A 57,671-nucleotide genomic window follows, 5' to 3' on the forward strand; every position below is an offset into this window, starting at 1 on the left:
GCGGCTCTTCCTATCGTAGGCGAATCAGGCCTTGAAGTGGATCGCGGCAAAGCAACCGTCAATGAGTATTTGCAATCCAAATCCCATAATGACGTATTCGTTGTCGGCGACAGTGCCGTTGCGTTCCCTCCAGAAGGCGGCCGTCCATACGCTCCTACTGCACAAAATGCTTGGCAAATGGGTGAGCTTGTTGGATACAACCTATATGCAGCCTTTGAAGGCAAGAAACTTGAAGTATTCTCACCTGTAAACTCAGGTACACTTGCGAGCCTAGGCCGTAAGGATGCGGTGGCAACCGTTGGGGCCAATAACACGTCCCTTAAAGGCCTGCCGGCTACATTGATGAAAGAAGCAAGTAATGTTCGCTACCTATCACACATCAAAGCCCTATTCAGCCTGGCTTATTAATTCTAAGATAAAGCACAATAAAAGAGGACCATTCATCTTTTGATGAATGGTCCTCTTTTGAAATCAAATCTTTACTTGGTTGATGCTGAATCTAAGTGAAAATCCCTCAGGTAATTTAGCCTTTGTCAAAATCCTGGTTTCTTTCAAGCGTATATCATTATAAGAGGAGACTTCCATCAATTCTTCATCCATATAAGCAGGATGGGTCATTATCTCCACACTCTCCCCATCCATTATCCTCCCTTTCAAGTTTTGAAAGTAATCTTCAACCACCATTTCTCCATAAAAATCATCCAGGAATACATCTGTAACGGTTTGAATCCCTGCAAGGTGCCTTCCGGCATTACGCACTGGCAATCCATATTTATCTGACAGCTTTTTAATAACCGGTAGAAATGCTTTGATCCCGTGTACATGATGATGGCTGTCGAAATGAGTCGGGAATAGGCCAAATTCCAAGAATCTTTCGATTTGTGCTGACCACTCCCTCTCCAATTCGCTCAAGGAAATGCCGGCAGGATCCCCATATACCGTACCTTGCTTCTTAAAGAAACCAGATTCGTCAACCAAACTCGGAACATCACTCAACAAAGGTTTCCCCCATGTCAGGACTAAGTGAATACCTACCTTCAACGATGGTGTTTTCTTGGCGATTTCAATCGCATGCTCCGTTGCTTTCGCATTCATCATGATCGTTGCCGAATTGACAATTCCATATTTGTGGCTATCCAAAATCCCATAATTCACCGCTTTAGTTAACCCGAAATCATCTGCATTTACAAGGACTTCTATCATGATAAATTATCCTGCAACTCCTTTTTTTCAAAAAACTGCGGCAAATAATCTTTATGTGCCTCCAGCATTTCATCCAAGATAAGTTTTGCAACCCGGTCGCTTGGAACGAGTGGATTGATCGTCATGGCAAGTAACGCAGTATCATAGTCCCCCGAAATTGCAGCTTCGATGGCTACCCTTTCAAAGGATTTGATTTGCTGAATTAATCCGCGGACAGCGACAGGAAGCTCTCCTACATTGATTGGTTTAGGACCATCCTTAGTTATCACGCAACTGGTTTCAATCGCCGATCCGTACGGGATGCCTTCAATCGCACCATGGTTGACCGTATTCACCGCTTGAATATCTCGCTTATCCGTATGCATCGAGCAAATCAACCGCACAGCCGCATCACTGTAGTAGGCACCTCCGCGCTCTTCAAGCTGCGGCGGCTTGATAGCCAGATCCTGGTCTTTGTATAGCTCGAATAAGCCTGCTTCAAGTCTTTGAACGACCTCTGCACGTGTTTCCCCTTTTTCCGCATCCTTCAATTCTTGGGCCAGCACATCACCCGTTTTATAATAGTAGTTGTGGTATGGACACGGAAACAGGTTCAACGCTCTAAGGAATTCCGGCTCCCAGCCCATTGCATGGATATTCTTCATCGTGACAGCTTTAGCTGGATCCGTAATCAACTGGATGATTTGATCTTTGACACTCTCGCCATCAACGAATACATCCAAGCCGTAAACCATATGGTTCAACCCAGCAAAGTCGATACGGACCCTTGATGGCTCTACATCCATCAAATCCGCAACACCTCGTTCCATCCCAATCGGCACATTGCAGAGTCCGATGATTTTGGAAATATTACTGTGACGCAGAACTGCTTCCGTTACCATTCCTGCAGGATTCGTGAAGTTAATCAGCCATGCTTCCGGACATAATTCCTCCATCTCATGRGCAATATCCAGAATGACGGGAATCGTTCTAAAGGCCTTGAAAAGCCCGCCTGGTCCATTCGTCTCCTGTCCGATCACTCCGTGTTTCAATGGAATCTTTTCATCAAGAGCCCTGGCTGCGAGCTGGCCAACCCGCAGCTGGGTTGTTACATAATCAGCGCCTTTAAGCGCTTTCTTTCTATCCAGCGTGAGATGGACTTCAATATTCACACCAGCCTTTTCAATCATCCTTCTTGCCAAATTCCCGACAATTTCAAGCTTTTCCTTTCCCGCTTCGATGTCCACGAGCCAAATTTCACTCACAGGAAGTTCTTCATGATATTTGATGAAACCTTCGATCAGTTCAGGCGTATAGCTCGAACCTCCGCCAATCGTGACGATCTTCAACCCCTTGCTCATTCGGCAGTCCTCTCCTTCACAGCATCTGCATGTAAGAATTCTTCGCGTAGATCGATCATTTCAATTGCAAGATCCTTCATAGTCATCGCTGTCATTAAATGATCTTGTGCATGCACCAGGATAATGGGAAGATCAAAAGAGTCCCCGCCTGCCTCAGCATGGATTAATTGGGTTTGGTATTTATGGGCTTGCAGTAATTCCGTTTCCGCCTCGGCGATTTTCAAACGGGCAGAATCAAAATCCTTCTTCTTTGCCTCCTGCAACGCTTCCATTGCAAAGCTTCTCGCATTCCCGCTATATAAAATCAATTGAAAGGATAGCTGGTATAATTCTTCTTTTTCCATTTTTCATCACTACTTTCTTAAAGGCTTAGCGTTTCTGAATCTTTTGTAAGCTTTGTTTCATTTTTGGTGTCTATCTTCACTTGAGCATAAACGAATGGTAAATAAATAGCTGTTGAAATGACTAGATTGATTGCAGCCAGGACCGCTCCAGATACATGTCCGCCTGTGGCCAGGAATCCACCCACAATCGGCGGGGTAACCCATGGAATCTTAGCGACGATCGGGAAAACCATTCCGCTGCTTACCGCGATATAAGAGATCACCGTTGTAATTACTGGGCCGAGAACAAATGGGATGAACCACATTGGATTCAGAACGATAGGCAATCCGAAAAGAATGGGTTCGTTAATCTGGAACACTCCTGGTGCCCCTCCGAGTGCAATCATCTGTTTATACCGTTTCCGGCCGGCAATGATCATTGCAATGATGAGGCCCAGTGTTGCACCAGATCCGCCTAAATATACAAATGCATCCAGGAAAGAACCCGCCAATACGCCGTATTGGTCCATGTCTTTGACACCTTTTGCATATAAATCGATATTTTTCACTCCCGAACTTTCAAAGAGCGGTGTCGTTATCCCGCCAAGGATATTGGGTCCATGCAAACCGATCATCCATAATAAATGAACAAGAAATACTAGTAAAATAGCGAATGGCAATGAATCTACTGCACTTTGTAATGGAGATACGATCACTTTACTCAACCAGTCATTCAATACCTGCCCATCCGTAGCTTTACGGAACAGCAGTCCGAATATACCAGCGATAAAGATCGTTGCCATTCCCGGCACTAACTTTGCAAATGAACGGGCAACCGCAGGAGGAACTCCATCAGGAAGCTTGATGACTAAGTATTTTACCCGGGAAAGTCTCACAAATATTTCAGTGGCTATCAAGGCAACGACAATTCCTGTAAAGAGGGCTGTAGCATTAAAATAGTTTACGCTTACAAAACCCCATGCCCCGCCAGTAACATCCTTATCATCGATGGTTAAAGTGACATTTCCGATTTGAGGCAATAGTAAGAAGAAACAGGCTGCGGATACCAGCATCGCTTCAAAACCATCGTCACCGTATGATCGTGCCAATTTATAAGAAATGCCGAATACAGCGAATACCGTCATGAATGCAAATGTTCCAAACCAAATATCACCGCCGAGCGTATTCCATGCAGGACCGAAGATGGCCTCCATCATTCTTCCGTAAGGCTTGATGACTTGCCCTAGATTATTAAACAGGACGGCGAATGACCCGATCATTGTAATCGCTATCATTCCAATCAATGCGTCACGAATTGCAAGTAAATGCCGGTTATTTCCTACCTTTACCGCCCCAGGCATAATATACTTATCAATAAAAGTCATCATATCCTTATTCTCCTTTTATTAAAGTAGTGGCTTGTTTTAGCACTTCTTCACCATTACATAGTCCATAGAACATCGGATTGATGGTTGCGACAGGAATTCCCTTTTCTTTCCCCGCTTCCTGTAACTTGGAAAGAAGGTATCTAACCTGCGGACCTAATAAAATCACATCAGCTTTATCTATTTCATTATTCACTTCTGTAGAACCGACAGCCCATATATGACATTCTACCCCTTGTTTTTTAGCGCTTTCCTCCATCTTGGTAACTAATAAACTAGTAGACATCCCTGCAGAACAACATAATAATATATTCATTGAAATTACCCCCCTTTTTAATGATTGATTATTCAGTATTTTCAAGTGAGTTGAAACCGCTTTCTTATAAATAACCGATGTTACTTTTTTATCACTTCCCCTTGAGTGAAATGGGTATTATTGCCTCCATACCTACATTGTAGTTACAAATTGAGAAAATATCAACACAATTTTTAATTTGTTACTACAAATTTGTGAATTAAAGTTGATTATTGAACTTATCCGAGATAATCTATATGTATATATTGGGAATGAACATAGGAGGAATCACTGTGGAGACCATGAATAAAGAAGCGGCATTACATTCCATAGTCAAGGAATCGATTATCGATCTCATAAAAAATGGCGAATATCAAACAAATACAAAATTACCGACTGAGGCAGAATTTTGTAAAATATACGGAGTAAGCAGGACAACAGTTCGCACGGCCTTACAGCAATTGAACGTCGAAGGCTACATCTACCGTGTTCAGGGCAAAGGGACTTTCGTTTCGGAAAATAAAGTGAAGCAATTTCTTTCAAGCACGGTTGAAAAGTTCTCTGAGCAAGTCACGATGCAAGGAAAAAACCCTTCGACAAAGGTCATTAGCTTAAAGGTGATTGAAGCAAACGCTACCCTTGCCAAGCTTTTCAAACAAAATATTGGAGACCCCGTAAATAAACTGGAACGGATACGTTACGTAAACGATATCCCCCTTCAATATGAAATTGCCTTTCTCCCTTGGTATAAAACACCCGGACTTAATATCGAAGCCTGCGAAAAATCACTCTTTAAAGTACTTGAGACACAATTCAATTTAAAAGTAAAAAAAACGGTCGAACACTTGGAGTTTTCACTTGCCGACGATTCCATTTCTGACAAATTGGACGTACCGAACGGCTCACCTTGTTTTTCATTGGAAACTTACACATATGAGAATGACGGATCGGTCATTGAATACTCTAAAACTCTCTTTAGAGGCGATCGTGCTCACTTTGTCATCGAGCGGAACTATTGAAATAAGACGGATGCCTAATTAATTAAGGCATCATAGTCTGTAGACAAACTCGATTTTTTTTAGTGTTTGTAAGATTGGAACGTTGAATTCCCTCCAATCAACTGGAACGTTTTTTTAATAAAAACTGCATGCAAACTTATTTTTCTTTTAGAGGCAATCATAACGATTGCCTCTCAGTTTGTAGACAAAAGGGGTTCGGAATTAAAAAATTCCGAACCCCTTTTTGAAATTCCTTTGAAATTTTGACCAAAGGTTAAGAGATTTGGGCTCTTCGAGCCACTATGTTAAGCCATTTTAGGACCTTGCCATGTCCAAGTGGCCATCTTCTTTAAATTAATGGCAGCGAAAGTAAGCATCGCTTGCATCGACAATTTTTTAAGTCCCCTTAAAGTAGTCCAACGCATACCATGCTTTTCTTTTGCATTTGCGAATACACGCTCAATCGTTTCTTTGCGTTTCGCATATATAGGTTTTACCTCTTGATGATGACGCAGATGATCTGCTTCTTCCACATATGCTTGCCAGATATGCCGTGTCACTACTTTTTGATGTTCTTTGCTTTCAGTACACCGTGATAAAAATGAGCATGTTGCACAAATTTGTTTGGCGATTTGTACTCGCGATAGCCCTCTTTATTTGTTGTTGAGTACTTTAAAGTTTCTCCCGAAGGGCAAAGGTAACAATCAAAGTGTTCATCGTAAACATAGTCATGTATACGAAAGAATCCTTCTTTTGTACGAGGACATGTATAGGGTAAAGCAGGTGTGATTTCTTTGTTAATAAGGTATCTTGTAATCGCTGGTGTTTTATAAGCTGCATCTGCGGCAACTGCTTCTGGTTTTCCAACTTTCTCAATCACTTGCTCAACAAGTGGCTCCAAAATATGACTGTCATGTGTATTACCAGGTGTTACAATCGTTCCCCATACAAAACCGTTGCGGTCTGCGGCCGCATGGAATGAATAGGCAAATTGTTTTGTTCGTTCATCTTTCACATAGTAGCCACTCTCAGGCTCCGTAGTACTTTCTTTAATTGCTTTGGTTTCTTCCTTATCAAATTTATCTGGTGTAAAAGGCTTCTTTCCATGGTTTTCACGATCTTGTTTTATTTCATCTTGAAGACGTCCTTGATATGCTCGTGTTTCTTTGTGTACGATTTTCTTTTCAAATTTGCGCTTATTCGCATTGGCTTTCACATGTGTGGAATCGACGAATACGTGTTCAGCACTAATTAACTTTCTATCAGTAGCTGTCATTAAGATGCAATAGAAAATCTGTTCAAACAGATCTGTATCTTTAAAGCGTCGTTCATAATTTTTCCCGAACGTGGAGTAGAAGGTACTTTATCATGGAAACCATAGCCTAAGAACCAACGGTAAGCCATATTTGTTTCAACTTCTTCAATCGTTTTACGCATGGAACGAATACCGAAGGTATGTTGAATGAATGTCAGTTTAACTAAAATAACTGGATCAATACTTGGGCGTCCTACCTCTGAATACATATCTATCACCAAATCATAAATGAAAGTGAAGTCAATGGAAGCCTCCATTTTACGAACCAAATGATTCGCCGGCACTAGTTGATCTAAAGTAATCATTTCAAGTTGATCTCGCTGAATAGAATGATGTTTCGAAAGCATCCTCATCACCTCAAGTTTTAATAGTTCTATTTTAAAACAAAAAAGACTGTAGGCAATAGGAGTTCCCATCTAAAATTTTAAACATAGTTGATTGGAGCGGGTGTGCGAGACTCCTGCGGGAATAGCGAGTCTAAGGGAGACCCCACAGGCGCAATTGCGCCGAGGAGGCTCCCGGACCGCCCGCGGAAAGCGAGTGCCTGAAGTGGAAATCAACGTCCAAATTTGTACAAGCCAAAAAAATGTAGACAAACTCGATTTTCATCGAGTTTGTCTACAGTCTGAGAGGCAATCATAACGATTGCCTCTTTTTGTTGTGTAGCTGATACAGATTTACATAATTACAAAAACATTCATTTTATGAGTAAAATTGACAAATATATCATAATAACCTAACCTTGTAGACTAGGGATATACTATTTCTTTGATTGATACTCAACTTTATACCTATTTCATCTCTCAATAAAAGTTACTAGGAAATCTCTTACTATTAATTAATTAGGCAGGTGGATTTTATGTGCGGTTTTGTTGGATGTATTCACGAATATCCGAAAGCCATAAATTCAAATATGAAAGAAACGATTCAAAAGATGAACACGATCATTACCCATAGGGGACCGGATGATGAAGGATATTTCTTTGATGAGTTTGTGAATTTTGGATTTAGGAGATTAAGCATAATCGATATAGATAATGGTAACCAACCCCTTTCATATGAAAATGAAAGATATTGGATCATTTTCAATGGCGAAATCTATAATTATATTGAACTAAGAAAAGAACTCATTGATGAAGGATATGAGTTTACGACAGATTCTGATACGGAAGTAATATTGGCCCTCTTTAGTAGCCAAAAAGAGCAAACTGTCCAGAAATTGCGAGGCATGTTCTCTTTTGTCATTTGGGATAAAATCGGGCTAAAGCTTTTTGGTGCAAGGGACCACTTTGGAATCAAGCCTTTTTTCTATTGTGAGCAAGATGATGTTACTTATTTTGCATCAGAAAAAAAGAGTATTTTGACAGCCATGAATGAAGAGCTGGATATGAATTCATTACAGCATTTTCTTAGTTTTCAATATGTTCCAGAACCATCGACCCTATCCAAGAATATTGAAAAATTATTACCTGGGCATTACTTCACTAAAGAACCTGGAAAGAAAATGGATATAAAAAGGTTCTGGAAACCTATTTTTCACCCTTCCAATATAGACGATTCAAAGGTCATAAATGAAATACAAGACACTCTGATAGATTCCGTAAACGTCCATATGAGAAGTGATGTTCCAGTTGGATCATTTTTATCGGGCGGGATTGATTCATCATTTATCTGCTCCATCGCAAAAGAGATTAACCCTAAGATCAAAACTTTTTCTGTTGGGTTCGAAAGAGATGGATATAGTGAAATAAACGTTGCACAGGAAACAGCAGCCGCACTGAATGTAGAAAATATAAGTTATATTATAAGTCCTGAAGAATTTTTGGCGGAACTTCCAAAGATCATCTGGCATATGGATGACCCTTTAGCGGACCCTGCTGCCGTTCCACTATATTTTGTCGCCCGGGAAGCTAAAAAACACGTCAAGGTCGCCTTGTCCGGTGAGGGGGCAGATGAATTATTCGGCGGATATAATATATACCGGGAGCCCCATTCCCTGCGCATGTTTTCCTATTTTCCAACACCATTGAACAAAGTGTTGAAGGCGATTTCCTCTGTTTTGCCAGAAGGTGTTAGAGGAAAGAGTTTTATAGAGCGTGGAGTGACACCTTTAGAAAACCGATATATCGGGAACGCAAACATATTCGGCGAGAAAGAGAAAAAACTAATACTTGTGAATTATCTCAACGGACTAGAAAATGAGAAAGTGACAAATCCCATCTATTCAAGTTCTTTGGGGTATGATCCTATAACCCAAATGCAAAACATTGATATTCAAACTTGGCTAAAAGGTGATATTTTATTGAAGGCTGATAAAATGTCCATGGCGAATTCTTTAGAGGTGAGAGTTCCCTTTTTGGATAAATGCGTTTTCAATACGGCATCAAAACTTAATATGGATCAAAAGGTTAGAAATGGAACGACCAAATACATGCTCCGAAAAGCTGCCCGCGGGATAGTGCCGGAACATGTATGGAGCAGAAAAAAGCTAGGCTTTCCTGTTCCGATACGACATTGGTTGAAGGATGAATTATACGATTGGGCAATAAGGTTAATCCAGGAAAGCCCGACTGACTATCTTTTTAACAAAGCGCAAATTATGAAATTACTTGAAAACCATGTAAATAATAAAACGGACAACAGCCGGAAGCTCTGGACCATTTTGACGTTTATGACTTGGCATCAAATTTATATAGAAAAACAATATGAGCCCCAAAAGAATTCACAATATGTTGTAAATTAAACATCCATTAAAAAAGGGAATATTGCTTAAGTGCTTATTACTCATAAAATAAACTTAATCCCGAAGGACTTTTGCGATAAACTGAACCCCGTCATACAAGAACGGGGGGGGCAGACTGTAGACAAACTCGATGAAAATCGAGTTTGTCTATTTTTATGGATTGTACAATTTGGACGTTGATTGGAACGTAGGGCACCCGCTTTCCGCGGGCGGTCGGGGAGCCTCCTCGGCTTTCGCCTGAGGGGTCTCCCCTAGACGAGCTTTTCCCGCAGGAGTCTCGTACCTTCCGTTCCAATCAACTTCGGCTTACCTAGATAGAACACTTTTGCCTAGAGTCTTTTTGCTTTAAAATAGAAGCATTAAAACTTGAGGTGATGAGAATGCTTTCTAAACAGGATTCCATTCAACGAGATCAACTTGAAGTGATTACTTTAGATCAACTGGTTCCACCGAACCATTTGGTTCGTAAAATGAAGGCTTCCATTAATTTAAAGAAGATAGCCAATTGGACATGGTGAGATGCAAAAATGGCCTAACATAGTGGGCGCGTAGAGCCCAATCCCTTAACTTTAGGCGAAAATTCAAAGGGGATTTCATACGAATTTCATACAAGTACGGGGTTTCTTCCGTTTTTTTTGGTTATATCATATTTATAGCATCCTTAATCTCAATAACACTCTTAATAAAAAAGGGCAAATGATTAATCGGAGATCTTGCAAAGCAGGTTGCTGCATTTAGATTTTTGGCAGATCCACAAGAAATCTAAGCCTCAGGTCTTACTATTCGTTAAATCCCAGGTCCGTTTTCTAAAGATGGCTTAGCCAGTACACTTAATCACACAAAGGAAATTCACCTAAAGGAGAAAGAATTCTGTGATTCTTGAAAAGAAACTGCCTGAATTGTGGACGCATTTATTGATGGTCGCTTTTGCAGCTGTGTGCGTGTATGTGTTATTGCCATCGTTGCTGATAATTTATAAAATTATAGTTACAGTCATTTTAATAGTCATTCTGTCTATTGATCTTGTCTTGATAATTAGGAAAAAAGTAAACTATTTAAAACTTACGAGGCTCGCCTTAGTGAACTTGAGCATATTACTGATTATAGTCTGTTTGATCTTTTATACAACGAAGTTTTTGCTGCTGACAGATGCAAACAGCTTGAAGAGCGTCTTAGGAGGAAGTACCCTAATGGGCAAGCTCCTTTTCCTCCTTATTTGTTTCCTTCAGCCAATCGTGCTGCCCTTGCCTGAAGCTGTGACGATTCCTGCTGGCAGTGCAGTATTAGGCTCATTTAACGCAGCATACCTAGGCTATTCCGGAACTATTTCCGGAATAGCAACCATGTTCCTTTTAGCTAGAATTGGAGGGCAAAAGCTTGCTTTAAAATTAGTTAAAGAAAAGCACTTGCAAAGCTATCAGGAGTATGTGAAAAAAAATGAAACCGCCATCCTATTCCTTCTGTTCATTATCCCGATTCTACCAGATGAAATCATTTGCCTCGGTGCGGGGATAGGCGGCGTTTCTTTCAGAAGATTTATCCTGATAGCTTCCCTATCAAAATTACTGACAGTCTCATCACTTTCATATTCAGTAGATTTGGCGAAAGCCCTCTCCCTTACAGGGCAGGAAGTAATATCGGCCGTGTCACTTACTGCTGGTGGATTGTTTACTTTATCAATATTAGTAAAATGGTTTTTAAAGAAAAGAAAAATGGAATAGGAGCATTTTATGGAAACACGCTGGTTATATCAGTAGGCATCTCTGGAACTCTCTCGAAAACTTTATTTCCCCTTGAAGTTATTTGGTTTGGAATGAATGGTAATGGCCTATGCCAACCGTCTACCATAGTACTCAATCGCCATCTTCTAATTGCTATATTAATGTATCCTTACCTCTGAAGGCTAACTGACAAAAAATGTTTAAACGATATTCGGATATGAAAAGAAAGCATGCTTTGAGTTAGACTACTAAAAGGGGATAAATAAATGTAGATTCAGGTGATGTTTATCTTTCCTGAAATTAAAAAAGAAGGATGCCCAATTGGACATGGCAAGATTCAAAAATGGCACATGACTGGCCAAAGAACCCATATCTTAACGAAGAGAAGCTTCTGCCACCTCAGCTGATTGCGGCAGCCACAATCCTTATAATCACTCAAAAAAACTATAGACAAAAATTTCATTTTTTTTGAGTTTGTTTACAGTTTGGTATGATTGCTTCGCTCTTTGTATCCCCAGAATCCATCCGTTTCTTTTGTCTTTCTTTCCAAGTCAAAATATATTTCGGTATTAAAATGCCCTCAATTTTAATTCATTGAGGGCATTTAATAAGGCTTACTCCCCATTCTGATCAAGCCATTTTTTTGTGACAGCTATCATCTCTTCTTGTTGTTTCTTAGCTGAGATAGTCGCTTCATTATCTCCCTTTTGCTTTCCGTATACACCAAATTGACCGTGGTTTCCCCCGGCTATCTTATGCATGTTTGCCTCTTTAGATAGTAAGTGCTTTGTCTTCATAATCTTCTCTACTGTAGATAGCCCATCATATTCTGCATATAACGATAGCATAGGAACTTTCATTTTTGAAAAGTCATTCGAGTCACTGGGATATGAACCGAGGAGGATAATCCCTTCCACCTCTTTTGGATTTTCATAAGCATATGCAGTGGCAGCCACTCCTCCTAACGAGTGTCCAGCAACGTACCATTTCTCCACTGCTGGATATGCATCTTTAGCTTCCGTCGCTTTATTTTTATCAAACAAAGCGAAATTGAACCTTACATCCGGGATAACGACTGTATATCCCTCTTTCGCTAATTCTTTTGCATAATAACCGTATGCTTCGGGCTCAACCTTAGCACCTGGATACAGGACAATGCCCACTTTCTTGTTTTTTGTTGGTTCGAATGTGACAAACCCATTTTCCTTTTTTATATCCCCCTTTCCAACTAACGCATACAATTCATCTGATGGTTTGTATGTTTGTTCTGACCATATATAAAAGCCGCCGAAAGCGATAATTATTAATAGAATTATACTAATGAGAATATATTTCATAACTTTTTTCATTTTATACCTCACTATCCCTAAAATTTATTTCTAAGTACTTTTACTAACGCACATAGATACTAGTATTGCTCTTCATTTCCTTATGGGCTATATAGAACGAACATTACGTCTGACTTCCTTCTCTTTTGAATATCTTATGTCTTTTTCCTCATGTAGACGGATAAGTCATCTCTACTTAATCTAAAAAAGAATCAAGGCGCGAAAGAAGCTGGTTAACACGTATTTCAATGACTGCTTAACAGTAATATCGCTATTTATGGGTATTTTTGATGCAATGCTTCCATCCTTGTTTAAATATAAAGTTTCTTATGTAGCCCCTTGATACTTATAAAAAGCACATATAAAGCCTACCCATTATATTCTCTGATATAGGTATTTACAATCTTTCCTGAATATGAATTTCACAATAAACTAAAATTATATTTAAAAGGGCACTTTTATGTTTTGTTCTATTATAGTACGGAAAAAACCATATAGGGGGTGATGTAGTTGGATACTATTTTATATTTTTGTTATTCAATCGTTTATATGATTCTTTTTATCATGGGAATGGTGTTACTTCGACAGGACAGCAAACTCTTTTCGTATTCAGGCTTTCTTCTTCTAGTTACTTTCGGGCTTATCGTGGATAACTTAATTATTGCCTCGGGAAAGTTCATTGGTGATGGCCCTTTGTTAAAGTCATTAAATGCTTTACGTTTCTGGAGTCATGGATTTATCACTCCCACATTGATCTTGTTTGGATGGGGAATGGCAAAAAGGATACATATTCCTTTTACAAAAAAAACGATAGCACCCTACTTTTTCCTTTTCCTTACAGCTGGGCTTATCATCTATGAATTTATTGAAAATATGCATAAGACATTTGTACCAATCTACGAGTATGGAGTTTTAAGATATGTTAGTGAGGAATCTTCTGGCCCACCTTTAATGGTGCTTATTGTCACCTTTATATTATTGGTGATTAGCATCTACATATTTATAAGAACACGTTGGATTTGGATGCTTTTAGGGGTTATAGTCATGATAGTTGGAAGTGCCATTCCTATTCCCATAGAAAGTTCGGCTGTTACCAATGCATTTGAATTAATTTTTTTATGTTCACTATGGCTTACAAACTATAAACTAGAACCTCGCTCTTCATAGACAAAGTGATTCATCCTTGGAAATGGAAGGGCATAAAATTAAAGTGATAAAAAATGAAATAGGAGCATGCAAAAAGAAAAAAAGTAATAAGGATTTTACAATCCGCTTTAAATTAAGCGCCTTTATTGGCTTCACTCTTTGCACCCAAGCATCCATGAGAGATTGCTTGGGTGTTTTTAACATCGAAAAACCAATATCCATTCAATATAACAATTGGTATATGACGAATTTCTCAAAAGGATTAGATTCAGTCAAGCCAGGTAACATCACTTCGTTTTTCAGCTCGAAAGCGGTTTGATTTTCGAGGAAAAAAATATAATCCTGTGAAGCATAATATAATATCAGTTCGATTTTTCGCGGTTCTTCTTCAAAGGAAAGTAAAATGTTATGGATGATTTTCATGAAAATCTGTACCGAGAACGGATTAAAGAAATAAAAATGATTGTCTTGCGTATCAATATCATATTCTTCTGCCAAGCAACAGTGGAATTCTATATTGTTATTGTCGTTTTTCCTTTTTTTCATGTAGCCATTCAGATTCTCGATCGCTTCTTTATAGAAATTTTCATTCATTTCCACGCCAACCACAGATGATTGATAGAAGTGATGGATCAAAAAATTCAAGCGTCCTTTACCGCATCCAAAATCCACAATGCGATCATTTCTTTTCAGTGGATATTCTTTGAATAAATGTTCTAATGCGCTGTATGGCGTAGGTTCATATCGATGATAATGCAAAGAATCATTGAAATTTTTTTGTTCACCTTCCGTCCTGATGTTCAGCATTTCATCATAATTTTTTACTTCCATTATTATATGCACCTGCTTCATGTTTTTTAATAAAGGGCTTCCTAACTAAAAACCCCGGAAAGTGTTGATCTTATCCAGGGTAAGGTTTTGTTATATGAATGTCCAGACAATTAATTGGATTTTGCTTTCGTTACATAATCATTAAAATCAGAGATGCTTGGGTTGGCTATATAATGACCGCCTTCCACTTGGATCGTCTGACCTGTAATGAATTTGGACTCGTCAGATGCAAGGAATAGTACGGTATAACCGATATCATCCGCTTCACCATGATATGGCAATGCATTGAATTTGCCAAAAATATCGAGTACGGCCTGAGGCATATTATTTTTCGCTGCAGGAGTTAAAATGAGACCTGGTGCCAATCCATTACAACGAATATGATCTTTACCATACTGTGCAGCGATATAACGAGTCAAATTCACTACCCCCGTTTTGGACGCACCATATGCGGATCGTACGGAGTCACCTGTAAATCCAGCCATGGAGGCCGTATTGATAATCGAACCAGCTCCCGCTTTAATCATGTGAGGAATCGCAAACCTGCTTCCCAATAGCACACTTTTTAAATTCACGTCCATAAGTCGATCCCATTCTTCCAAATCTAAGTTCACGACATCCAGATCTTTATGCAGGTTAGTTAAACCCACATTATTAACGAGTACCGTAACCGTTCCATATTGTTCAATGGTAAAGTCGACTGCTGCCTGGATGGAGTCTGCTTGTCCAGCATCCAAAAATACTCCAGCTGCTTCCCCACCTTGTTTTTTAATGTTTTCGGCCGCTTCTTTTGCTCCTGCTTCATTAAAATCAGCAATCACGACTTTTGCGCCTTCTTTAGCCATTAGTGTCGATATGGATAACCCAATACCTGAAGCTCCACCTGTCACTAATGCTACTTTACCTTGTACTCTTCCCATGATAACCCACCTGCTCTTCAAAATGTGAATAGTTTTGCTTTATTAGTCATGACTAACAGTACAAGAATACAACGCATATAAAGTTATTACAAATAATTATACCTTTAGTCTATTTTCTTAAATTGCATGTGTGGTAAATTTTGTACCAAAACAGTAAAAAGCTGAAGCACCCAGAAGTGCTTCAGCTTTTTTTTCATTTTTCTTCTTCATCATCCCATATGATCCAATCATGAACCTCTAGAATTTCCAGGAATTTCATCAACCTCGGTAAGGCTGGTTCTGCTTCCTCGCCAAAATGTTCACTCATCGCTTCAGAGATCTGATTTACATTCCTTTGAAACTCCATCTGTTTAATGGCATATGCTCCAAACTTATCAAGCTTGATTTTACGGACTGATGGCTGTTTTAAGAAACGAATGGTCATTCGTTCCACAAAATTGGTCCTTTGAATGATCAAAAAAGTTGCTTCCGAAGATTCTTGCACCATAGTGACGCGTCTTTCCAAAAGGGGAACCATGGTTAACAGGTTCCTCTTTTTTGATTGGCGTTTACGAAGCATCTTCTTTTTTCCCTTTGCTGGATACGAACCAAAGCAATCCAGCTAGAGCAAGGAATAATAAGAATGGTAGCAAATTGCTGGCTAATTTAGCCGCAGCCGGAACTTGGATACCTGCTGCGATCAATATGGCAATAAGAACACCAATCAATGATTCACCCGCTATTAAACCAGAGGCAAATAATACACCTCTGTCAACCCGTGCTTTAAGCGCTTCTTTTGTTTTCGAGAAGAACTCAACGAAGAATCGAATAAATCCACCGATCATGATTGGGGCACTGGTATGAACCGGCAAGTAAATGCCCACTGCAACAACAAGTGAATTCAAACCGAAAAACTCTAATGTAATGGAAATAGCCGCACCGATAAAGATCAGAGTCCAAGGTAAATCTCCCCCTAGAACACCTTCGGCAAGTATTTTCATAAGTGCCGCTTTAGGTGCAGGCAGTTCTGCAGACCCCATCGTATATGCGTTATCCATAAGAACCAGGATAAAACCAATGACAGAAGCCGACGCAACAACACCGATCATCATGGCAACTTGTTGTTTCCATGGTGTTCCGCCGACGATATATCCTGTTTTTAGATCTTGAGAAACATCACCTGAAACCGCAAGCGCTGTACAAATGATCGCAGCGACGGTTAAAGCGGCTACCATTCCAGTCGTACCAGTAAAACCAGTTGCCTTATAGACAATCGCTACAATCAATAGAGTAGCGATCGTCATTCCAGAAACAGGGGAAGAAGAACTTCCGACGATTCCAACAACCCTTGAAGCCACTGTCACGAATAAAAATCCAAAAATCGCGATTGCAATCGCACCGATGATTCCTACATCTGTTATAGGTGTGAAAGCAATGATTAAAATTACGATGATCGTACCCAACCAAACGTATTTAGCCGGTATGTCTTGTTCTGTACGGATAGAACCCGATTTTAGTTGTCCTTTATTGGCTTTTACGCCTTTAAGAGTATCAATAACTGAACTGAAAAGTATTGGTAATGTTTTGATCAAAGTGATCAATCCGCCCGTTGCAACGGCACCAGCACCAATATAGCGAATATAATTATCCCAAATTCCCCATGCATCCAATTCACCGATCGGTACATCAGAAGGGAAAATGGCTGTCCCATTGTTTCCGCCAAAAAAGCTGATGGCCGGTATTAAAACGACCCAGGCTAATAAACCCCCACCTAGCATTTGCCCTGCAACTCGCGGTCCAATAATGTACCCTACACCCAAAAGGGAAGGAAAGGCATCAAGACCAACCACTGCATTTTTAAAATTCGTGATCCCTGTTTCAACCTCTGTCTTGAAAAGCTTAAATCCATCTCCAAGCCCTTTAACAMCACCGCCAATTACCAAACCGGCTCCGATTAGCTTGGCGCTTGTACCACCCTTTTCTCCTGACTTCAGGACCTCGGCACATGCCGTACCTTCTGGATAAGGTAATGTTTCATGCTCCCTTACAATCAAAAGCTGGCGAAGGGGAACCATCATGAAGACCCCTAAAAATCCCCCAGTTAATACCACGAAAATGATGAATGCTTGACTCACGTCCATGTCCCACATGAATAATGCCGGAATGGTAAATACAGCACCGGCACCAATAGCCTCACCTGCCGTGGTCATCGTTTGCACAATATTGTTTTCTAATATTGAATCCCTGCGAAAAACCCCTCTTAATATGGCCATTGAAATTACCGCCGCGGGTATTGAAGCAGAGACAGTTAAACCAATAAGTAGGCCTAAGTATGCATTTGCCGCCCCGAATACGATTGCAAGAATGATCCCTAGAATGATTGCAGTTGCAGTCAATTCCGGTAGAGATTTAGATGCAGAGACGTACGGGACGAATTTACTCTCTTTTGAATTGTTCGACAATTTAGCCACTTCCTATGTTAAACTTTAAAATCACAGAGAACATTATATCACTGTAATTTAAAGTCACGCAATGGGAAAATTATGTTCATCAAAAGTTTGATTATATTAAAAATTCAGTTTAGTAGTTTCAGTTTTAAAAAATATAAATAATATTGATATAATAACTACAACTAATTCGTTACACGAAGTCACGGCCTATCATTCATTTAATCACAGCATCATCAGCACCCCTGTAGATATCTAATAATGAAACATTTTCGAGGGTGTTCAATTGATGCAGCCGAGCTAGTGTATTGCATTTCTGGAGCGGCAACCGTTTCATTACTGAATCCATTCACAAAGCAAATTCAAAATTATCCCATTAAACCCGGTCAAGTAGCCAACGTCCCACAAGGTTGGTGGCATTATGAAGTGGCTAATGCGGATAATACACATCTGCTCGCCATTTTTAATGCACCAACACCTGAGGTGATCCTCGGTTCAGATATCTTGAAATTGACGCCTGCAAATATTATGGCCCATACTTATTGCATGGATGAAAACCAATGGAAAAAAGCAATTGCACCAGTTCAGCCATCAACATTCATCGGTCCGCCAGCCAACTGCCATCGAGCGGCCGAAGAAGACATGCAGCAATATCCTCAATTTATTAATCACTATGATAACCAAATGTATACTGCTCCGGCTTACAACTATCAATATCAGCTCAATCCCCCGTATTATTATTATTGAAGATAGATATTGGGAGCATGATTACCCCTGTTCGAGGGCCTTTACAACTAATAAATCGGAATCGAAAAAAGCAATGGAGAACTCCATACATAAGGGTTCTCCATTGCTTATAATTACATGATCTGTTTTTTTCACTTCGCCACATCTTATATTATGGTAGTCACCTAATGTGATTTATGGCCATTCATGATACGCTTGGTTACAATTATCAGTTATACTTCTCTATTTATTCTACCGAGTTTCTTCTTATAATATAAGAAATCCTCAAATTGCTCCTCCCAATACAGCACAGATTATTCACTTCAATTTTGCGGTCAGAACTCCTCCTATCTTTAAAGGAACCTACCCTTATCAAAGTGCTCAACTAGTTCTATTAAATTTAATCATCCGTAGTTTAATAGTGCATCAAAGGTCTCATCTAAAAGGCTTATTGGAATTTTATCAATACTAATTAATAAAAACATTTTCTTGGATAAATATGGGGAATTACCCTACAATTGAAAAGCCTATAAACAGTTGAGATTTTACTTTTGGATGATTTATTTGAAAAGAAAAAAACTAAGAGTGATGAAATCTTTAAATTACTGAAAGCAATAATATTAATTACTAAGTAATATGGAGAGTGAGATACTTGGAATCTATTTTTGAAGAATTCGAAGATATGGATTTTGATGAATACAAACTAAATGAATGAACAGCAGGAGATATCCTTGATGCTGAAGCAAATTTAAACATTAATCTCCCAAAAGAATATATTGAACTATTAAAAATCCAAAATGGGGGATATTTAAAATACAATGCTTTACCAGTTAGTTTTAAAAATTCCTACGCTGATGATCATATTGTTGTAGACTTTCTGTTTGGAATTAAAGAGAATGAAGGAATTTATAAATCAAAATACCTTCTTAATGACTGGGGAATTAAAGAAAAAGATTTTGTAACAATCTCCGGAGAAGGACACACTTGGCTTGTATTAGATTATAGAAAAAATAAAGATGAACCAGAAATCACTTTTATAGACACTGAAGAGAACAAAACTTCCGTTATCTTTAAGACTTTTAATGAAATGATTGAAAATTTATATGAACCGCCAACAGAAGATTTGTCCATATACATCGGTGGATATGAGTTATCCGTTGAACGTGCAAAAGAGTTGTGTAAAAGTAAAGATACTGAGGAGACTTTAGATGGTATAAGCATATGGGGATGTAGTTATAAAGATTTGACAGAACTCGCATCTACACTAATTATGATTCTTGAAACTAACTCAGATAAATATATTCAAGAAAGCGCTTCTCAAAATTTAGTTCAGTTAATTACCGGTGAGTTTGTTACTGATGAAATCATAATAAAAAAAGCGTTGCTTATTTTAGGCTCTGTAGAAGATAGTGAAATAAATAGTGATATAAAGTATTCACACAAGTTATTACTTGACTTTATAAACAGGAACTAACTCAGTTACTCGATATACAGGACTCCACTGCAGAAAACTTTTCAAGAGCTCTAGGAAAAAAGAGCATGGCCCAATAAATGTGGTCATTTAACTAAAAAAGCAATGAAGAACCCTATTTAATAAGGGTTCTCCGTTGCTTTTAATTACATGATCCGCTTAAAAAGCCGAATTCTTTTAACCTCGTAACATCTCATAATAGATTTATGTTTTTTGCTTCTGTAATAATATTTTTCATTAATGATACAACAGATTGATTTTTAGCTAATCTTGGGCTCTGGCCAGACCAGAGTGACATGAAGTCTTGATTATTCTGTCTACTGCACGTTTTTCTAATTTCTTGAGTTAATAGGTTTTGAACAGGAAAATCGGGTACAAGCAATTCATGCTCCGACATATCTGCAATAAATTTGTTTTTAATACCTCTTGCCCATTTACCAGAAAAGGCACGGGTAAAGGTTGTCTGGTCTTCATCAGCATTTAATATGGCTTCTTTATGTACCTTGTGTGCCCCACTTTCTATACAAGTCAAGAAAGCTGTGCCCATTTGTACACCTTGTGCTCCTAAGAAGAGTGAAGCCATTAATCCTCTTCCATCCATAATTCCTCCTGCAGCGATAACAGGTATGCTTACATTGTCAACAACTTGCGGAATAAGTGACATTAAACCTACTAGGCTCTCTTGATGACCATCAATAAAGTTCCCGCGATGCCCGCCAGCTTCACTGCCTTGCATAACAACCATATCCATTCCCGCTTTTTCATTTGCAACGGCTTCCCTAACCGTTGTAGCTGTTCCTATAAGAGTGATGTTATGCTGTTTTAATTCAGCCATCAATTCCTTAGGAGGAATACCAAATGTAAAGGAACAAATAGATACATTCTCTTCAATGACTACCTTAACTTGTTCAGTGAAACTTTCATAGATTTTTTCATACTCAGGAATGTCAAAGCTGTCTGTTTGTTCTAAATGTAATTGCTTACGAATCGTGTGTAAACGCTGGTTAGCTGATTGGACTGCGTAAGGCGTAATGTTAAATTCGTTTGGCACGAATAGATTGATGCCAAAAGGGTTTGACGTTAACTGCTTGATTTCTCTAATCTGCTCTCTTGATTGTATGGGTGTCTGATAGCCTGCTCCGATCATTCCAAGTCCCCCGGCATTGGATACCTCGGCTACTAAATCCGAAGTGGTGATCCCGCCAGCCATAGGAGCTTGTATAATAGGATTCTTAATCTTCAAACGCTTCATCATTTCATTATTTAACATCAATGACTCCCCCAATTTTGTATGTTTAAATCCTTATTAATTCTCTTCTGTTTTTTTAATATTGGATGGCTGAACGTTAGGGGTGATCTCGAAATGAATCCCGCTTGAAAGCAAAATTGCCCCAAAGAAGACAACACTTGCTGCTCCAATAAAAGCAACATTAAAATCATGTGTGAGTGATGATAAGACTCCAGCAAGGGTTGGTCCTATCAACTGTCCAATAGCATAAATAGCGGTAAGCATGCCAATAGTCCGATTGCTATCAGAAGGATTCATTTCCCTTCCCAATGTTGTAGCCAGGGTGGTGATACCCATAAACGTGGCTCCAAATAATAAAGCACTTATGACAAAACTTGTTTTTGACATCCAAAAGGCTGGCATCGCAATACCCAAGGATTGCAGAGCCATTGCAAGCACTAAAGATTTAATGAATCCCCATTTTTTAGCTAGTAAAGACCAGATGAGACAGGATGGAGTCGCAGCCAAACCCACCAGCATCCAAACTAAGGTGGCACCATTATGAAAGTATGAGGTCTTTTCAGCGATAGCTACGATAAACGTTCCTGTAACAATGTAACCCAATCCTTCTAAACCATACGCAATAATCAGCCATATAAGCCATTTAGCGGGGGGCACTTTTCCAATAATATCTCTTTTATTTTTCTTCTCGACAACGTTAGGGGTTTCATCGAGCCAGATCCATACAAAGATAGCAAGGATTCCACTCACAACAGCTAGTCCTAACCATGTTCCTTCCCACCGAAATAAATGGTTTAAACTCGGAATCATTAGACTTGATAAAAAGATTCCCAAACCTACTCCCCCATAAAACATCCCCGACCAACTTGTTTTTCTTATAGTTGAAAGTTTATCTAACACGATACCAGAGGCTAAGACCAATACAAAAGCACTGGCAAATCCTGATAGGAAGCGAAGTCCATTCCAAAGTGAATTAGAGTATGAGAGACCCATTACGGCAGTGGTTAAGATACTGATGATTAGAATTATTCTTAACAAAATGGTTCTATACTTCTTAAAAGGAATGGCACCTGCTAAAATTGCTCCAAGCAAATATCCTGCGTAATTACTGGTTGCTATATAACCAGCAGCTGTATTTGATAAAGAAAGTTCTTTTTGCATAAGAGGAAGAATGGGAGTATATGCAAATCTTCCAATCCCCATAGCAATGATTAATGAAAATATTCCCCCTATTAAAAAATGATAAGTTTGATTCTTCAAATATTCTCCTCCAATTAACTATAATGAACCTGTTAGAAACTGTGCTTCCCCTCGTCCAAAACTCCAGTCAGCATCGCTGTTTTCTGTTATAGAAACCATCAAGTCCTGTGGAGAAATCCCACAGTCCGATTCAAGTTTATGAGCAAGAAGTGAGTATAAGGTTTCTTTCTGTTTTACAGTTCTTTTTTTACTTACAATACTAATAATTACTAGGTCTCTGCTTCTTTTAAACCCCAGTCCGGTATCCTCGATTATTAGCTCATGCGGCGGGTGCTGATGAACTATTTGATAACGATCACTTTCAGGCACTTGGAAAGCTTCCACCATCGCATGGTGAGCCGAATCCAATAATTTTTTTAAAGTTTCTTCGTTTCTTCCTTCTACTAAATCAAAACGTAATAATGGCATCTTGTATCTCCCCTCAAAATAAATAATGGTTTTAGAGTGTCCAACTGAAATGTAGGATATTATAAGCATATCTTCTTTTTGCTATATGGTATAATACTTAAAATCGATATTTGGCATCACTCATAATGATGGCTAAAAGATATATCAACCAAGGAGAGATTATTTTGGATTTGCACTCATTAAAAATTTTCCACAGTGTTGCTAAAATGGGAAGCATTTCTCAAGCAGCAAGAGAACTTCAATATGCACAGTCAAATATCACGATGAAAATAAAGCAGTTGGAATCGGATCTTCAAACAACTCTTTTTTATAGACATAATCGTGGCACTGCATTAACTGACAAAGGAAGCATGTTGCTAACATATACAGAAAAAATATTCGATCTTATAGAAGAGACCAAAAATATGATGAATGATGATCAAACACCCAGAGGTCCGTTAATTATTGGTTCAATGGAAACAACCGCAGCAGTTCGCTTACCAGTCTTGTTTTCAAAGTATCACAAAGATTTTCCAGAGGTTGATTTAACTTTAAAAACAGGCTCCACTGAACAAAATATTCAAGCAGTCCTTCAGAATGAACTTGATGGAGCATTTGTGGCTGGACCCATTAATCATCCAGATCTCATTCAGAAAGAAGTATTCGAAGAAGAACTAATGCTCATTACAGATACAGTTCATCCTCCTATATCTTCTATCAAAGATATTCAAACAAGGAAGCTGCTTGTATTTCATGCAGGATGTGCTTATCGGGAAAAGTTTGAACTATGGCTACAACAAGAGAAGATGATACCCAATAAGATAATGGAATTTGGCACTATAGATGGGATCATCGGTTGTGTCGCAGCTGGTCTAGGTATAAGTATGCTTCCGCAAAGTGTTGTTTCAAAACAGGTACAAGAGGGAATCATTCGACAACACTCAATTCCGAATGGAAAAGTTAAGACAGTTTTCATTTATCGAAAAGATAAGTATGTACCTGCATCCTTAATAAAATTTATAAATATGTTGAGTGAAGAGGAGGAACTAATTAATAAAATAGAGGGGTAACCTAGATTATATTTTCGATAAGGAAGAATAAAATAATTTCGTTTAATGTGTCATTGAGGTGTTGGAAGTTGAACATTATTATCAAAGCTTACTTCCATTCGAAGGAAACAAAGTTCTTACAAAGTGGCAGCTTCCCTGTTCCTAGTTCAGATTTAAAAAAAGGATCTAGATTGTCAGCTGCCATTGCGGCATACGAGTGGATTCAGAAGATTAAAAAACGCTACAACGAGATATAATGTGCCAATAATTACTCCATTTAAAAAAGGGAAATATTCATCTTTTGGAAGATTTATTAAACTATCAATTGAAACACCCAGAAATGATGACAATGGAGCTGCAAGAAGTATAGAAATAGGGATCAGATATAATTTTTATTAAATATTACCATTTCATAAAGAGTGGTAGCAAATTGTATTGTATTGCAATTAATTCACATTACGAATAAATTACGCTTCTTCCACTAAACTGCCCCGATAGTTCCATAAGCAAAAAGCTGCCTTAAAGACAGCTCCGATATTCAGATAACGCACCCGTTAGTTCATCAAGAAAATCAGCAACATCCTTAACATAGCCTTCTAATAAAAAAGAGCAGGCATAGCCCACTCTTAAATTTCTTTAATGACTGGTTTACCCAGCTTGTTCTCAGACGATTTCACGATTTACGCCATACACATGCAACTATAATGTTGGAGATCGGAGAAAATGCTAAAGTGGTATCAGAAAGATTAGCACATTCAAAATCAGGACTCTTCAGCAGAAAACTTTACAAAAGCTCTAGGAAAAAAGAGCATGGACCAATAAATGTGGTCAATTTGTGGTCATTTAACTAAAAAAGCAATGGAGAACCCTATTACATAAGGGTTCTCCATCGCTTTTAATTACATGATCCGTTTGAACATTTTTTCCATTTCATATATGGAATATGAGATGATGATAGGTCTTCCATGAGGGCATGTGAAGGGGTCTGTTGTCCGCCTCAGTTCATCCAATAGTGCTTGGATTTCATCATTGCGCAGATGACGGTTTGCCTTTATGGAGGCTTTACAGCTCATCATGATGGCTGCTTCTTCGCGCAATTTTTTGATATCTACCTTTTTCATCGATAGCAATTGTTCTATCATTTCCTCAAGGATTTCCTGTTCAATTCCTTTAGGGAACCATTGTGGATGCGATCGGACAATATAGGCGTTATAGCCAAACTCCTCTAAAAAGACGCCGACTTTTTCCAACTCATTCCGATATTCATTTATCCGGATACATTGATCTGTCGAAAATTCAAGGGTGATGGGGACCAGCATATCCTGTAGCTCGTTTTCAACTCGACCGACTTTTTCTTTAAAGTATTCGTATTTGATCCGTTCCTGAGCAGCATGCTGGTCTATGATATACAAGCCCTTTTCGTTTTGGGCGAAAATATATGTTCCATGCATTTGCCCAATCGGGTACATCGGAGGGATGCGGCTTTCCGGTTCATTCGCCTCGATTTCCTCCTCTTGTTCGACAGTGTAGGTTGTAAACTTTTCAGCTGACTCGAAATATGGTTTGCCTTCATCATCTTGTAAGACCGGTACATAGACATCTTCCATTTGCTGCTGTTCAGTGCTATAGATTATTTCCTTTATTGGTTCAAGATTGAAATCTTCATTATGATCGACGTAATTCTTTTGTTCCTGCTTTTCTCGTATCAAGGTATCCTTCAAGAGGGAAGCTTCTTTCTTGGCTTCTTCCAGGACTCGCTTGCCGCTTTCCACAACATGGTCCAATTCCAGAGTGGTTTGCTCACTTTTCACCTGTTCCGGCTTTGCTGCTGGTGTATATCCACTTGGTATTAGAGACATCTTTTTAAACGAAGATTTAATCGTTTCCGATACAAGACTGTACAATTCCTGTTCCTTGCTGAGCCTTACCTCCATTTTGGATGGATGTACATTGACATCGACAAGAATCGGATCCATTTCGATATTCAGCAAAGCGATTGGAAAACGTCCAATTGGAAGAAGTGTATGATACCCATCCAGGATTGCTTTCACGAGCGCATAGTTTTTAATGAAGCGCCCGTTTATCATGGTTGAAATGTAATTCCTTGAAGCCCGGGTGATCTCGGGCATGACGATATATCCGGATAATTTGAAATCCAAGGAGCTTGCCTGAACCGGAATCATCTTTTTGGCAATATTCGTACCATAGATTGCCGCCAGCACCTGCCTGACATCACCGTTACCATTCGTATGGAGGATACGCTTCTCATTGTGTGTTAACCGTATGGAAACATCGGGATGTGAAAGTGCGAGCCTGTTAGCGACATCCGTAATATTTCCTAGCTCGGTATGAATGGTTTTCATATATTTCAACCTTGCAGGGGTATTAAAAAACAAGTCGGAAACCAGGATATCCGTTCCTTTACGGCTGGATGAAGCCTCAAGTTCCTTAACCATGCCTCCTTCAAGAAGTATGCGCGTTCCTACCCCTTCGCCAGTGCTGCTTTTCATTTCAAAACGGGAAACTGAAGCAATACTGGGCATTGCTTCACCGCGAAAGCCAAGTGTTCGGATTCGGAAGAGATCATTTTCATCTTTTATTTTACTAGTGGCGTGACGTTTAAATGCCGCTTCTATGTCATCAGGTAAAATCCCATCGCCATTATCCACGATCCGAATGGAACCAAGTCCAGCCTCCACCAATTCAATCTCTATAATGGTACTGTTTGCATCTATTGCGTTTTCCACAAGTTCCTTAACGACTGAGGCTGGGCGTTCAACAACTTCGCCAGCTGCGATTTTATTAGATAAAGCCTCGTCAAGCTGTATGATTTTTCCCATTTTTATCGCCTCGCTTTAATTCTCATTTAAGTTTCTTTTGTAATTTATAAAGGGTATTCATTGCCTCAAGCGGCGTCATTTCAAGGATATCCAGTGATTTTATGTCATCCAGCACCTTTTTTTCCTTTGGTGAAGAATTCACCCTTCCTTTAGGAGCTTCTTCCCCAAAGAAGGAAAGCTGTGCCTCATTGACGGATGACACAGGGGCAGCTTCGGCAATAGGTGCTTTTTCAGCAGCAGGCTGTTCAGGACTCGCCTTTGCCTGTCCATTTTCATTCTCTAGCTGGGCTAAAATAGCAGCTGCCCGATCTATTAACTGCTCCGGTAAATCAGCAAGCTTAGCCACATGAATTCCATAGCTTTTATCTGCTGGCCCTTCTTTAATTTTATGAAGGAAAACGACATTTCCATTTTGCTCAATGGCACTTACATGGATATTTTTCAATTTTGGGAGTTCCGTTGCCAATACAGTCAATTCGTGATAATGAGTCGAAAAGAGTGTCTTTGCCCCAATTTCCTCATGAATATATTCAATGATGGCCTGAGCAAGCGCCATCCCATCATAAGTTGATGTTCCCCGGCCTATTTCATCAAATAATATCAAACTGTTTTCTGTCGCATTCATGATGGCATTTCTTGCTTCAAGCATCTCGACCATGAATGTACTTTGACCGRAAATCAAATCATCTGCCGCGCCAATCCTGGTAAATACCTTATCAAAAATAGGTAATTCAGCTATACTTGCGGATACGAAGCATCCAATTTGCGCTAAAATCGATGTTAGCGCTATTTGACGCATATACGTACTTTTACCCGACATATTGGGCCCTGTGATCAAGAGTAACTCCCGATCTCCATCCATAAAGCAGTCATTGGGGACATATTCCTGTGATTGAAGGACTTTCTCGACCACTGGATGCCTGCCTTCCTTCAGTACGATTCTTCGGTCATCGGAAAAGACAGGCTTCACATAATGGCGTTCTTCACTAATCGTCGCAAAGCACTGCAGGACATCCAGTTCACTGACGCCTTTCGCCAAATCCTGTAAGCGAGGGATATAGCTTTTGACCTCTTCACGAAGATTGAGGAATAAGTCATACTCCAAACTGATGCTTTTTTCTTCTGCTTGTAAAATCAAAGCTTCCTTTTCTTTCAATTCAGGTGTGATATAACGTTCGGCATTCGTTAAAGTCTGCTTCCGTTCATAACGGCCTTCTTCAAGCAGATGCAAATTTGCTCGTGTGACTTCAATGTAATAGCCAAATACACGATTATATCCGATTTTCAAGGATTTGATCCCGGTGCGTTCCCGCTCTTCGCGTTCAAGCTGTGCAATCCAAGTTTTCCCGTTTCTGCTGGCATCCCTGTATGTATCCAGCTCCTTATGGAAACCATCCTGAATGATATTCCCTTCCTTCACGGACAATGGAGGGTTTTCTACAAGCGCCGTTTCAAGTAAATCCGTCACTTCTTCACAAGGATCCAATTTATCGGCCAGGATTGAAATATCCTGATTGGAAGCCATTGACTTCACGATTTCACGAATGACCGGCACCTGTTGCAAGGAACGTTTCAGTTGAATCAAGTCCCGAGCGTTTACATTCCCGAAGGCCACCCTTCCGGCAAGCCGCTCCAAGTCGTACACTTCCTTCAGGCGTTCACGTAAGTCCTGCCGTTCGAAGTATTGATTTTTCAGGGTTTCAACAAGGCTTTGTCTCCGCTCGATCTGTTTTTTATTAATGAGCGGTCTATCAATCCATTGCTTCAACATCCTTCCGCCCATGGCTGTTTTTGTTTCATCAAGCAGCCATAGTAATGAGCCTTTTTTACCTTTGGAACGAATGGTTTCAGTTAATTCCAAATTACGTTTGCTATAATAATCAATTTTCATATATTGTGATGTTTCATATGCAAGCACTGGCTGTAAATGATCCAGGCTGCGTTTTTGGGTACGGTATAGATAATTCAATAAACGTGAGGTCGTTGTCGCCAGTTTCTGGTCTTTTAACAAATGAAGCAATGGAGCGAATGACTCGCTTTGAACCAAATTACTCTCTAGGGATAGAGCGGCTGCGCCCCGTTCTTGAAGCATTTTTTTCCATTCTTCATTGAAATCCTCGGCAATGACCACTTCACTCGCACCAAGGATGGCAAATTCATTCAGAACTTCCTCGAAACTCTCAATCAATGTAACCTTATTTTCCCCTGTCGATAAATCATTGTATCCAAAGCCAAACTGACCATCCGTAAAATAAGTGATGGTGGCAATATAATTATTTTCCTTTTCACGAAGACCCTTACTATCCATTTTCGTTCCCGGGGTAATCAGCTGGACAACTTCCCTGCGTACCACACCTTTGGCTTGCTTCGGATCTTCGGTTTGTTCACAAATAGCTACTTTAAAACCTTTTTCTATCAATATATCAATATAATTAGCAGCCGAGTGATACGGAATGCCGCACATCGGAATTCGCTCTTCACTACCACCTTCTCGGCTCGTTAATGTGATTTCGAGCTCTTGTGATGCATTCAGTGCATCGTCAAAAAACATTTCATAAAAATCGCCTAAACGAAAAAATAAAAAGGCATCCTGATACTCTGCCTTAATTTTTAAATATTGCTGTATCATCGGAGTATATCCAGCCATTCCTTCAAAACCTTTCCAAACTAAAATCTATTACACATTTATGTCCTTCATTATAACATACGAAAATGCAACATGGCCTGTATTCGAAATTGCATGGTAAATCAATTTGTAAGCTAGCTGTATCTGCAAAGCCATAGGGACTTGTCCCGCTTCAAATTAAATAAAACCGGATGAAGGGAATGTCATCCGGTATTAATTTCTATATTCTATTCGTCTTCGAATTCATCAAGGAAATCCGGATCTAAATCTTCGAAATCCTCATCATCGAAATCAGAGCCCCAGTCATCCTCACAGCGGCCATCTGGACTTACAGCGACACAAATTTTCGTTTCGCCGACGACTTCCACAAAGAATTCCCTTTCCACATGGACAATGATTTTTTGTCCACATGGGGAGATGCATGCTTCTAAACAATTCGGCTGTTGGACAGCTTTTGCAGCGATTTCATGGTCATCAAGATAATCGGGATCACGGTATTTCAGCGAAATAACGTCGGTATATTGCACTTTTTCAGTTACAACTTCCGTCTTCGAATTATGGTTATAAGAATACCAGACGTTGATTTCGTAGCTGCCGTGAATTTCTACCTTTTTGCCGACTTTCTTTGCATCGTATTTATGGTTGATGATCCAACAACCTAGAATGCTAGAAGGATGATGAGCCGGGCAAATGGTGTGAGAGGACTTTGTGAATTTACGTCCTTTTGCCACCACCGCTTTAGTAATTATCTCTCTATATTGTGACATGCTAGCGAACCCTCCTCATACAGTTTCCATTCATCCTATGCGTGGTAAAAGTCTATTGTGCGTAGAATTTTAATTGTTTGAAAACTGCTGTAATGTTTTAAACCTAGGTTATTTTATGCGCATGTTTTGGGATATGTGTCACGAATGGGCACTGTATAAGGATTTCCGCATATTAAAAAAGTCCTTCTGAAACCAGAAGGGCTTTTTTACTATTCATGAACAGCTTCCGCCGCCTGCTTGTACCTGTGAACCTGTCTCACCGCGAAGGACATCGCCTTCGGTCGATTCAATAATCAGGTCCGTCACCTTATTCGATACCTGTGAAGAGACCATTTGTAAAAGATCATTTACATCCACTTGGGATTGTTTGAATTCTTGCACGATCGGAAGTTCATCCAATTGTTTTTCCAGTGCATCAATTTTGGCCTGCACTTGACTGTATGCTTTCTCTTTGCCGTAATGTTGGAAGTTTACAGCCTGTTTTTGCAAACTCTTGATGCTGGCGATCATTTCACGGATTTTTTGATTTTCATTGATGTGAGCTTCTGCCCGTTTAAAGAAATCGACTTCTTCCGTGCTGGCGATCATTTCAGCAAGCTCGGCCGCTTTGTTCAGAATGTCATCTTTAGTATATTTAGTCATATTACTCCACCTCAATCGCCGTTGCTTCTTCAACCATATCCCCATTTAATGACCATGTTTTCGTTCCGGTGATTTTCACTTTTACGATTTTGCCAATAGCGGATTTTGGTCCTTTGAAGTTCACGAGCTTATTTTTCGTTGTATAACCTGCTAATACTTCCGCATTCTTCTTGCTTTCGCCTTCAACGAGCACTTCAACAATCTGTCCATCATACTCTTTCATTTTCAATGCGCACGTTTCATTTACAAGGGCATTCAAGCGTTGCAGACGTTCCTTTTTCACTTCCATCGGTACATTATCCTGCATTTTCGCAGCCGGTGTTCCCTCACGTGGTGAGTAGATGTAAGTATATGCTGCATCGAAACCAACTTCACGGTATAATGACATCGTTTCTTCAAAGTGCTCTTCCGTTTCATTCGGATAGCCTACAATGATGTCCGTGGTTAGCGATGCACTTGGGATAGCTTCCTTGATTTTTTTAACTAGCTCTAAATATTGTTCGCGTGTATACTTACGGGCCATGATTTTAAGTGTTTCCGTACTTCCCGATTGAACTGGAAGATGGATATGGTCAACGAGATTTCCGCCTTTAGCCAGTACTTCAATCAAATGATCATCAAAATCACGGGGATGGCTTGTCGTAAAACGAATGCGCGGAATGTCGATTTTGCGGATTTCATCCATCAAATCGCCGAAACGATAATCGATATCCGTAAAATCTTTTCCGTAAGCATTCACATTCTGTCCAAGCAGGGTTATTTCCTTGTAACCCTGTGCCGCTAAATGACGGACTTCCTGGATGATATCTCCAGGCCTGCGGCTTCTTTCTTTCCCTCTCGTATACGGTACGATGCAGTATGTACAAAACTTATCGCAGCCATACATGATATTGACCCATGCCTTGGTTTTTCCTTTACGCACTTTCGGAAGGTTCTCGATTACATCACCTTCTTTAGACCAAACCTCAATGACCATTTCCTTGGAAAGATACGCTTCATTAAGGATTTGCGGCAGGCGGTGGATGTTATGCGTTCCGAAAATCATATCTACAAAATGGTGCTTCTCTAGAATCCGCTTTACAACTGTCTCCTCTTGTGACATACAGCCGCAAACCCCAAGCAGTAGATCCGGCTTTTCCAATTTCAATGATTTCAAATGCCCCAATTCACCGAACACTTTATTCTCTGCGCCTTCCCGAATCGCACAAGTGTTAAGTAAAATGACGTTAGCATCATCCACCGAGTCTGTCGCCTGATAACCAAGTGCCATAAAGATGCCCGCCATGACTTCTGTATCATGTTCGTTCATTTGACAGCCAAAAGTACGAATGTAAAACTTTTTACCTTCTCCCATTCCGCGGAAACCTTCAGGAATGGCAAAGTCATCATGATATTCTACTTCTTCTTTTCCCCGCTTTTTCGCATCCTTTAAGGAAGGCGGAATATAAACGGCTTGAAAGTACTTACTGAAGTCCTTTTCGGATTTTTTGTCCGCTGGATTCTCAGCCTGTACTTGTTGTGATTCTAATCGTTGTTTCTCGTTCATAGTTAATCTCCTTTCAAAATAGTTAGTTTATTTCTTTCACCAACTATTCCAAGACCTATCTTCAAATGGATTTATACGGATTCCTTTTTAAGAATTTCCAGTAAATATTAGCTATTAAGTGTGATATATCCACATTATCATAGTATAAAGCTTTTAACAGCAAGAAACAATCATTCTGTCGTGGCTTCTTCAATTGTAAGAAATTTTTCACAAATATTGAAAATAAGAACATGAAAGAAGAGGCTATGACGAATTTAGCCTCTTCTTATCATTCTTGGATGACGCTTTCCCCTTTCAAGATTTTTCAAATGCAGACCATGCAATTTCCACCTTTTCAGGTATTCAAGGCATAAGGAGAACCTTACCACACTGGCTTTTGATCATCAGTTCAAATCCCTTTTCAAAATCACTGAGTGAGAACCGATGGGTAATCATTGGTTTTACATCAACCTTGCCACTTTCAAGCAGACTTGAAACCTGTTGCCAGGTTGAAAACATCTTCCTTCCAGTTATCCCTTGGACAGTAAGACCCTTGAATACGATATCCTCTGTTATATTAATCGTGACGGGCTTAGAAGGCAGACTTAGAATGGATATTCTTCCACCATTGGTCGCCATCTTGAACCCTTGTTGGATAGCTGCTGGATTCCCGCTCATTTCACAAACAACATCCACCCCGTCCCCACTTGTAATGCTTTTCGTGATTTCCACTGGATCCTGATTCATTGAATGAATGAGGTGTGTGGCACCCATCTTTTTGGCTAGCTGAAGTCGATAATCATTAATATCAAGAGCGATTACTTTATCAGCACCTGCGGCCTTTGCTACAGCAATCGCCATAAGCCCAATTGGACCACAACCGATTATTGCCACCGTTTTACCCAGCACCTCGCCAGCTAGCACTGAATGGACGGCATTCCCCATCGGTTCTTGGATGGTAGCTATATCGAGTGGCATATCACTTGGATTTTTCCATAAGTTCTTGGCTGGCAGAGCTATGTACTCTGCAAAGCACCCTTGTTTATCCACACCGATAATGTTTGTTTTTTTACAGATATGGAATTGTCCGGTTAAGCATTGCCTGCATGTACCGCAAACTATATGTGTTTCGGCAGATACACAATCACCAACTGAAACATTACTGACACTTGCTCCTATCTCGATTACTTCCCCTGCAAATTCGTGCCCAAATACGTATGGCGGGCTCACCCTTCCTTGTGACCATTCATCCCAGGTGAAAATATGAATATCCGTTCCGCAGATCGAGGCCATCTTCACTCGAATCAAGACCTCGTCATCACGAATGTCCGGTATATCGACAACTTGTAATTGTGCCCCATAACCTCGGTGATGTTTGACGATCGCTTTCATTTTACCTCTCAACATGTACATTCCCCCTGAAATAGGGCTGTGCTTTTTCATCTACCTTAATATGTAAAGATATGAAAAATCAATCACAAAAATACCATAATCACTTTTGTACCGGCCTTTTCACATTAATAATGATGATTTTTAGGCATTCGTACATTTTTGTTAAATGGGTCATGTTTCTATAGCATCTTGTCCGCTCTCGAATAAGATATCTTGTACAACAAAAACAATGAAGGAGTGACTTATATGTCATGTGGATGCAATAATCATGATCGGGACCGCGATCGGGATAGAGATAACGATAGAATCGCAGACGATTTTTGTCGTGCTGTAAGGGGCTGTAATAGGCGCGATCGGGACCATGATCGGGACCGCGATCGGGACCGCGATCGGGATCGGGACCGCGATCGGGACAGAGATAACGATAGAATCGCAGACAATTTTTGTCGTGCTGTGAGGGGCTGTAATAGGCGCGATCGGGACCGGGACCGTGACCGTGACCGTGACCGCGACCACCATTGTCGTAGAAGGAATCGTTGCAATTTCTTCGGATTCTAATTTAGAGAGTATAGTGACTCTCTCTACTTGAGCTTTCCAATTAGTCATAAAAAAAGGTTCACCCCGTCTTAAGGGGTGAACCTTTTAACTTTTACATAAATTCAGCAACAAGCTTATCAAAGTGCGCTTGATCCAGTGTCAAATCTGATTTGTTTAGCGCTTTTTCAGCATACCCTGGCACTAATTCCTGGTACGAAGGGCGTGAAGAGTCTTGATAAATGATCCCTGTCACAAGGCTGTCATGCTGCATCAAAGTCTGCATGGCCTGTTCTTTATTTGATGAATCATAGCCTTCAATTGTGTTCAATTTAGTTAAGTTTTGTTTAAACCAATCATACGTATTGATCTTATTGTATGTTACGCAAGGAGAGAAAACATTGATAAAGGAGAATCCTTTATGGTTTATCCCTGCTTCAATGATCGCAGTAAGATCTTTCAAGTCAGTGGAAAAGCTTTGGGCGACAAACGTAGCGCCAGCTGACAATGCTAATTCCATAGGTGAAACAGCCTGTTCTATTGATCCTTCAGGAGTGGATTTCGTTTTAAATCCAGCAGCGGATCTAGGAGAAGTCTGGCCTTTTGTCAATCCATAAATTTGGTTATCCATGACAATATACGTAATGTCGATATTACGGCGGATCGCATGGATGGTGTGTCCCATCCCGATTGCAAAACCATCTCCGTCACCGCCTGAAGCTATAACGGTCAATTCACGGTTGGCCATTTTTACTCCTTGGGCAATTGGCAGTGAGCGGCCATGGATGCCGTGGAAACCATATGACTTGATGTAACCGGATATACGCCCTGAACAGCCGATACCGGAAACAACGGCCAAATTCTCCGGCTCCAATCCCACATTGGCAGCCGCACGCTGCATGGCAGCCTGAACGGAGAAATCTCCGCAGCCAGGACACCAGTTTGGTTTTACATCATTCCGAAAATCTTTAAACGTTGCCATATTCGAACATCTCCTTGCATTGTGTGTGAATTTCATGCGGGAGGAATGGGTTGCCATCATATTTTAGGATGCTTTTTATTTTATTAACATGTCCGACATTCATCTTGATAATATTAGCCAATTGTCCAGTCGCATTATTTTCAATAACTACTACTTTCTTAGCACTTTGCACCAATGAAAGGACTTCATCAGCTGGGAAAGGATGAATCAAACGGATTTGCGCATGATTCACTTTCATTCCATCCGTTTCTAAACGGCCGATCGCTTCATCAATCGTCCCGCGTGTTGAGTTAAAACCAAGAATTAATAAATCCGCTTCTTCATGCGGTGTGTTTTTGTATACTGGTGTTTGGAATGTGTTAGTTAAATTATTCAGCTTACGCATCCGTTTATCCATTTGCAATTTGCGATTCAAGGCCGTCTCGGAAGGTCTGCCCGTTTCATCATGTTCAACACCCGTAACATGGTGAATTCCATTTTTCATACCAGGCACTACCCGTGGTGAGACTCCATCTTCCGTTACTTCATAACGCTTGAAGTAAGATTTGTTTTCAGGCTCTTCAATTTCAAAGTCAACCAATTTTCCGCGTCTTATCTCCACTTTGCCGTAATCAAGCGGCTGAACCGTCTGTTTACCTAATGATAGCTGTAAGTCGGATAAAACGATAACCGGACATTGATATTCCTCTGCAAGGTTGAATGCTTCTGCCGTATCATAAAAAGCTTCCTCAACAGTACTCGGAGCCATGACGATTTTAGGTATTTCACCATGTGTACCATAAATCATGGCCATTAAATCGGATTGCTCCTGTTTTGTAGGAAGTCCCGTAGATGGACCTCCACGTTGAGTATCGACGATGACAATTGGCGTTTCGGTAATGCCCGCTAAACCAATCGCCTCCATTTTCAAGGAAAGCCCAGGTCCAGCTGAAGCTGTGATGGCACGTACACCGCCATAGTTCGCACCGATTGCCATTGTGGCTGCCGCGATTTCATCTTCAGTCTGTATGACCGTCCCGCCAAATTGAGGAAGTTTCTTAATTAAGTATTCCATGATTTCCGAAGCCGGAGTAATCGGGTAAGCTGCCATGAAGCGGCAACCGCCTGCAACTGCGCCTAAAGCGATAGCATCGTTTCCGATCATGAACATTCGTTTTTGGCCGTCTGCCTTTTCCAGCTCCATCGCGCCCAGTTTTTCTCCAAGCAACACTTCCATTGCCTTATATCCGGCAGTAATGGCATCCATATTCTTCTTAACGATTTCTTCACCTTTACGGCCGAATATTTCATCAACCACATCGTTGAATACGGAAATTTCCATTCCGAGAACAGCACATGTCGCACCGATGGCGACCATATTTTTCATTAATGATGTTCCTAATTCGGCTGCTATTTCCGTAAAAGGAACAATATATAATTCTGCCTTTGTATCTTCTGGGCAGACAGGTTTGAATTTTGCATCTGCAATTATGATGCCACCCTCATGTAATTCTTTATAATTGACGTCAATTGTTTCTTGGTCAAAAGCAACTAAGATGTCTAAATCATCAGAGATAGCACGAGTTTCCGTAGTACTTACACGAATTTTGTTATTCGTGTGTCCACCCTTGATTCGGGATGAGAAATGACGGTAGCCATACAAGTAATAACCTAAGCGATTGAGGGCAATACAGAATATTTCTCCTGTACTTTCAATACCTTCACCTTGTTGTCCGCCAACTTTCCATGAAAGTTGATTGATCATGTCTTACACTCCTTTAGGACGTTCGTATATAAATGCATTTAACCGCACCTCTCTTAGAACATTCAACTATGTATAATTATCGTTCTAATTTAGGAAAGGTGTACTAAACGCTTTCAATTCTATCGGTTAAATCATCAAATTGCAACCTTTTTGCTTTTATTTTTTATATTTTCAGAATATTTATTCATATCTATATAGTAAGAATTGAAAATCACTTAAGATATTTCCTTTTCAAGCGGAAAATTACGAGTGAAATTATCAAAAAGGAGACCTTTTACAAACTCACTGGAATAATGCCTGTTCAATTCATTTATTAAGTTATGATAATCCTTATATGACGTTAAATTCTCTACCATATGATCGATTCCATCGAAGTCGGACCCTAATCCAATTTGTCTTTCCCCGCCCAAACTGCATATATGCTCTATATGTTTCAAGATATCCTTTATCGTAACCGGGCCATTTGCTAGAAATTGCGGGACAAAGGTTACGCCGATCACCCCATTTTTCTGTAAAAGGGCTTTTATCTGCCCATCCTTTAAATTTCGCGGATGCGGACAAAGATGATAAGCATTCGAATGGGAGGCGATCGGGAATTTCGCCAACTTTAGGGTGTCCCAAAATCCAGCTTCAGATAAATGGGATAAATCACACCAAATTGACTTCTCGTTCAGTAGCGCGACCACCTCCGTTCCAAATCCTGTCAAGCCGCCCCCTCTTGTTTCCAATGCCCCATCCGCTACCAAGTTAGCGTAATTCCAAGTCAGACCTACAGAGGATACTCCAAGATGAATAAGGGTTTTCAGTTTCAACAAATCATTCCCAATGCAATCGCACCCCTCCAAAGTTAGCATTGCACCGATTTCCTTTTCTTTTAAAGATTCGATGTCTGCCTTGGTCTTTATAAATTTCAATTCCGGCTCCGACAAAATCTTTTCATGAAAAATATCCACCATCGCCAAAGCCGCTTGAAATCTCATATCAGGGTGGACTTTTTCAGGAATATATATGGCAAAACATTGGACTTTTCCCCCTTCGTCCAATAAACCCCGCTTTGTTATATGTAATTTATCACTATTTGTAAAAGAAATATCCGGATCGATGAACATCTTCATCAGCACATCACAATGTGCATCAAAAATCTCCAATGTAATCCCCCTTCCTGTACTTTTTTATGATTATATATACCATTATAAAGCGACACGGACCTTTCGTCATTTGGAAGTCACGACAAAAAAGTGCCTGCTCGCCATCCGACAAACAGGACACCCAAACATGCAATTATCTTGGTTCAATGATTAGTTTTATTGCCGTTCTCTCTTCGCCATCAATAAGTATATCTGTAAAGGCAGGAATACAAATCAAGTCAACTCCACTAGGTGCGACAAACCCTCTTGCGATTGCTACTGCCTTGACGGCTTGATTTAACGCACCTGCACCGATTGCTTGAATTTCGGCTGCTCCTCTTTCCCTGAGCACTCCCGCTAGTGCGCCTGCTACAGAATTAGGATTAGATTTTGCTGAAACTTTTAATATTTCCATTCCTAGTCCTCCTTGTTTTCCCTGCCGATTCTAACTTGGCTCAATAGTTATAACACTTTCCACTGCTACTATATTCATCAAGTAAAACTTGTATGACAAAGAAAACCGGGATTGTACACCATTTATTAAAGAATGGAAAAACGGATGGCAGTTTGACTGTCCATCCGTTCGAATCAATGGTAAAAGGGATGATCTTCGTTAATCAGGAGCCTTTCTATCTTCTTTGCCTTGCCAGTTTTCTCATCAATTTCAAGGAGAACCCCACTTAATAGGGTCCGTCCCTCTTTTGGGACTTCGAAACGAACTGGCAGGCTGGTCAGGAACCGATGGATGACTGCCTCTCTTTCCATACCAAGGATGGCATCATATGGTCCTGTCATACCTACATCTGATATGTAAGCGGTGCCTGCAGGTAATATACGGTTATCGGCTGTCTGGACGTGTGTGTGTGTACCAACGACGGCTGTAACCTTACCATCCAGGAACCACCCCATGGCTTGCTTTTCACTTGTCGCTTCACCATGAAAATCGACAAAGATGATCGGTGTCTTTTTTCGAGCCTCCGCCACTAGTTCTTCCGCCTTTTTGAACGGACAGTCCAAATCCGGCATGAACGTTCTCGCTTGCAAATTGATGACCGCTATTTCATGCTGGTTCAATTTTAAAAATTTCATACCTTCTCCGGGTACCCCGTCTGGAAAGTTTGCTGGACGGACAAGATATTTCGCTTCATCAATAAAATTGAAAATATCACGATTATCCCATGTATGGTTTCCCATGGTCACTGCCTGCGCTCCCCACTCTAAAAAACTGCGGTAAATCTTTTCTGTAATCCCCCGGCCACTTGCTGCATTCTCGCCATTGATGACCGTGATATGCGGACGATACTTTTCTTTTAACTTAGGAAGGTATTCTTGGATCATGTCACGACCTGGAGATCCCACTACATCCCCTATAAATAGCAATTTCATTGTAAAACCCTTTCTGGATTCACCTAATTATATGAATTATTCAAGTATGTATTGTAACATAATTTGGGGTAATTATAAGAATTACGCTTAACGATTCATATCGGAAAAAGAAAAGACGAAGTGGTTTGCACCACTTCGTCTTTCACTAACAATTATTTGGCATATTCAACTGCTCTTGTTTCACGGATAACCGTGACTTTTATATGACCTGGGTAATCGAGCTCTTCTTCAATCCTTTTCCGGATATCACGTGCGAGTCGATGTGCCGAAAGATCATCGATTTGTTCTGGTTTCACTAGAATCCGCACTTCTCGTCCGGCTTGAATCGCAAAAGATTTTTCCACTCCATCATAGGACTCGGAAATTTCCTCAAGCTTTTCAAGTCTTCTAATGTAATTTTCAAGCGTTTCACTTCTTGCTCCCGGTCTTGCAGCTGATAATGCATCAGCGGCAGCCACAAGCACTGAAATGATGGAAGTTGGTTCCGTATCGCCATGATGTGAAGCGATGCTGTTAATGACAGTTGGATGCTCTTTATATTTGGTTGCTAATTCAACGCCAATTTCAACGTGACTGCCTTCCACTTCATGATCGATCGCTTTCCCAATATCATGCAATAAACCTGCACGGCGGGCAAGAACTTCATCCTCACCAAGCTCAGCGGCCAGTAAACCTGAAAGCTGGGCCACTTCAATTGAATGTTTAAGTACGTTTTGCCCATAACTGGTACGGAATTTCAAACGTCCTAGTATTTTGATGAGATCTGGATGGAGACCGTGAACTCCAACTTCAAAAGTAGTCTGTTCACCAATTTCACGAATATGTTCATCTACCTCACGTCTTGCTTTGTCAACCATTTCTTCAATGCGAGCCGGATGGATCCGTCCGTCCTGAACAAGTTTCTCAAGAGCCAAGCGTGCCGTTTCCCGTCTAATTGGATCGAATCCAGATAAAATGACAGCTTCAGGAGTATCATCAATAATAAGGTCAATACCTGTTAGCGTTTCTAACGTCCGGATATTTCGTCCTTCACGTCCGATTATCCGTCCTTTCATTTCATCGTTTGGAAGATTTACTACAGAAACGGTGGTCTCTGCAACATGATCAGCCGCACAACGCTGAATGGCAAGAGAAAGGACTTCTTTTGCTTTTTTATCAGCTTCTTCTTTGGCACGGGTATCACTTTCTTTAATCATAAGCGCTACATCGTGAGCAAGCTCGTTTTCCATTCGGTCTATAATGATTGCTTTAGCCTCTTCACGAGTTAAACCGGAAACACGTTCAAGCTCTGTTTGCTGCTTACGAACCATCTCTTCCACTTTGCTTTCCATCTCTTCAATATGCTGTTGTCTTTGGTTTAGAGAATCATCTTTTTTCTCCAAAAGGCTCTCACGTTTGTCTAACGTTTCATCCTTACGGTCCAGATTCTCTTCTCTTTGCAATAACCGATTTTCTTGTTTTTGTAATTCGTTCCTTCTTTCACGGGCTTCCCGATCCGAATCGGCACGAACTTTATGAATTTCATCTTTTGCTTCCAACAAGGCTTCTTTCTTAAGTGCTTCCGCTTCACGTTTTGCATCCTCAAGGATGTGTTCTGCAGAGCCCTTTGCCCCTGCTATTCTACTCTCAAATTTTGATTTGTGAATAAAATAACCAACAACTGCACCGACGATTAGGCCAAGCAAAGTGAAGATGATTGTCATGGGTTCCATCGTTTCACCTCCCCTTGCTATGAACTTTTTACATAAAATGTTGAACTGTCGGCAAGTACATTGCACATAAATTCAATATACAGCACTTAATTTTCAAAATTTTAGTTTGAAAAATTGTAAAATATACATATTAATTGTATAGTTGAGAATTTTTATTGTCAAGCGTTTGTCCCTTATGTATCAATGATTATTCAAGTTTTCTTAATATTAACCATCATAATGTACAGCATTCATTATGGAAGAAGTCTGTAAATCTGATTACAATGCCATTTAATCCGCTGGAAATTTCGCATTTTTCTTAAAATATACAGAAAAGGCCTAAGCGAATAAGCTTAGGCCTTTTCCAAATATCATTAATCAAGCAATTCAAAATGCTCTTCTGTTTCATTTTCTTCTGGTGGTAATTCATGCTCTCCATCAAGATTATAGTGATCTCTGATTTTCTGAGAAATTTCCTGAGCGATATCCTGATTTTCTTTCAGGAACAGCTTCGCATTTTCACGGCCTTGTCCGACACGCTCTTCATTGTATGAATACCATGAGCCGCTTTTAAGGACGATATCAAGGTCTGCACCCATATCGATGATTTCACCTTCCTGTGAAATCCCTTGACCATACATGATGTCAACTTCTGCTTGGCGGAATGGTGGAGCAACCTTGTTTTTTACAACTTTGATTTTCGTTTTATTACCCACGATTTCATTACCTTGTTTTAATTGCTCCGCACGGCGCACTTCCAGACGAACAGTTGAATAGAACTTCAATGCCCGGCCTCCCGGAGTCGTTTCTGGATTCCCAAACATAACACCGATTTTTTCACGGACTTGGTTAATGAAAATGGCAATGGTATTTGATTTATTAATGGAACCAGACAGTTTTCTAAGTGCCTGAGACATCATCCGGGCTTGGAGACCCATATGGGAATCTCCCATTTCGCCTTCGATTTCAGCTTTAGGAACAAGTGCTGCCACCGAGTCAATGACAATGATATCTACCGCTCCGCTTCGAACTAACGCTTCAGCAATCTCTAAGGCTTGTTCACCCGTATCAGGCTGTGAAAGCAGTAACTCATCGATATTCACACCAAGTTTTTCTGAATATGCTGGATCTAAAGCATGCTCGGCATCAATAAATGCAGCCGTCCCGCCAGTCTTTTGTACCTCTGCAATGGCATGTAATGCTACAGTCGTTTTACCGGAGCTTTCAGGTCCATATATCTCAATGACCCGGCCTCTTGGATATCCGCCCACTCCCAACGCTACGTCCAATGCTAAAGAACCGCTTGAGATCGTTGAAATCCTACGATCAGTCTGTTCCCCAAGTTTCATAATCGAACCTTTACCAAATTGTTTCTCAATTTGTTTTAACGCCATATCTAAAGCCGCTTGACGATCACTCACTCAATTTCCTCCTCTATATTCAACTAATCGGCTGTCCGATTAAAGGTGTACTTACGTTAGCAATTATTCGAGATCAAGGTTTGTAACCTGTCTCAAAACCTATCTTTACTATATACTCTTTTTACTATTTTGCCAAGCAAAAAGTCGAACATTCATTCGTTTTTTTCTTTCGGGATATTCTTTGTAAAAAAGCGTTTTAGCTTAAGGAAATCTCCATTTCGCTTCACTTACTCCCTAAAAAAAACATTTTCATTGAATTAACTTTTTTCTTTTTTCCCTATTTTTCAAGAAACAAACTTCTAAAACCAAATAAAAAGCAGAGCTGTAAAAAAGCTCTGCTTATGGCGTTTATAAATCCCTTAATAGGTAATGACAACCGTACTTCACACTCCGAATACGGTTTTGCGCCCTGCTTCCGGAAAGATTCAACTCCTTGAAGTGAGTGTTTCCATCCCGATAGGAAATGCCAATAAATACTGTACCTACAGGCTTGCCTTCTTGTTCGTCCGGCCCCGCAACACCCGTAAAGCTTATGCCTACATCCGCATCGAGCTTACTCCGGACATTAGAGGCCATTTCCATTGCACACTCACCGCTGACCACCCCATACTCAGATATGGTATCATCACTGACGCCGAGGACATTGGACTTCGCATCATTCGTATAGCAGACCATTCCGCCCTTAAAGACTTTACCGGCGCCCGGGATGGTTGTCAGCTGTTCTTGGAACATCCCCCCGGTCAAGCTTTCAGCTGCCGCGATTGAAAGCTTGCGGACCGTTAATTCTTTTACAAGTTCCTTTATTAGCGAAGTATTATCACTTCCATAATGGAACTTGCCGACCCGGCTAAGAATTTCTTTTTCCGTTTCTAAAATAAGTTCTTCGCATTTTTCTTTAGAAGGGCCTTTGGCGGTGATCCTTAACGTCACTTCCCCTTCGGCTGCAAGCGGAGCGATTGTCGGATTCGTTTGATTGACAAGGAGATCTTCAATCACCGTTTCCAGTTCGGCTTCACCTATACCGTAGAACCGAAGAACCTTGGAATCGATCCGTTCATGCTTTTCCAATTTATTCATGATTTTTTCATAACCATAACTTAAAAACATCGGCTCCATTTCACTTGGTGGACCAGGCAGGAGCATATATGTAATCCCAGATTTGGACAAAACCATTCCCGGGGCCATGCCATGATCGTTTGCCAACACTTCACTGCCTTCCAAGACAAGGGCCTGCTTTTTGTTGTTTTCCGTCATCGGCCGTTCCCGTTTTTGGAAGTAAGCTTCAATGGATTGCAAAGCTTCATCATTAAAAACGAGCTTTTTCCCGATATGGCGAGCAATCGTTTCTTTCGTTAAGTCATCTTTGGTAGGACCAAGCCCACCGGTAAAAACAATCAAGTTCGCCCTCGATTCAGCGATTTCTATAGCTTGTTGTAATCGGCGGTCGTTATCTCCGACCACAGTATGGTAAAAAACGTTGATTCCCATTTCCGCAAACTGCTGCGATAAGAATCTTCCATTAGTGTTATTGATTTGACCTAAAAGAAGCTCTGAGCCCACTGCAATGATTTCTGCATCCATCTTTTCAAAACCACCATTCGTTTTACTTTGAATTAACAAATACTTCTTTGTTTTTTATAAAATAATCCAAACCTGACCAGATTGTAAAGATTAATGCAATCCATAATGCGATATTGGCAAATGGAAGTGAAATGAGGGCAAATGGAAGGTTATGCAGCAATAAAGCCGAAATAGAAACAATTTGTGCCCATGTTTTAATTTTACCTAGCTGGTTCGCTGCAACCACTTCCCCTGTACCCGCTAACACCAAACGCAATCCAGTGACTGCAAACTCGCGACTTATGATCACGATGGCAATCCAAGATTGACCGTACATTAAATCTAGATCAACCAAAACGATTAAGGCAGCCGAAACCAGAAGTTTATCTGCCAATGGATCTAAAAATTTCCCTAAATCAGTAATCATATTATATTTTCTGGCAAAATGGCCATCGATCCAATCCGTAGTGGAAGCGATTATAAAGAGGATGGCTCCAGCCAGGTGTGCCACTGGCAAACTGTATTCTCCCCAAGTCAGTGTCCCCCATGAAAAAGGAACGAGCATGATGATTAAAAATACTGGTATTAAACAGATTCTTGCTACTGTAATCTTATTAGGCAGATTCAAAACTTTTACCTCCAAAATTTACGCCTGCCATTTGGGCAATGCGTCTTAGATCTAAAATAATGCTTATATGTATAATTTAACTCAAAATCCAATCTTATATGCCGGGTGAACCATTTCCCGCCGCCTTACTATTATATAGAGCAAAAATAGTCATCTATAAGATGACTATTCGGCTTTCGTAAATTGTATCGTAACCAATTGCGTATTCACTTCAGTCGGTGAAATGGAATACTCCAGCTTCTCATCATTCACATAAATCTCAGTTTCATATGCCCTGCCTATATTGATGACAGCTTCTTTTTCATTGGTGAAATCAATTTCCTGGCTTTTGTCCTTTTCGATAGTGCCCTGGAAAAGTAATTTACCTTCACCATTTTTTATGCCGACCCATGGTGAGCCTTTAGAGGTCACCTTTAATTTAAAAGTATCGGTATTTTTTAATTCATACGTACTATTTTTACCGCTGGAACTTGTGACGGCAAGATTTTGCTCTTTCTTTTCATCTTTGACAACAGCATCATCTTCATTCTTCTCGTCAGATGACTCAGATTTTTCTTCATCCTGTTTTTTGTCTGCATTCTCTTTTTCTTCGTTAAACCCATCACTTTTATTGTAGCCCACAGCTTCATTCTCTTTAGCGTTCTTTTTATCATCATTATCTGGGTTACTCATATAATTCGATACCAGTACCCATATCAAAACGGCCGCACCAATGACTAAAACGACAGCCAGGATCCTCGGTAACATTTCCACAACCTTTGAATCTCCTGCCGGAATGGTTTTCCGGGATTGGACCCGTGAAAGCTGCTCTGGCAATTCCTCACTATAGATCGATGGTATTTCATTCTTATATTGTTCGAAAATCTCTTCTGAATCCAGTCCGACCGCTTCACAATATTGCTTTATGAATGCCCGTACATAGAACTTTCCAGGCATCATACTGTAATTTCCTTCTTCAATGCCAATGAGGTAACGCTTTTGGATCTTTGTTAATTCCTGCAAATCTTCTAGGCTAAGACCTTTGGCTTCCCTAGCTTCCTTTAATCGATTACCCAATTCAGTCAAATAAAACACCTGCCATTTTAAAAGTCAAAGGAACCAAAATCGGACCCTGAAAACTGGTCTTTTTGGTCGACAACTTCATATGTTATTTCTTCTTCAGGATTGTTTCTCAATTCAATAATATAATCAAAGTCTTCGAGGGTATACTCCGTATTTTGGACAAAAACATCCGGATGTTCGATTACTTTGACAGCATCAAGCCTCATTATTTCACGAATCAACTGCCAATGACGCTCATTTGCACGGCGAGTGGAAACAATTCCATCTAAAATGAACAAATTATCATTATTATATTCATCCTCAATAAGCTGGCTGCGGATAGTCTGCTTTAAAAGGGTCGATGACACAAACAACCATCTCTTATTAGCACAAACACTCGATGCTACGATAGATTCAGTTTTTCCGACACGGGGCATCCCTCGGATCCCGATCAATTTATGACCTTCCTGTTTAAATAGCTCGGCCAGGAAATCGACAAGCAAGCCTAGTTCATCACGAACAAACCTAAAGGTGTTTTTCTCATCGGCATCGCGCTGAATATAGCGTCCATGCCTGACTGCGAGGCGATCACGTAATTTAGGTTCCCTAAGCTTAATGACCTTTATCGTATCCATCGTACGGAGAATTGACTCGAATCTTTCTATATTACGGCTGTCTTTGGCCAACAAAAGTAACCCACGCCTGCCTTCATCTACCCCGTTAATGGTGATGATATTAATGGAAAGCATACCCAGAAGGGATGAAATATCCCCTAATAAACCAGGACGGTTGACTTGAATTTCATATTCAAAATACCATTCTTTATTATCCACGATAACACTCCTTAAGCCTAAAAGCTTTTGCCCTAATCATGGGCAAAAAACTTATCCATCGTAAATTTCAAGGTCTGAACACTTTAATATTAATTGTCTAGCTTCTATAATATAGCATTTCGTGATAAGTTAAAAGGAAAAACCCTATAAAAGTATTCATTTTTATATAAGAGGACAAATAGTCATCCCCCTAGAATCCAAAAGGCCCTGTTAATTAATAACAGGGCCTTTGGATTGATATTTTACTTCGTTCCATTGTTCTCGACTAACTTGACCATGACACTTGCCATGGCATGTTTTTCTTGATCGCTTGCGACTGACCAAAGATCAGCAAGCACTTTCTCTTGATCATTCTGGGGCTCAACCTGATTAGCTAGGTAATCACCGATTTCGTAAGCCAAGTTGTTAACAGCGCCTTCTGACAAGCCTTGTTGTTCACCTTGATGTAATCTGTCGCCTAAGAAGTTTTTCCATTGATCCCAATTGTCCAGTACAGACATGAATGGTCACCCTTTCCTTCAAAATAGTACAAAGATATTTTGTGAAGGAACCGAGGAAATTATACATGTCTTTTAAAAAAATCATGTGTACCATCCGCCATTTACGCCTAAAATCTGCCCGGTTATATAGGACGACTTGTCGGAAAGCAAATAGTATACGGCCTCCGCGACTTCTTTGGAATGCCCCATCCTTCCCATCGGGATATCGCCTTTGATGATTTCCAGATCTTCTGCACTGAAAGATTCGAGCATGGAAGTGGAAATCGCACCGGGGGCAACGGCATTCACCCGGATTCCATTAAGCGATACTTCTTTGCTAAGCGCCTTGATAAAAGCATTTTGGCTGCCTTTGACCATTGAATATAATACTTCACAAGATGCACCTGTCTGCCCCCAAATCGATGTGACGGCAACGATGGCAGCCTGTTCTTGGTACATTAGCTTTGGAAGCAGTTCCTTTGTTAATTGGAAAGGGCTCGTTACGTGCAGCTGAACCATTTCAGTAACGATAGTCTCATCCATGTCAGATATAAGCCCGTAATAGCTATTGCCACTATTAAGGACGATTGCATGGAGGGCAAAAATATTTTCCGCCAATTTCTTGTAGCCGTCCGGTGCAGCCAAATCCGCTTGTATCGGAATAAGTTCGACTTGATGAGGCTTCAGTTCTTCAATCAGGGCAAGTATCGCTTCTTCATTGCTGTTATAATGTAAATAAAGTGAGTAATTCTCCTCGGCGAGCTTTATAGCGATTTCCCTGCCGATTCCTCCACTGGCTCCTGTAATAAGGGCAAAACGTTTCCCCACTTTCACGCCCCCTTTATATTATTTCGGAAGTACCTGACAGACTGTCATCCGTTCATCGGATATTAAATCCTTGGCGACCTCCCTGATATCCTCGATGGTTAGTTTTTCCAATACCGATACAACATCGAACAAATTCATATCATTGAATGCATATCTGGTGAATTGATTCGCTATATATTCCGGCGAATTCAAGGAACGGAGGAAAGAACCGATTTTTTTCTTGATTGTCCTTTGCAGGCTTTCTTCATTCAGGCCGGTTCCGGCTTTTGATTTTTGCAGGATACCGAATATAGACTCCGTCAACTCATCAGGTTTGGCACTGTCCCCGCCAATTAACGCAAATCCAAAACCTTGTTCCTGTGTATAATCATATGAGAAGCTTTGATCGATCAACCCTTCCTCATACAGCTCCTCATGCAAAGGCGAACTCTTGCCAAACAGCATTTCCAAATAAATATTGGTCGCCAATTCCCTTTTCAAAAGCTGTAAACCGGATTGGTTTACATTGATGGCCTTGATGCCCAGCATCACTTTTGGTGTCTGGACATTCATCCTTAAGACTTCCTTATCCTTGGCAACGATTTCCGGCTCTTCGTCAAATTTACGTTCCACTGCTGGTTGTTCGTTGTACCCTTTATCATTTTGGTTATCCCGAATCAGTTTCATGGTACTTTCGACATCTACCGGTCCTACAACGAATAGGAGCATGTTGCTAGGATGGTAAAACGTATTATAACATTCATAAAGCATATCTTTCGTAATACCTGCAATCGATTCCACAGTACCGGCAATATCGATTTTCACTGGATGCTGATGATACATATTGGCAATCGTCCCGAAATATAAACGCCAGTCTGAATTATCATCATACATGTTGATTTCCTGCCCAATGATTCCTTTTTCCTTCTCTACCGTCTTTTCCGAAAAGTAAGGATCCTGGACAAAGTCAATTAAGGTAGTTAGATTCCTCTCGAAATCCGACGTGCTGGAAAATAAATAAGCTGTACGGGTGAAAGAGGTAAAGGCATTTGCAGATGCTCCCTGCTTTGAAAATTGCTGAAAAACATCACCATCTTCCTTTTCAAATAGCTTATGTTCAAGAAAATGGGCAATCCCATCTGGTACTTTTGAGAATTCCGTTTCATTCAATGGTTTGAAATGGTTGTCGATTGAACCATAATTCGTCGTGAAAGTCGCAAATGATTTATTGAACCCGCTTTTCGGAAGAATATATACTTCGAGACCATTATCCATTTTTTCATGGAAAAGCTCTTCTTTCAATTGAGTGAATGCTATTTTTTCCATTACCCTTGCACCTCCGCTTCCGTTAGGAAATAAATCGTATCAAGCTGGATCTTTTGACCAACTGCAATGATTTCTTCCTTTGTCGTCCGCTCTGTTTTTGCAAACCACTCGTCGAGTGATATATCCTGCCCGGAAATCACATTATGATATAAAATTTCCACAAGCCCTCTCGAAACGTCAATGGTTTCAAGGAGCTGGTTCTTAACGACCGCCTTTGTCTGTGCCAGTTCTTCATCGGAAAAGTTCCCTTGCTTCATTTCCTTCATTTGTGCATGAATGATATCCAATGCCTGCTTGTAGTTGGCATTTTCAATGCCGGCCATGACCATTAATAATCCTTTATGACTTTCAAGCCTTGAAGCTGCATAATAAGCAAGGCTGGCTTTCTCCCTGACATTAATGAAAAGTTTGGAATGTGAAAAGCCGCCAAAAATCCCATTGAATAGCTGAAGAGCATAATAATCCGGATCACCGTATGCAACTTGGGTTCGATAACCGATATTCAACTTCCCTTGTTTCACATCCGAATTCTCGATGATTTCTTTTTCCTTCTCCACTGCCTTGCCCGTCTCCCTTGGCAGTCTAACAGGCTCACGTTCTTGCAACGACACATATTTGTCAGCCAGTGCCTCCACTTCCGATCCATCGATGTCGCCGATTACATATAAATCGATTTCATCTTCCGACAGCATTTTTTTATAGTAGGCGAATAGGGATTCTGGAGTTATCGTTTCCAAGTCTTGAAGATTACCGCTCGCTTCTAAAGCATATGGTTCGTTTTTGCACATTTCCTCTACTAGACGTGTAGCTGAATATCGCATTTTGTCATCGGAAATGGATTGAATCCGCTGTTTTAAAGAACGGATTTCATTGGAAACCGTTTTAGAGTCAAAGGCTTCGCCGTTTTTCTTCGGATTGAAGATCACCTCTGATAATAGCCCAAAAGCCTTTTCGAGAAGCGGGGTTGAATCACTAAGGAATTTTTCATTTACGATATCGATCGTAAAACTTATGATTTGATATTCTCCTTTTTTGGCTACATCGACATAAAACCCTGCTCCATATAAATCATCAAGATAAGATCGAAGCTCGGGTGTTGTAGGATATTTACTTGTATTGCTTTGTAACACATATGGCAGCAATGCACGATATGTAACGTCCTCTTTTGTCAACGGGGCTTTCATCTTCAGCACGAGAGTATTCGTTTTATATTTATCCGTCCGGACCACATGAAGCTTGTAGCCGCTTTTTTCCGTAATTGTATCGGAAGCAATAGACATGAATAATCCTCCTCATTATATAAATCACCTTTATTAGCTTATTGTTTGTAGATTGGAACCCTTTTAAACATCTACTTAAAATATACATGTGAAAGGAAAAATCATGCAAGTAACAGCTACTTTTTTTGGTTTTTCACCAGCTCACCATCACTTATGGCTCAAATCTCAAAAGAAAAAACCGGCCAGCACAGTTTGCTGACCGGTTAGACACTTATCTTTTCCCTTTGATGTATGGCTGTCCGGATGCTTTTGGAGCATCAGCACGTCCAATGAAACCAGTTAGCGCAATGATCGTCAGAACATATGGAGCGATCAAGAGGTAAACTGATGGAATATCCTTGAAGAAGGGAAGGCTCGAGCCAACGATACTTAAACTTTGGGCCAAACCAAAGAATAAAGCTGCTCCCATTGCCCCGATCGGGTGCCACTTACCAAAAATCATGGCGGCAATGGCCATGAAACCTTGACCATTAATTGTCGCATGATTGAATTCATTTGAAAAGATGGTAGCATAAATCGCTCCGCCGATACCTCCAAAAGCACCTGATAATAAAACGGCGGCATATCGGATTTTCGTAACATTGACACCCATCGTATCAGCAGCCATTGGGTGCTCACCCACTGCACGGATCCTTAACCCGAATGGTGTTTTATAAAGTACATACCAAACGACAAAAGATATGAGAATCGCTATATATACGATGTAATAGCCATTTGCGAAAAAGATGGGTCCAATAAATGGAATATCACTTAGTAACGGAACATCAATCCTTGGGAATGTTTCTGTGATTCTATCAGTTTGACCTTTGTCAAAAATCAACTTCACCAAAAACATGGTCAGACCAACTGCCAACAAGTTGATGGCTACCCCACTAACCGTTTGGTCCGCCCTGAACGTAATGCATGCCACAGCGTGCAGAATGGAAAACAGCAAGCCGGCAATCATAGCCGCTAGGACTGCAAGCCAAGGAGTCCATTCACCAAATACATCAGCAAACATTAAGTTAAAAACAATCCCTGTAAAGGCACCAATGACCATCAAACCTTCTAAACCGATGTTTATGACACCAGCCCGTTCAGAAAACACTCCTCCGAGTGAAGTAAAAATAAGTGGAGCAGCTAGAGCTATCATTGATGGAATAATAATTTGTAATACTTGGTAAAAATCCACTTATTTCACCCCTTTCTTAAATCGAGCGGCAATCCAACGAATAAAATAACTGGAAGCGACGAAGAAAATGATCAATGCTATGACAATATCCACAATTTCACTAGGTATTCCGGTTTCCAGCGGCATATTTAAGGCCCCGGCTTTCAGTCCCCCAAATAATAAGGCTGCAAGCACAACGCCAATAGCTGTATTCGCCCCTAATAAGGCTACTGCAATCCCATCAAAGCCCATACCTGTGAACCCGCCTTTGACTGCGGCATAACCGAAAGTTCCAAGGCCTTCCATCGCACCAGCAAGTCCTGCAAAAGCACCTGAAATAACCATGGAAAGTATGATGTTCTTATTGACACTCATCCCTGCATACTCGGACGCGTGCTGATTGAAACCTACCGCTTTCAGTTCAAAGCCGGTTTTGGTCCTTTCAAGCAGGAACCACATGATGATTACGCAAATAATCGCTACCACTATTCCCCAATGCATCCGGGAAAAATCCGTAATGCTTTCAAAAAAAGGAGACCGCAGTGATGCTGTATCAGCAATTCTTTCTGTTTTATCCAGCTTGTCAGTCATTACATTCCTAATTAAATAATTCGTCACATATAAAGCTGTATAATTCAACATGATAGAAACGATTACTTCATGTACACGGAACTTAGCTTTTAAATAACCAGGGATAAAAGCCCACAATGCCCCAGCAGCTGCACCAACTAAGATGGCCAATGGCAAATGGATGATCCTTGGAAGATCAAAAGCGATTCCGACCCAAACTGCCGCCAGCCAGCCTACAATTAATTGCCCTTCTACACCGATATTGAAAAGGCCCGTGCGAAAAGCAAAAGCCACTGCCAAACCGGCAAGGATATAAGGAATGATTGTCCTGACGGATTCCCCTACATAATAAGAATCCCCAATAATTCCATTTACCATGGAGCCATAGCCGGCAACTGGGTCATAGCCGCTTACTAACATGATTATGGCCCCAACGACTAAGCCGAGGATAACTGCTATTAACGGACTCGTTAATTTAGATAAATACTTAGACATTTTGTTTTCCACCTGCTTCCGTCCGTTTACTGCCGGCCATTAGAAGGCCAAGCTCCTGCTCAGTCGTTTCTTTCGGATCGACAATTGCGACGATTTCCCCTTCGTATATAACGGCAATCCTATCACTCACATTCATGATTTCTTCCAATTCAAATGATATGAGAAGTACCGCTTTTCCTGCATCACGCTGTTCAATCAGCCGTTTATGGATAAACTCGATCGCTCCTACATCAAGCCCGCGTGTTGGCTGTGCGGCAATCAATAAATCCGGGTTCCTATCAACTTCCCGTCCGATGATCGCTTTTTGCTGATTCCCGCCAGAAAGAGCCCTTGCCGGGGTATATTCACTAGGAGTCCGAACATCATAGCTTTTGATCAATGAACGGGCTTTTTCAAATATTTTCTTTGAGTTCAAGATACCGGCTTTTGAGAAAGGCCTTTGATAGTAGGTTTGCAAGACAATATTTTCCCCAATGCTGTAATCGAGAACCAAACCATGCTTATGCCTGTCTTCTGGAATATGGCCGACACCTGCTTCAGTGATTTTACGCGGCTTCAGATTCCTGATCTCTTTTCCATTTAGCTTTATCGAACCAGCTGTTGTCTTCCTTAGGCCAGCCAATGCCTCAATCAGTTCGGATTGACCGTTTCCATCTACACCGGCAATACCGACAATTTCTCCTGCACGGACTGTTAAATCCAAGTTCCGAACAGCTGAAACGCCCCGGGAATCCTTGACTTCCAGTTCCTGAACCTCGAGAACTACATCCGAAGGAGTAGCGGCCGTTTTTTCCGTCTTGAATAGAACTTCCCTACCGACCATCAAGCTCGCCAATTCGTTAGGATTCGTTTCGTTGACGTTCACTGTACCAATTCCTTGCCCTTTGCGTATAACCGTTACCCGGTCACAAACCTCCATGATTTCCTTAAGTTTGTGTGTGATTAAAATGATAGATTTCCCCTCTTTGATAAGGGCTTTCATAATATAAATCAATTCCTTGATTTCTTGAGGAGTCAATACAGCGGTCGGTTCATCAAAAATCAATATTTCGGCTCCGCGGTAAAGCGTCTTAAGAATCTCGACACGCTGCTGCATCCCTATTGAAATATCGGCAATTTTCGCATAGGGGTCAACACGAAGCTGATATTGTTCTGATAGTTTCCTAACTTCCTCGCTCGCTTCCTTTAAATCGATCTTACCCGCTTTGGATGGTTCTTTTCCTAAAATGATATTTTCCGTTACTGTAAAAGGGTCAACGAGCATAAAATGCTGATGGACCATCCCAATCCCTAAATCATTGGCAATGTTGGGACTGGTAATCTTGACTGGCTTGCCATTCACACGGATTTCTCCCTGCTCTGGCTGGTATAAGCCGAATAAAACATTCATCAAAGTGGATTTACCCGCGCCATTTTCACCTAATAATGCGTGAATCTCCCCTTTTTTAACCTGAAGTGTAACGTTATCATTTGCGACGATGCCGGGGAATTCCTTACGGATATTAAGCATCTCAATTACATATTCCACGTATTATCAACTCCTAAAATGAGTGTAAATATTCCTAAATCATTTAATTGCTTTTACTAGCTTATTGATTTTTTTTAAAAAACCAAATGAAAAACTACGATTCTTTCATAGTTTTTCATTCGATATTTTTCAGTTGCAAGCGTGATTGGGAAAAGAAAGAATAGAGGGCAATTCTGCCTCCCTATTCTTTCTGGCATTACAGCTTATAAATCAAGTTTTTTGAATTCTTCATCCGTACCCGGAACTACGAATTCACCTGATTTAATTTTTTCTGTCCATTCTTCGACCGCTTTTAATGATTCTTCTGTTACGTTATCTTTTGTTTCGGAAATGCCTACACCATTTTCTTCGATACCGTACTCAATTACTTTTCCGCCTGGGAAGTTTCCTTCTTTCGCTTTTTCGGAAAGGTCTTTAACTGCCACGTCAACACGTTTTAGCATGGAAGTCAGAGTGATGTTGTCGTCAGTTCCAGGAACTGCCCCCAATTTAGCTTGGTCGCTATCTACACCGATAACATAGATTTCTCTCTTAGGATCTTTTTGCTTTTGCTCTACTGCTTCAGTGAATACACCTTTTCCAGTTCCGCCAGCAGCATGATAAATGATATCGATACCTGAAGAATACATGGAGCCTGCAGTTGATTTACCGATATCAGCTTTATTGAAATCCCCGGCATATTTAACTTCAACTTTTGCATCCGGATTTACAGATAAAACCCCAGCCTTAAAGCCAACTTCGAATTTCTTGATTAACTCAGATTCAACTCCGCCGATAAAACCGACTTTGTTTGTTTTCGTTTGCATTCCGGCAATTACACCTACTAGGAATGAACCTTGCTGCTCTTTAAAATTAATGCTGGCTACATTCTTTTTGTCTACAACTGTATCCACGATGGCAAAGTGTGAATCCGGACGTTGGTCAGCCACTTCACCAACAGCTTCCGCTAAAAGGAAACCGATGCCATAGATTAGTTGGTAATCTTCACGTACAAGCGTATTCAGGTTCTTAGCGTAATCGGCATCAGATTTAGATTGCAGGTAGTTGTAGCCATCTTTACCTTTTTCCAGACCATTATCCTTACCGAATTCCTGAATGCCCTTCCAAGCGGATTGGTTGAACGACTCGTCATCCACGCCGCCAGTATCAGTTACCATCGCAACAGTGAAGTTATCTTTGTTTTTCCCATTTGAAGATTCTTTATCATCATTCTCTGAATTACCACATGCTCCCAGTAGCGTACCGGCTGCAAGAACAAGTGAAAGAGCTAGTCCTAATTTGCGCTTTTTCAATTTTTATCCCCCTAATTTACATAGTTTTTTGAGCAGGAATGTTCTGAAAAGTCATTTATGTTTGCGTTTTCACTTCTCGTTAATTTTTTTTGCATACGTTTGATCGACCTTTTTCGGAATCGAAACAATCGCTTGCATTCATCCGTATGCAGAGTCAAGGCCTACACACGTTTACGAAGAACATGAAAGCTGAACATATTGGCTTTAAAGTAGTTAACAGAATACAGGATAGGCTGGTCCCAATCATCCAGATGCATCTGCTTTAAAACGAGTAGCGCGGCTTCTGGCGAGCATTTAAGGATAGGAGAAACTTTCTCATGATATCCAATAGGCTCAATCTCCGCTACGGCATGCGTAATTTTCCGATGCGCATCTCTTTCCAAAATATCTAAAAGAGACTCATCATTACGGTCAAAATTTTCTGAAAGAATAGATTCAGGAATTTTGTCAATACAGTAGACGACTGGCTCCCCATTCGCTGTCCTTACTCGTTCGATGCTGACGATGCGTTCGTCTGTTGAACAAGAAAACCTGCGTATATCCTCTTCTGTAGGTTCTTGGGCCGTCGAGCTTAAGAAAATCGTACCCGGCTTCATCCCTGCCTCTTCAATCATGTTCGTGACACTTTTTAATTGCTCGATACCTGAAGTGAACCGAGGTTTCGGATTGACGAAAGTCCCAACTCCATGGCGGCGAATGATGATGTTTTCTTCTTCCAAAATTCGCAGCGCTTCTCGAAGTGTCGCCCTACTAACTCCCAATTTTTTCGCAAGATCGAATTCTGAAGGGAATTTTTCATTTTCCTGATAGACTCCAGCTTCAATATCCTGCTTCAGGTAATCAATGACCTGCAAATATAAATGTCGACTATCTGATTTTATTGACATACAGTTTCCCCCAGCTAATTTCTTAAGACATCAGACCTCTGATGTTGAATCATTCCTACTAATCGAAAATAATATAACATTTTTTTTGATATAAATAAATAGTGTTTTACTATTTACTTTAAAAGAATTTAGGAGAAATTACCCTTCCCTGTGTCTTTCAATCTAGATGTGGCCGCGGAATTTGTACGATTATTCTCCTAAATCAGATAAATTTTTAAAAAAATGCATGATGAATGCAACTATGTTCAAGATGCTGTTTTCCTGTATAATAGGATTTATCTTCTTTGAAGGGATGTACACAAGATGTTAAAGATTACAGAATACACAATCGAAAAATTAAATGATCCATTTGGTATTTTGTCCGGGGAACGTTACGAGTTGTTCTTGGATATTGAAGTGCCTGAAGAGGATGAACTCTTTTCAGAAGATGGTTTATATATCCGGGTGCTTTTTGCTGTGGAAGAACAAAAAGGCAAATTGATTAAATATGATATTTTTGAAAAAGGGAACGAAGGCGCACTCGAATTCGATTTAGAAGAAGATGAAGAAGCGATGATTACCGACTTCTGCCTTAAACATTTAGACGAGGCGATGAATAATTAAAAAACCGGGCAGCTGCCCGGTTTTTTCTTTACCTATGATGAATGTGCTTCATCTTGTTCATCTTTTGTAACCAATACATTTCGTGGTTTACTGCCTTCATATGGACCGACAATTCCCCTCGCTTCCATTTCATCAATCAATCTGGCTGCCCGGGTATAGCCAATCCGGAAACGGCGCTGCAGCATGGAAACAGATGCAGTCTGCATTTCTACGATCAACGATACCGCATCCCCATATAAATCATCTTCGACTTCACCATTTGAGGTTTCTGCAATTTCATCGGGTATCATTTCTTCGTTGTATTGTGCTTTTTGCTGTGAAATGACATATGTGACAACTTCCTCGACTTCATTGTCGGATAAAAAGGCCCCTTGGACGCGGACCGGTTTTGAAGCTCCT

Annotated in this window: 50 protein-coding genes and 5 pseudogenes (1 of these 55 running past the window's edge); 14 read left to right on the forward strand and 41 right to left on the reverse strand. The window is 40.4% G+C overall.

Annotated features, from left to right (window positions below; translation table 11 throughout):
- Positions 1-408 (forward strand): annotated as a pseudogene (locus AC1DIV_RS12450) (NAD(P)/FAD-dependent oxidoreductase); the annotation flags it as partial.
- A 63-nt stretch (positions 409-471) separates the two neighbouring features.
- Here the strand turns inward: AC1DIV_RS12450 and chbG are convergent.
- The 5 genes from chbG to AC1DIV_RS12475 are packed head-to-tail and all read right to left on the reverse strand — an operon-like array spanning position 472 to position 4,639.
- Positions 472-1,203 carry a chitin disaccharide deacetylase gene (chbG, locus tag AC1DIV_RS12455; protein ID WP_063596220.1) on the reverse strand — a complete coding sequence of 244 codons (732 nt, stop codon included), beginning with the start codon at positions 1,201-1,203 and terminating at the stop codon, positions 472-474.
- Complete coding sequence (locus AC1DIV_RS12460) at positions 1,200-2,543, reverse strand: 6-phospho-beta-glucosidase (protein WP_048684678.1); 1,344 nt, start codon at positions 2,541-2,543, stop codon at positions 1,200-1,202. The genes chbG and AC1DIV_RS12460 overlap by 4 nt, the downstream gene beginning before the upstream one ends.
- Positions 2,540-2,887 (reverse strand): PTS sugar transporter subunit IIA, encoded by a 348-nt coding sequence (locus AC1DIV_RS12465; RefSeq protein WP_095678825.1) that lies wholly within the window; start codon positions 2,885-2,887, stop codon positions 2,540-2,542. The genes AC1DIV_RS12460 and AC1DIV_RS12465 overlap by 4 nt, the downstream gene beginning before the upstream one ends.
- A 17-nt stretch (positions 2,888-2,904) precedes the next feature.
- Complete coding sequence (locus tag AC1DIV_RS12470; protein WP_034313464.1) at positions 2,905-4,254, reverse strand: PTS sugar transporter subunit IIC; 1,350 nt, start codon at positions 4,252-4,254, stop codon at positions 2,905-2,907.
- Between the two features lie 4 nt (positions 4,255-4,258).
- A complete protein-coding gene (locus tag AC1DIV_RS12475; protein WP_311292774.1) occupies positions 4,259-4,639 on the reverse strand; it encodes a PTS sugar transporter subunit IIB in 381 nt (126 codons plus the stop codon).
- A gap of 209 nt (positions 4,640-4,848) precedes the next feature.
- Between AC1DIV_RS12475 and AC1DIV_RS12480 the strand changes: the two genes are divergently transcribed.
- A complete protein-coding gene (locus AC1DIV_RS12480) occupies positions 4,849-5,565 on the forward strand; it encodes a GntR family transcriptional regulator (RefSeq protein ID WP_340878489.1) in 717 nt (238 codons plus the stop codon).
- Between the two features lie 284 nt (positions 5,566-5,849).
- Here the strand turns inward: AC1DIV_RS12480 and AC1DIV_RS12485 are convergent.
- A pseudogene (locus AC1DIV_RS12485) lies at positions 5,850-7,206 on the reverse strand (IS1182 family transposase).
- Between the two features lie 512 nt (positions 7,207-7,718).
- Here AC1DIV_RS12485 and asnB point away from each other — a divergent pair.
- From asnB to AC1DIV_RS12500, 3 genes are all read left to right on the forward strand, one after another.
- Positions 7,719-9,602 (forward strand): asparagine synthase (glutamine-hydrolyzing), encoded by a 1,884-nt coding sequence (gene asnB, locus AC1DIV_RS12490; RefSeq protein WP_477576513.1) that lies wholly within the window; start codon positions 7,719-7,721, stop codon positions 9,600-9,602.
- A gap of 380 nt (positions 9,603-9,982) precedes the next feature.
- Complete coding sequence (locus tag AC1DIV_RS12495; protein WP_340875819.1) at positions 9,983-10,120, forward strand: hypothetical protein; 138 nt, start codon at positions 9,983-9,985, stop codon at positions 10,118-10,120.
- A gap of 354 nt (positions 10,121-10,474) precedes the next feature.
- Positions 10,475-11,323 (forward strand): TVP38/TMEM64 family protein, encoded by an 849-nt coding sequence (locus AC1DIV_RS12500; RefSeq protein ID WP_477576515.1) that lies wholly within the window; start codon positions 10,475-10,477, stop codon positions 11,321-11,323.
- A gap of 614 nt (positions 11,324-11,937) precedes the next feature.
- Here AC1DIV_RS12500 and AC1DIV_RS12505 read toward each other — a convergent pair.
- A complete protein-coding gene (locus AC1DIV_RS12505; RefSeq protein ID WP_340875816.1) occupies positions 11,938-12,672 on the reverse strand; it encodes an alpha/beta fold hydrolase in 735 nt (244 codons plus the stop codon).
- 489 nt (positions 12,673-13,161) lie between these two features.
- Here AC1DIV_RS12505 and AC1DIV_RS12510 point away from each other — a divergent pair, with 489 nt between their 5' ends.
- Positions 13,162-13,818 (forward strand): hypothetical protein, encoded by a 657-nt coding sequence (locus tag AC1DIV_RS12510; protein ID WP_340875815.1) that lies wholly within the window; start codon positions 13,162-13,164, stop codon positions 13,816-13,818.
- A 201-nt stretch (positions 13,819-14,019) separates the two neighbouring features.
- Here AC1DIV_RS12510 and AC1DIV_RS12515 read toward each other — a convergent pair whose 3' ends face one another.
- The 4 genes from AC1DIV_RS12515 to AC1DIV_RS12530 form a co-directional block, all read right to left on the reverse strand.
- Positions 14,020-14,628, reverse strand: a complete 609-nt coding sequence (locus tag AC1DIV_RS12515; protein WP_340875814.1) for a methyltransferase domain-containing protein — start codon at positions 14,626-14,628, stop codon at positions 14,020-14,022.
- 110 nt (positions 14,629-14,738) lie between these two features.
- Entirely contained in the window at positions 14,739-15,548 is an 810-nt protein-coding gene (locus AC1DIV_RS12520; RefSeq protein WP_340875813.1) for an SDR family NAD(P)-dependent oxidoreductase, read from the reverse strand.
- A 193-nt stretch (positions 15,549-15,741) separates the two neighbouring features.
- Positions 15,742-16,107: a PqqD family protein gene (locus AC1DIV_RS12525; RefSeq protein ID WP_340875812.1), complete on the reverse strand. Its 366-nt coding sequence runs from the start codon at positions 16,105-16,107 to the stop codon at positions 15,742-15,744.
- On the reverse strand, positions 16,097-17,989 hold the full coding sequence (locus tag AC1DIV_RS12530) for an OPT family oligopeptide transporter (protein WP_477576517.1): 1,893 nt from the start codon (positions 17,987-17,989) through the stop codon (positions 16,097-16,099). Before AC1DIV_RS12530 ends, AC1DIV_RS12525 begins: the two co-directional genes overlap by 11 nt.
- Positions 17,990-18,262: 273 nt before the next feature.
- On the opposite strand from AC1DIV_RS12530, the pseudogene AC1DIV_RS12535 reads away from it, so the two are divergent.
- From AC1DIV_RS12535 to AC1DIV_RS12545, 3 genes and pseudogenes are all read left to right on the forward strand, one after another.
- Positions 18,263-18,721: pseudogene (locus AC1DIV_RS12535) on the forward strand (cupin domain-containing protein); the annotation flags it as partial.
- A 706-nt stretch (positions 18,722-19,427) separates the two neighbouring features.
- A pseudogene (locus tag AC1DIV_RS12540) lies at positions 19,428-19,784 on the forward strand (SMI1/KNR4 family protein); the annotation flags it as partial.
- Positions 19,785-19,787: 3 nt separating this feature from the next.
- Positions 19,788-20,174, forward strand: coding sequence for a hypothetical protein (locus AC1DIV_RS12545; RefSeq protein WP_340875809.1), 387 nt, complete (start codon positions 19,788-19,790; stop codon positions 20,172-20,174).
- A gap of 190 nt (positions 20,175-20,364) precedes the next feature.
- Here AC1DIV_RS12545 and AC1DIV_RS12550 read toward each other — a convergent pair whose 3' ends face one another.
- From AC1DIV_RS12550 to AC1DIV_RS12560, 3 genes are read right to left on the reverse strand one after another with little or no spacing between them, the layout of a single operon-like run.
- A complete protein-coding gene (locus AC1DIV_RS12550) occupies positions 20,365-21,441 on the reverse strand; it encodes an NAD(P)H-dependent flavin oxidoreductase (protein ID WP_340875808.1) in 1,077 nt (358 codons plus the stop codon).
- 36 nt (positions 21,442-21,477) lie between these two features.
- Positions 21,478-22,680: a YbfB/YjiJ family MFS transporter gene (locus tag AC1DIV_RS12555; RefSeq protein ID WP_340875806.1), complete on the reverse strand. Its 1,203-nt coding sequence runs from the start codon at positions 22,678-22,680 to the stop codon at positions 21,478-21,480.
- A gap of 18 nt (positions 22,681-22,698) precedes the next feature.
- Positions 22,699-23,088 carry a tautomerase family protein gene (locus tag AC1DIV_RS12560; protein WP_289349472.1) on the reverse strand — a complete coding sequence of 130 codons (390 nt, stop codon included), beginning with the start codon at positions 23,086-23,088 and terminating at the stop codon, positions 22,699-22,701.
- A 164-nt stretch (positions 23,089-23,252) separates the two neighbouring features.
- Between AC1DIV_RS12560 and AC1DIV_RS12565 the strand changes: the two genes are divergently transcribed.
- From AC1DIV_RS12565 to AC1DIV_RS12575, 3 genes and pseudogenes are all read left to right on the forward strand, one after another.
- Entirely contained in the window at positions 23,253-24,137 is an 885-nt protein-coding gene (locus AC1DIV_RS12565) for a LysR family transcriptional regulator (RefSeq protein ID WP_340875804.1), read from the forward strand.
- Between the two features lie 68 nt (positions 24,138-24,205).
- Complete coding sequence (locus AC1DIV_RS12570) at positions 24,206-24,373, forward strand: hypothetical protein (RefSeq protein WP_340875803.1); 168 nt, start codon at positions 24,206-24,208, stop codon at positions 24,371-24,373.
- A gap of 411 nt (positions 24,374-24,784) precedes the next feature.
- A pseudogene (locus tag AC1DIV_RS12575) lies at positions 24,785-24,886 on the forward strand (tyrosine-type recombinase/integrase); the annotation flags it as partial.
- Positions 24,887-25,015: 129 nt separating this feature from the next.
- On the opposite strand, the gene mutL reads toward AC1DIV_RS12575, so the two are convergent.
- From mutL to tdh, 6 genes are all read right to left on the reverse strand, one after another.
- Positions 25,016-26,956: a DNA mismatch repair endonuclease MutL gene (gene mutL / locus AC1DIV_RS12580; protein WP_340875802.1), complete on the reverse strand. Its 1,941-nt coding sequence runs from the start codon at positions 26,954-26,956 to the stop codon at positions 25,016-25,018.
- 22 nt (positions 26,957-26,978) lie between these two features.
- A complete protein-coding gene (mutS, locus tag AC1DIV_RS12585; RefSeq protein WP_477576519.1) occupies positions 26,979-29,603 on the reverse strand; it encodes a DNA mismatch repair protein MutS in 2,625 nt (874 codons plus the stop codon).
- Positions 29,604-29,809: 206 nt separating this feature from the next.
- Positions 29,810-30,349: an outer spore coat protein CotE gene (locus tag AC1DIV_RS12590; RefSeq protein ID WP_057278378.1), complete on the reverse strand. Its 540-nt coding sequence runs from the start codon at positions 30,347-30,349 to the stop codon at positions 29,810-29,812.
- 213 nt (positions 30,350-30,562) lie between these two features.
- Positions 30,563-30,991 (reverse strand): YlbF/YmcA family competence regulator, encoded by a 429-nt coding sequence (locus AC1DIV_RS12595; RefSeq protein WP_034313499.1) that lies wholly within the window; start codon positions 30,989-30,991, stop codon positions 30,563-30,565.
- Between the two features lies 1 nt (position 30,992).
- A complete protein-coding gene (gene miaB / locus AC1DIV_RS12600) occupies positions 30,993-32,537 on the reverse strand; it encodes a tRNA (N6-isopentenyl adenosine(37)-C2)-methylthiotransferase MiaB (RefSeq protein WP_048684706.1) in 1,545 nt (514 codons plus the stop codon).
- Positions 32,538-32,879: 342 nt separating this feature from the next.
- A complete protein-coding gene (tdh, locus tag AC1DIV_RS12605) occupies positions 32,880-33,920 on the reverse strand; it encodes an L-threonine 3-dehydrogenase (RefSeq protein WP_477576556.1) in 1,041 nt (346 codons plus the stop codon).
- 234 nt (positions 33,921-34,154) lie between these two features.
- On the opposite strand from tdh, the gene AC1DIV_RS12610 reads away from it, so the two are divergent.
- Positions 34,155-34,466 (forward strand): hypothetical protein, encoded by a 312-nt coding sequence (locus tag AC1DIV_RS12610; protein ID WP_477576521.1) that lies wholly within the window; start codon positions 34,155-34,157, stop codon positions 34,464-34,466.
- Between the two features lie 91 nt (positions 34,467-34,557).
- On the opposite strand, the gene AC1DIV_RS12615 is transcribed toward AC1DIV_RS12610, so the two are convergent.
- The 20 genes from AC1DIV_RS12615 to AC1DIV_RS12710 all read right to left on the reverse strand — a co-directional run bounded on the left by AC1DIV_RS12615 (position 34,558) and on the right by AC1DIV_RS12710 (position 56,669).
- Positions 34,558-35,424: a 2-oxoacid:ferredoxin oxidoreductase subunit beta gene (locus AC1DIV_RS12615; protein WP_096338178.1), complete on the reverse strand. Its 867-nt coding sequence runs from the start codon at positions 35,422-35,424 to the stop codon at positions 34,558-34,560.
- Positions 35,411-37,168 (reverse strand): 2-oxoacid:acceptor oxidoreductase subunit alpha, encoded by a 1,758-nt coding sequence (locus tag AC1DIV_RS12620; RefSeq protein WP_034313511.1) that lies wholly within the window; start codon positions 37,166-37,168, stop codon positions 35,411-35,413. The genes AC1DIV_RS12615 and AC1DIV_RS12620 overlap by 14 nt, the downstream gene beginning before the upstream one ends.
- A gap of 215 nt (positions 37,169-37,383) precedes the next feature.
- Positions 37,384-38,316: a dipeptidase gene (locus AC1DIV_RS12625; RefSeq protein ID WP_082196677.1), complete on the reverse strand. Its 933-nt coding sequence runs from the start codon at positions 38,314-38,316 to the stop codon at positions 37,384-37,386.
- Positions 38,317-38,449: 133 nt separating this feature from the next.
- Complete coding sequence (spoVS, locus tag AC1DIV_RS12630) at positions 38,450-38,710, reverse strand: stage V sporulation protein SpoVS (RefSeq protein ID WP_029281188.1); 261 nt, start codon at positions 38,708-38,710, stop codon at positions 38,450-38,452.
- Between the two features lie 173 nt (positions 38,711-38,883).
- Entirely contained in the window at positions 38,884-39,681 is a 798-nt protein-coding gene (locus AC1DIV_RS12635; protein ID WP_340875798.1) for a TIGR00282 family metallophosphoesterase, read from the reverse strand.
- A 152-nt stretch (positions 39,682-39,833) separates the two neighbouring features.
- A complete protein-coding gene (gene rny / locus AC1DIV_RS12640) occupies positions 39,834-41,393 on the reverse strand; it encodes a ribonuclease Y (RefSeq protein WP_034313519.1) in 1,560 nt (519 codons plus the stop codon).
- 353 nt (positions 41,394-41,746) lie between these two features.
- On the reverse strand, positions 41,747-42,793 hold the full coding sequence (gene recA, locus AC1DIV_RS12645) for a recombinase RecA (RefSeq protein WP_034313522.1): 1,047 nt from the start codon (positions 42,791-42,793) through the stop codon (positions 41,747-41,749).
- Between the two features lie 348 nt (positions 42,794-43,141).
- A complete protein-coding gene (locus AC1DIV_RS12650) occupies positions 43,142-44,374 on the reverse strand; it encodes a competence/damage-inducible protein A (RefSeq protein ID WP_034315395.1) in 1,233 nt (410 codons plus the stop codon).
- Positions 44,375-44,396: 22 nt separating this feature from the next.
- Positions 44,397-44,981, reverse strand: coding sequence for a CDP-diacylglycerol--glycerol-3-phosphate 3-phosphatidyltransferase (gene pgsA / locus AC1DIV_RS12655; RefSeq protein ID WP_034313524.1), 585 nt, complete (start codon positions 44,979-44,981; stop codon positions 44,397-44,399).
- Between the two features lie 165 nt (positions 44,982-45,146).
- A complete protein-coding gene (locus tag AC1DIV_RS12660; protein WP_477576523.1) occupies positions 45,147-46,046 on the reverse strand; it encodes a RodZ domain-containing protein in 900 nt (299 codons plus the stop codon).
- Between the two features lie 17 nt (positions 46,047-46,063).
- A complete protein-coding gene (locus AC1DIV_RS12665; RefSeq protein ID WP_034313530.1) occupies positions 46,064-46,855 on the reverse strand; it encodes a DUF3388 domain-containing protein in 792 nt (263 codons plus the stop codon).
- 242 nt (positions 46,856-47,097) lie between these two features.
- Entirely contained in the window at positions 47,098-47,355 is a 258-nt protein-coding gene (locus AC1DIV_RS12670; RefSeq protein ID WP_034313532.1) for a DUF3243 domain-containing protein, read from the reverse strand.
- Between the two features lie 81 nt (positions 47,356-47,436).
- Positions 47,437-48,162, reverse strand: a complete 726-nt coding sequence (gene ymfI, locus AC1DIV_RS12675) for an elongation factor P 5-aminopentanone reductase (protein ID WP_048684725.1) — start codon at positions 48,160-48,162, stop codon at positions 47,437-47,439.
- A gap of 18 nt (positions 48,163-48,180) precedes the next feature.
- Positions 48,181-49,467, reverse strand: a complete 1,287-nt coding sequence (yfmH, locus tag AC1DIV_RS12680) for an EF-P 5-aminopentanol modification-associated protein YfmH (protein ID WP_477576525.1) — start codon at positions 49,465-49,467, stop codon at positions 48,181-48,183.
- Positions 49,467-50,747, reverse strand: a complete 1,281-nt coding sequence (yfmF, locus tag AC1DIV_RS12685; RefSeq protein WP_048684730.1) for an EF-P 5-aminopentanol modification-associated protein YfmF — start codon at positions 50,745-50,747, stop codon at positions 49,467-49,469. Before yfmF ends, yfmH begins: the two co-directional genes overlap by 1 nt.
- 211 nt (positions 50,748-50,958) lie before the next feature.
- The gene (locus AC1DIV_RS12690; RefSeq protein WP_094246576.1) at positions 50,959-51,918 is read right to left on the reverse strand and encodes an ABC transporter permease; all 960 of its coding nucleotides are present in this window, start codon (positions 51,916-51,918) and stop codon (positions 50,959-50,961) included.
- Positions 51,919-52,962: an ABC transporter permease gene (locus AC1DIV_RS12695; RefSeq protein WP_048684732.1), complete on the reverse strand. Its 1,044-nt coding sequence runs from the start codon at positions 52,960-52,962 to the stop codon at positions 51,919-51,921.
- Positions 52,955-54,490 (reverse strand): ABC transporter ATP-binding protein, encoded by a 1,536-nt coding sequence (locus AC1DIV_RS12700; protein WP_252269253.1) that lies wholly within the window; start codon positions 54,488-54,490, stop codon positions 52,955-52,957. The genes AC1DIV_RS12695 and AC1DIV_RS12700 overlap by 8 nt, the downstream gene beginning before the upstream one ends.
- A 203-nt stretch (positions 54,491-54,693) precedes the next feature.
- Positions 54,694-55,782 (reverse strand): BMP family lipoprotein, encoded by a 1,089-nt coding sequence (locus AC1DIV_RS12705; protein ID WP_063596243.1) that lies wholly within the window; start codon positions 55,780-55,782, stop codon positions 54,694-54,696.
- A gap of 161 nt (positions 55,783-55,943) precedes the next feature.
- Positions 55,944-56,669 (reverse strand): GntR family transcriptional regulator, encoded by a 726-nt coding sequence (locus AC1DIV_RS12710; protein WP_048684736.1) that lies wholly within the window; start codon positions 56,667-56,669, stop codon positions 55,944-55,946.
- Positions 56,670-56,972: 303 nt separating this feature from the next.
- Here AC1DIV_RS12710 and AC1DIV_RS12715 point away from each other — a divergent pair, with 303 nt between their 5' ends.
- The gene (locus AC1DIV_RS12715; protein WP_048684738.1) at positions 56,973-57,272 is read left to right on the forward strand and encodes a DUF6509 family protein; all 300 of its coding nucleotides are present in this window, start codon (positions 56,973-56,975) and stop codon (positions 57,270-57,272) included.
- 32 nt (positions 57,273-57,304) lie between these two features.
- Here the strand turns inward: AC1DIV_RS12715 and AC1DIV_RS12720 are convergent, their stop codons facing one another.
- Positions 57,305-57,671 carry the end of a DNA translocase FtsK gene (locus AC1DIV_RS12720; RefSeq protein WP_340875787.1) on the reverse strand. It continues 1,961 nt past the right edge of the window, so 367 of the gene's 2,328 nt are visible here — the last part of the coding sequence; its start codon lies off the right edge, out of view; it ends in the stop codon at positions 57,305-57,307.

It is taken from the genome of Peribacillus sp. 05N428 (genome assembly GCF_056397085.1).

Bases quoted from the DNA above. Each gene is read 5' to 3' on its own strand.
- chbG (WP_063596220.1), bottom strand. From the start codon at position 1,203: ATGATAGAAGTCCTTGTAAATGCAGATGATTTCGGGTTAACTAAAGCG.
- AC1DIV_RS12465 (WP_095678825.1), bottom strand. From the start codon at position 2,887: ATGGAAAAAGAAGAATTATACCAGCTATCCTTTCAATTGATTTTATAT.
- AC1DIV_RS12470 (WP_034313464.1), bottom strand. From the start codon at position 4,254: ATGATGACTTTTATTGATAAGTATATTATGCCTGGGGCGGTAAAGGTA.
- AC1DIV_RS12480 (WP_340878489.1), top strand. From the start codon at position 4,849: ATGAATAAAGAAGCGGCATTACATTCCATAGTCAAGGAATCGATTATC.
- asnB (WP_477576513.1), top strand. From the start codon at position 7,719: ATGTGCGGTTTTGTTGGATGTATTCACGAATATCCGAAAGCCATAAAT.
- AC1DIV_RS12495 (WP_340875819.1), top strand. From the start codon at position 9,983: ATGCTTTCTAAACAGGATTCCATTCAACGAGATCAACTTGAAGTGATT.
- AC1DIV_RS12505 (WP_340875816.1), bottom strand. From the start codon at position 12,672: ATGAAAAAAGTTATGAAATATATTCTCATTAGTATAATTCTATTAATA.
- AC1DIV_RS12515 (WP_340875814.1), bottom strand. From the start codon at position 14,628: ATGGAAGTAAAAAATTATGATGAAATGCTGAACATCAGGACGGAAGGT.
- AC1DIV_RS12520 (WP_340875813.1), bottom strand. From the start codon at position 15,548: ATGGGAAGAGTACAAGGTAAAGTAGCATTAGTGACAGGTGGAGCTTCA.
- AC1DIV_RS12525 (WP_340875812.1), bottom strand. From the start codon at position 16,107: ATGCTTCGTAAACGCCAATCAAAAAAGAGGAACCTGTTAACCATGGTT.
- AC1DIV_RS12545 (WP_340875809.1), top strand. From the start codon at position 19,788: ATGATTGAAAATTTATATGAACCGCCAACAGAAGATTTGTCCATATAC.
- AC1DIV_RS12550 (WP_340875808.1), bottom strand. From the start codon at position 21,441: ATGTTAAATAATGAAATGATGAAGCGTTTGAAGATTAAGAATCCTATT.
- AC1DIV_RS12560 (WP_289349472.1), bottom strand. From the start codon at position 23,088: ATGCCATTATTACGTTTTGATTTAGTAGAAGGAAGAAACGAAGAAACT.
- mutL (WP_340875802.1), bottom strand. From the start codon at position 26,956: ATGGGAAAAATCATACAGCTTGACGAGGCTTTATCTAATAAAATCGCA.
- AC1DIV_RS12590 (WP_057278378.1), bottom strand. From the start codon at position 30,349: ATGTCACAATATAGAGAGATAATTACTAAAGCGGTGGTGGCAAAAGGA.
- AC1DIV_RS12595 (WP_034313499.1), bottom strand. From the start codon at position 30,991: ATGACTAAATATACTAAAGATGACATTCTGAACAAAGCGGCCGAGCTT.
- miaB (WP_048684706.1), bottom strand. From the start codon at position 32,537: ATGAACGAGAAACAACGATTAGAATCACAACAAGTACAGGCTGAGAAT.
- AC1DIV_RS12610 (WP_477576521.1), top strand. From the start codon at position 34,155: ATGTCATGTGGATGCAATAATCATGATCGGGACCGCGATCGGGATAGA.
- AC1DIV_RS12615 (WP_096338178.1), bottom strand. From the start codon at position 35,424: ATGGCAACGTTTAAAGATTTTCGGAATGATGTAAAACCAAACTGGTGT.
- AC1DIV_RS12620 (WP_034313511.1), bottom strand. From the start codon at position 37,168: ATGATCAATCAACTTTCATGGAAAGTTGGCGGACAACAAGGTGAAGGT.
- spoVS (WP_029281188.1), bottom strand. From the start codon at position 38,710: ATGGAAATATTAAAAGTTTCAGCAAAATCTAATCCTAATTCTGTAGCA.
- AC1DIV_RS12635 (WP_340875798.1), bottom strand. From the start codon at position 39,681: ATGAAATTGCTATTTATAGGGGATGTAGTGGGATCTCCAGGTCGTGAC.
- rny (WP_034313519.1), bottom strand. From the start codon at position 41,393: ATGGAACCCATGACAATCATCTTCACTTTGCTTGGCCTAATCGTCGGT.
- AC1DIV_RS12650 (WP_034315395.1), bottom strand. From the start codon at position 44,374: ATGGATGCAGAAATCATTGCAGTGGGCTCAGAGCTTCTTTTAGGTCAA.
- AC1DIV_RS12670 (WP_034313532.1), bottom strand. From the start codon at position 47,355: ATGTCTGTACTGGACAATTGGGATCAATGGAAAAACTTCTTAGGCGAC.
- yfmH (WP_477576525.1), bottom strand. From the start codon at position 49,467: ATGGAAAAAATAGCATTCACTCAATTGAAAGAAGAGCTTTTCCATGAA.
- yfmF (WP_048684730.1), bottom strand. From the start codon at position 50,747: ATGTCTATTGCTTCCGATACAATTACGGAAAAAAGCGGCTACAAGCTT.
- AC1DIV_RS12695 (WP_048684732.1), bottom strand. From the start codon at position 52,962: ATGTCTAAGTATTTATCTAAATTAACGAGTCCGTTAATAGCAGTTATC.
- AC1DIV_RS12710 (WP_048684736.1), bottom strand. From the start codon at position 56,669: ATGTCAATAAAATCAGATAGTCGACATTTATATTTGCAGGTCATTGAT.
- AC1DIV_RS12715 (WP_048684738.1), top strand. From the start codon at position 56,973: ATGTTAAAGATTACAGAATACACAATCGAAAAATTAAATGATCCATTT.